The following is a 57671-nucleotide window of genomic DNA, read 5'->3' as shown; positions in this document are numbered from 1 at the left end:
TTTCTAAAAACTCCCCTAGCCTTGCACATAAAAGTATCAAGTTCAGTTAGAACATAATATATTTCTTTTTGTGATTTTATTATTTTACCAATCATCTGTTTACTTCATAAACTCCTTGAGACTTATCATCTACTAAAATCTCAACTTTAGTACCTACAACAGATTTAAAATCTAAATTAATATTTCCACTAGAATCAAGCTCTGATGAACTATGATTTTCATTATATAAAAGATCTGTTCTTTGGTTACTATCAGATATTTTGTAAACTTTCACATTAAAACTATCTTTATCTTGAGGTCCTTTTATTGTAAATTTTACATTTACTTGCTTTTGCTTATTTTGATTTTCTTCATTGCTGTCATCTTTATTTGGATCTTTTCCATTTGAGACAACAAAATCAATTTTAGAGCCTTCAGCAACTTGAGTGCCAGCAGAAATAGATTGTTCAATTACAATTCCTTTTTTATAATCGTCTGAATATTCATAAGAAATATTTTCAACTGTAAGATTTGCATCTTTTGCAACATTGATTGCGTCTTTTTCGTATGAGCCTATAAAATAAGGAACTTTTACATTTTTAACTTCAGGTTCTTCTTTTCCCAAACTTATTGTAACATCAACTTCACTACCTGCTTGAACTTTTTCATTTTTTTCAGGATCTTGTTCAATAATTTTATCTTTTTCAACCTTATCGCTATATTCTGTATTTGTTTTTCCCAATTCTAGATCATGTTCTTTTAATTTTTCTTCAGCTTGATCTAAAGTTAAGCCAGAAAGATTTGGAACTTTAACTTCTTTTCCTTGGCTTATAACAAGATTTATAGTTGTGTTTTTCTTAACTTTTGTTTTTGGACTAGGATCTTGTTCCATTACCTTGCCTTTTTCGTAATTAGAACTATTTGCATAGCGAGATACATTCGCCTTTAGATTTTTTTCTTCCAAAATTTCTACAGCTTCTCCTTCACTTAAATTTATAACTGTAGGCACTTGTACCATGTCTGAATCTTTTGATTTTGCATAAAAATATCCAGCCGCAATAACTGCAAGTAGCATCAAAACAAATGGCAAAATCTTTCTTTTATTTGATTTTTTTTCAGATTTTTTATCCGAATCATCAGTTGGTGTTACATATACAGCTTCATTTTCTTCTTTTTTTGGTTTTTGTTTTTTCTTTTTATTTTCAACTACAGGAATAAAAGATGTTTCTTGTATTTCATCTTTTGGTTTTTGAATTTTTGCTGTATCTTCTTTTTTGAAATATCCTATATCATAAGAATTATCTTCTAATGCCCTAATTAATTCTTTAGCACTTTTAAATCTTTCTTGTGGATCTTTTTGAAGAAGTTTCATTATTATGTCATTTAATCTTGGAGATAAATTTTCATTTAATTTGATTGGGCTTTCTGGTTCATCTTGGATATGCATAACTGCAATTCCAACTGAATTATCCGCATCAAATGGAACTTTACCAGTTGCCATTTCATACATAACAACCCCAAGAGAATATAAATCTGATTTTTCATCAACAAATTTGCCCTTGGCTTGTTCTGGAGAAATATAATGAACTGTACCCAAAATTGATGATGTGTAAGTTATAGTTGCATTTGTAGAAACTCTAGCTATCCCAAAATCTGTAACTTTTAATAAGCCATATTTATCCATCAAAATATTTTGTGGTTTTATATCTCTGTGAATAATATTTGATGAATGAGCTTGATTAAGTGCTTGGGCAATTTGAATTGAATAATCTACTATATCATGATTAGATAGATTTTTTTCCCTATCAATTTTATCTTTTAGCGTTTCTCCTTCAACATATTCCATTACTATATAATGAATTTTTTTGCCTTCAATTAAATCTTCGCCTATATCATAAACACTTACAATATTTACATGTGTAAGTCTTGCTGCTGATAAAGCTTCATTAGAAAATTTCTTTACAAATTCTTCATCTTCAGCATATTGATCTTTTAAAATTTTTATTGCTACATCTCTTTGTAGAAGTCTATCAGTCGCCTTATAAACTTTTGCCATTCCTCCTACACCAATAAGATCTTGCAATTTATACCTATTACCTAAAATAATATTGTCCATACTTACCTCAAATCAAAATTGTAGTTACAGTGATATTATCATGTCCACCATTTTTTATCGCCAAATCAACTAGGCTTGATGAAATTTTATCAGCTGTAGAATTATTGGCAATAATAGCTTCTATTTCTACATCACTAACTTCATTTGTCAAACCGTCAGTAACCATAAGCATTATATCACTATCTTTCATATCCAAAGACCTAGAATCTGGTCTTATTTTACTTCCTACTCCAACTGCTCTTGTTATAGTAGACTTATTTGCAAAATTTTCTGCTTCATCTTCTGTAAGAGAGCCTGAATCTATAAGATCATTTACCAAAGAATGATCTCTAGTTATAAGTTGTAATTTTTTATCTGAATATATGTAGCATCGAGAATCTCCAATGTGTGTTATATGATAAGATTTTTTTTCATAATCTATGCAAACACAAACTACAGTTGTTCCCATATTTGCATATTCTTCGTATGATTTTGATAAAGAAAAAATTTTATCATTTGCATTTTGTAAAGCTTCTTCTTGCAAGTCAATAATAGAAGAAAAATCTTTAATATTAGAATTTTTTATATATTCTAAATAATATTTTGCTGCAAGTTTTGAAGCAATTTCTCCTCCATTATATCCACCCATACCATCGGCTACAATAAAAAAACTATAATTTCCCAAATCAAGATTTCCATAATAATCCTGATTTTCGCTTCTTACTTTGCCGATATTTGAAATAGTACTAAATTTCATTTCTACCTCGCATAGTTATTTCTAAGTTGTCCACATGATGCATCAATATCTGAGCCCATTGATCTTCTTATAGTTGCATTTAAACCCCTAGTTGATAATTTTTTTTGAAATTGATCCATTACATTAGACTTAGTTTTTGAATATTTAAATTCTTCTATTGGATTTAAAGGAATAAGATTTATATGAATATTTTTACCTTTAAAAAGTTTCTCCAATTTATCAATGTCTTCTTTTAAATTATTTACCCCATCTATGACAACATATTCATAAGAAATTCTTCTTTTTGTTTTTTCAAAATAATAATCACAAGCTTTAACAATATCTTTTATTTTATATTTTTTTGCACTTGGCATATATTCCATTCTTTTTTTATCAAAAGCATAATGTAGGGAAACAGCCAAATTAATATCATATCCCAAATCTGCAAGCTTATAAATTTTATCAACAAGTCCTACAGTAGAAATTGTTATTGCTCTGTGAGATAAATTTCTTCCATTGTCATCTGTAATTATTTTAATAAATTTTTCTATATTTGAAAAATTGTCTAAAGGCTCTCCTATTCCCATAACAACAATATTATTAATATCTGAATTTTCTCTTTCTAAAAGATAAATTTCTTCTATTATTTCAGATGCTAATAAAGATCTTTCAAGCCCATTTTTGGTAGATGCACAAAATTTGCATCCCATTTTGCATCCTACTTGTGACGAAATACAAATTGTATTTCTATTATTGTATTCCATAAAAACAGCTTCAATAATATTTTTATCATCAAGTTCAAATAAATATTTTTTTGTTTTATCCAAGTTAGATTTAAATTCTTTTAAAATTTTAATCTTTGGAAAATAGAAAATTTGATCTAATTTTTCCCTCATATCTTTTGACAAATCAGTCATTTTAAAAAAATCATTTATTTTATTTACATGAATTTGCCTAAAAACTTGTTTTGCCCTAAATTTTTGAAATCCTAAATTTAAAAAAATTTCTTCTAATTCTTTGATAGTTTTGTCATTTATTGTTTGTTTCATAATCATATCTTTTCAAATTTTGTTAAGAAAAATCCATCAGTTTTATCTTCAAAACTATTAAATTCCAAGTAATCTTTTCCGTTAATTTTTATATTTTTAAGTCTTTTTTTCTTGGATAAATAATTGAAATTATCTTTATTTTCAATATTTCCAATTGTACAAGTAGAAAATACCAAAATCCCACCTGTTTTTAAATATAAAAAAGCCTTATCCAAAATATTTTTTTGAAGTTTTGAAAGACTAATAACATCTTCCATAGTCCTATTATATCTTATCTCTGGTTTTCTATCCATAACCCCAAGACCAGAACATGGCAAATCGCATAAAATATAATCAAATTTTTCTTTGTATTCTTCCTTTAAAATACTAGCATCAAAATTTGTAATTTCTATATTTTTTAGTCCTAATCTTTTAATATTTTCATTTATTTTTGATAATTTATTAAAAGAAATATCATTTGCGATTATTTTTGATGAATTTTCGCAAAGCTCAGCTAATAAAGATGTCTTTGTTCCTGGAGCTGCACATATATCTAAAATATTTGAATTTTTTTTAGGATTAAGAATCTCACAAACTTTTATAGAAGCTTCTGATTGGATTGTAAAAAATCCTTTTTTAAATTCTTCTGTGCTTGCTAAAGACTTAGGATTTTTAATTACAAGGCTTAAAGTTGAAATCAAAGAGTCTTCTACAATATATCCCTTATCTTCCAAAAGATTTTTTAATTTTTCTCTTGTGATTTTTGTTTTATTTATCCTTATAGATAATTTTCTTTCCTTATTCAAAGATTCTAAAAATTTTTGAGTATAATCTTTCCCGTATGAATCATTCAAATATTTTATAATCCACAAAGGCATAGAATATTTTATCGAATTAAATTCTTCATCATTTTCTATATTTATTTTTGATAAATTTTTTTCATCTCTTATATAAGATCTTAAAATAGCATTTACAAAAGATTTTGATTTAAAAGAAACTTTTTTGGTAATATTTACTAATTCATTTACTATTGCATAATTTTTTCTATCTAAAAAATGAATATTATAAATTCCAATTAACAAAATAAGTTTTACTTTTTTGTCCAATTTTTTCACTTTTATTTTTGACAATTTTGCCAAAATGTACTCAAGATATAACTTATTTTCCAAAACTCCATATATGTTTTTTGTTATATAGGAAATGTCTTCTACTTTTTTTGCTATTTCATTAATAATATCTGTAGATTTTTCATTTTTGTAGGAAATTCTATAAAGTCCATCTAATATTAATTTAAAATCTTCCATATTATCCTAAATAAATTCCTTCTTCAAAATCATTTCCAAGTAAAAAAGATTTTGTATCCATAGCTTTTTTGCCTGGAAATTGAATTTTTTCAATTCTTATCCCGCCATTTTTACAGCCAATAATAATTTTGTCATTTTTGTTAGCCTTATATACAAAAGATATTTTTGGATTTTCAATTTCAACTGAGCTTGCTTTTAAAATTTTTACATTTTCATTTTTATATGAAAAATATGCTTTTGGAAATTCTACAAAAGCTCTAATTTTATTTATTATTTCTTCTTTTGATTGATTAAAATCAATCTTTCCCATTTCTTTTGTAATTTTTTTTGTAAAAGTTGCCTTGTCATTATCTTGCTTTGTTCTGTTTTTCATAAACTCATCATAATTTAATACAGACTCAAGTATAACTTCACTTCCAATTTTTGATAGTTTTTCACTTAAAGATGTAAAATCATCTTCAGCCTTTATTTCAACTTCTTTTTGATTTAAAATATCTCCAGAATCCATTCCTTTTTCTATAAGCATGGCTGATGCATGAGTTTTTTTGTCACCATTTAATAGGCTAAATTGTACTGGACTAGAGCCTCTGTATTTTGGTAAAGATGATGGATGCAAGTTGATTATTTTATTTTTATATTCTTCTAATAATTTTTCTTTTATCAACTGACCAAAAGCAACTACTACTATATAATCAATATTTTTTTCTTTTAATAAATTTATAAATTCATCTGTGTTTACACTATCTGGAGTAACAACTTCAATATTATTATCCAAAGCATATTGCTTAACTACTGTTGGCTTAAATTTATTTCTATTTCTTTTTTTATCTTTTCCACTTACAACTAAACTTAGGTTTATATTTTCGTTTTTATTAAGAATATCCAAAGTTTCTAGTGAAAACTTTGGACTTCCCATAAAACATATATTTATTTTATTCGTCAAATTTAACTTCCTCTTCATAATTATCTATAAATAAAATCCCATTTAAATGATCAATTTCATGGCAAAGAGCTACAGCTTTTAGGCCTTCAGCTTCTATTTTTTTCTCATCTCCATTTTCGTCTAAATATTTTACAACAACATGGGCAGGTCTTTTTACATTTGCATTGAAATTTGGAACCGAAAGACATCCTTCAACTCCAACTTGTTCTCCATCTTTTTCAATAATTTCTGGATTTACAAGTTTAATCAAACCGTCTTCATCTCTAACATCCACAACTATAACTCTTTTTAAAAGTCCTACTTGTGGTGCTGCAAGTCCAACTCCATCAGCCTTATACATTGTTTCTGCCATATCATCTAATAAAATTTTAATTCTATCGTTAACTTCTTTTACTTCTTTTGAAGTTTTTCTTAAAATAGGATCTCCAACTTGTCTTATATTTCTAATTGCCATTTTTTCTCCTTCTATTTTTCATCATCAAAATCTATTGAATAAATTTTTGAAATTCCACCATCGCCAATTGTGACTCCATGAATTTTTTCTGCCAATTGCATGGTAGTTTGTCTGTGAGTTATCATTATAAATTGAGTTTTGTCAGATAAGGATTTTAAATAATCTATATATCTTTTTATATTTGATTCGTCCATAGCCGCATCAATCTCATCTAATAAAGAAAATGGAGCAGGATTTGTTTCAAATATTGCAAATAATAAAGCTACAGCCGTTAGTGATTTTTCTCCACCAGATAATAAGCTTATATTTTTTGTACTTTTACCTGGAGGGCAAGCGGATATATCAATTCCCGCATCTAATAAATCATTTGAATCAAGGCTTAGCTTTGACTTTCCTCCCATAAACAATTCCTTAAATATCCTTTGGAATTTTTCATCAATTATATTGAAATTTTTGATAAATTCATCTTTCATATCTTCTTCAAGTTTTTTTATCATTTTTTCAATATCTTTTTTGGACTTTTCAAGGTCGATTTTTTGCTTATCTAAAAATTCAAATTCTTTGTAGGCTTTTTCAAAATCTTCTTTGGAATTTTCATCGAAAAATCCGACTTGCGTCAATTTTTTTTGAAGATTAAATAATTCTTCCTTTTTAATTTGCTTTGAAGAATTTTCGTAATTATTTTCTTTTAAATCTACTAGCGATTTTGAAATAAATGGTCTAATTTCATCTTCTAAATTTTTCAAATCCTTGCTTATAGCTTCAAGTTTGTAATTAAACTTTACTATTTTCATAGAATATTCATTTAATTCATTTTCTATATTTTTAGATAGAGATAATAACTTATGATTAGAGTTTTTCTTCTCATCAATTTCCATAGAAATCTTTATTTTATTTTTCTCGTCTTCTTTTACTTTTTCTTTTGTATCTACAACTTTATTTTCACAAGCACTTATTTCTTTTTCTAAATTTATCAAACTTTCTTCTAAGGATTTTTTCATTTTTTGATTGAATTCTATATTTTGTTTCAAATTCAAAAGACTATTTTCATCTTCACTTATCCTATTTTCTAAAATATTTAAATCTCTTGTATTTATTTCAATACTATTTTTGTTTTTAAATATTTCGTTGGATAAATCATTTATTAGTTTGCTATTTTCAATAAATTTTTCCTTTAAAATCTCATCTTCCTTTTTTACATTTGAAAGTTTTAATTTGATTTTTTCTATATCTTTGAAATTTTCTTCTTCTTTTGATTCATTCAAAGATTCTTTTAACTCGTCAATTCTTTGAATTAGACTTTGCTTTTGATAATTTTTTTTGTCAAAAATAGACCTTATATCTATTAAATTTTCATTAGCTTTTACTAATTCATCTTCTTTTTTTTGCCTTAATCTTTGATTTTCTTCTAATTCTATATTTAAAGAATTATAATTTTCTAATAAGTCATTTCTTTCATTTCTTAATTTATTTATCCTAGACTTTATTTCATTTATTTTTTTATTTCTATTTAGGATATTAATATTTGATTTTCTAGCCTTATTAACTCCGGCAACCATTGAACCCCAAGTATTAATTAAATCAAGATTTAAAGAAATTATCCTATATCCCTTAATTTTGTTTGATAAGCTTACGGCATCGTCTATATTTTTTACTACAATTGTATTAGAAAGAAAATGATTAATAATATTTTCAAGTTTTGAATCATAACTAACCAAATCATAAGCCATAGCTATAACTTCTTTTTCTTCAACTCTAGCTTTTTTATTTTGTTTTATTGAATCCAAAGGTAAAAATGTAATTCTGCCAAGCTTATTTTTATTTACAAAATTAATTATCTCCCTAGTATCTTTTTTTGACCATGTTACAATATTTTGAAGCCCTTGACCTATAAGATTTTCAATTATTTCTTCATATCCTGATTTTACAGTTATAAGATTTGCTAGGGTATTTATATATAATTTTTCAATCTCTGTATTTTTGGTTTTTTTCAAAAAATCTGAAACAGAATAAAAATACCCTTCATTTCTTTCCATCAAAGACTTTTGTATCTTATAATTTGATATTTCTTCTTTGCAAGAAAGTTTGTTTTGGTTGATTGCCTTTTCTAAATCATCTTTTTTATTTATTTCATTTATGATTTTTTCTTTTATCTTTTCAAGATTTGTATTTTTTTCTTCAATATCTTTTGAAAGATTTTCTTTTTCTTTTTCCAATTCATTTAAATCTTTGCTAAGCTTTAACAAATCAGTATTTAATTCTTGAATTTTTTCATTGATTATCTTGTTATTTTCAAATCTTTGTTTTTCAAGAATTATTCTTGTTTTTTGATCTATATCATAGTCATATATTAATTTATTTAAATCTTCGCCTTCTTTTTTTAATCTTTCAATTTCTTTTTGTATTGAAGATAATAAAGCAATACTTTCATCTTTTTTCTCTGATAATTTTTTATTTTTTTCTTCTAAATTCCTTATTACATTTTTCGTATTTTCAAGCTTATCTTTTTGATTTTTTAGTGAAAGCTCATAATTTTTAAATTTCTCATCATAAGATTTAAAATCACTGTTATTTCTTTCTAAATCTTTTTTATTATAAGACAATTTTTGCCTATCAAGATTTATCTTATTAGTGTACTTATCAATATTTTTTTCATTATCTAAAATACTTTGGTTAAGATTTTTATATTTATTTTCTAAATCTCTGATATTTTCTGCTATCGGCAATAATGATTCATTTATTTTATCAAATTCTCTAGTTTTTTCTTCTTGATTATTTTTTAAAATTTTAATTTGTTCAATTAAATCTTTATTTTTTTCGTTTAAAGACTTTGATTTATTTGCATAAAATAAATAAGCTTTTTCATTAAGTAAACTTTCAATTTCAGTATATTTTTCAAAATTTTTCGCTTCAATTTCAAGCTTATTTTTATCCTTATTTTTGTAGTCCCATTCTCTTTGAATTATCTCAAGATCTTCATCAACCTTAGATAATTTTTTTAGAGATTCTTCTCTTCTATATTTGTGAGTTGCAATTCCACTTGCTTCTTCAAAAATATTTCTTCTTTCTTGATTTGATGAATTTAAAATTTCATCAATTCTTCCTTGACCTATTACAGAATATCCTTCTTTCCCAATACCTGTATCCAAAAATAATTCTTTTATATCTTTAAGTCTTACTCTTTTTCCATTTAACCTATATTCATTGTCGCCATTTCTAAAAATTCTTCTAGAAATTTTTACAAGATCATAGTCACTAGACAAGGCCCTATCTTTATTATTAAATGAAAGATTTACTTCCGCCATATTCATAGGTTTTTTGTCATCAGCTCCTTGAAAGATTACATCATCCATCTTCTTACCTCTCAAAGATTTTACTGATTGTTCACCTAAAACCCATTTTATGGCATCTGCTATATTTGATTTCCCAGAACCATTTGGACCAACTACAGCAGTTATTTGATTATCAAATTTTATTTTTGTCCTATTAGCAAAGGACTTAAATCCTTTAAGTTCAACACTTTCTAATCTAATATAAATCACCACCGTAAGTTTTTTCTACAAATTCTCTCATAAAATTTTCAATATCATAGGATATTTTTTTATACTCATACTCTATAAAATTATTTTCGTCATTTTCAAAGTTTATAACCAAGCCATATTTTTTGTAAAAATAATTTTTGTTTGCTTTTTTATTTCCAGCTATTATTGAAATTTCTCTATTTGATATATGAATTTTTATCTTATTTTTTAGCCCATACTTATTTATTAATTCTTCCAAATAAATTTTGTGAATATTTGTTTCAACCAATTGTCTAATTGAAGGATGAAAAGGCCCTGCAACAACATCTTTTTTTTCATTTATATTTTCTGTTGGCTGTAGTCCTATTCTTATTACTGGAATTTTTTTGTATGAATAAATCATATAAAGCCTACTAGATATTTCAATAGCTTCATCCAAGCTAAGAGGCTTATATAAAACTTCCTTATATAATTTTTCAAGTTTTGTATCTTTTATAACCAAAGTTGGATATATTCTTACCATATCAGGATTCATTTTTATAGACTCTAATCCTGTTTTGATAGCTTTATCAAAAGAATCCTTATAAAGACCAGGCATGATTTGATGACCTAATTTAAAACCATAATCCTTTATTAATTTGCTTGCCATAATTGAATCTTCTTTACTATGACCTCTCTCATTTGCATTTAATATTTCATTATCAAGCGATTGTATTCCAAGTTCAATTACATCAACCTCATATTTTTTTAATATATCAAGAATAGAATTATTTATATAATCAGGTCTTGTGGATAATCTGATTCTATCAATAATTCCCTTCTTTTTATAATTAAGTGCAATTTCAAGATAAGAAATCATTACTTTTTCATCAAGACCTGTAAATGAGCCACCAAAAAATGCAATTTCTTTAAGATTTTCATTTTTTGGAAAATATGATAAGTATTGATTAATTTGCCTTATAGTATTTTCTTTATTTATATTGTCCTTATAATTTGTAATTTTGACTTGATTGCAAAAAGCACAATCGTGGGGACAACCCAAAAATGGTATAAAAATTGGTATTATATATTCTTTTTTACTCATTTGTCAACTTCTTATAAGCGATTCTTGCTGCCATTTGTTCTGCTTCTTTTTTATTTTTTCCCTTGCCAGTGCTAAGTTTTTTATTTTTGGCTGAAACTTCCATATAAAATGTTTTATTATGCTCTGGACCTTCTTCTTTTACAAGTTTATATTTTAAAATTATTCTGTTTGTCTTGTTAAAATATTCTTGTAATTTTGTTTTGTAATCAATAAAAAGCAAGTCATTTTCTAGTAGTTCTTTTACAATTTCATAATAATTTTTCATTAAAAAATCTTTTAGAAAATCATACCCTGCATCAAGATAAATTGCAGCACAAAAAGCCTCAAAAGTATCTGCTTTTACAGATTTTTTTTCTCTACCATTATGACTTTCTTCTCCTTTTCCAAACAACAAATATGAAGATAAATTAAATTTTTCGCTTGCTTTTGAAAAAGATGAAGTACAAACTATCCTTGATCTTATTTTTGTTAATTTTCCTTCTGGATATGTTTTGTGATTTTTGTAAAGTTCTTCGCTTACAATTAAATCAAGAATGCTATCTCCCAAAAATTCCAATCTTTCGTTTGATGATTTATTTTCATCCTTGCTCTCATTAATATAAGAAGAGTGAGTAAGGGCTACATCAATAAGATTTTTATTTTTAAAAGTGTAGCCTATACTCTCTTCAAGTTTTTCAATTTCTTCTAATCTTTCTTTACTTAATTTCATTAATTTTTGCTTTCTATTAAAGATATTACATCTGAAAATTTTTCGATTTCATCTAATTCGTCATCAGAAAATTCTATGTCATACTTATCTTCAATTGCCATAATAAAATCAAGCATATCGATTGAATCTATGTCATATTCTGTGATTTCTTTTTCAAAATCAATTTCATCTTCATTAATATCTAAATTTTCTTTTACTAATTCAATTAATTCTTCTCTTATCATTCTAATTCTCCTTTTATTTTTTCTATTGTATTTGTATTTACATAATCGATTAGGCCTAAAATCGCTGAGCTAAATGCTTTTTCATTAGAATTGCCGTGAGCCTTATAAACATATTGGTTTACTCCCAAAAGTGGAGCTCCTCCTATAGAATCTGAGTTATATTTTGATAAATTTTCTTTTAAAGAATTTTTTATCAAGGCTCCCCCAATTTTTGTTGAAAATGATTTGTAAATTGCATCTTTAATTTCCTTACTAAAAAGACTAATTACACCTTCTGCAGTTTTTATAGCAATATTTCCGTCAAATCCATCAGCTATTACTATATTAGTCTTGCCAGTAAACAAATCTCTTGCTTCAATATTTCCTTTAAAATTTATTGAAGATTCTTCCAATAATTTATAAGTTTCTTTTGCTAATTTGTTGCCCTTGTGTTCTTCAATTCCAACATTTAAAAGTGAAACTGTAGGATTTTCTATATGAAGTACATTTTTTGCAAAAACACTTCCCATTATTGCAAATTCTTTTAAAAATTCTGCTTTGCAATCCATATTTGCCCCAGTATCCAATAATAAAGTTGTATTTTCATAAGTTGGTAGGCTTGTTGCAATGCAAGCTCTTTTTATTCCTTTAATTCTTCCAGAAATAAATAATCCGCTTGCAAGAATTGCTCCTGTTGAGCCCGCAGAAACTAATCCATCGTAACCATCTTCATTTAATTTTTCGAAAGCTTTAACCATTGTAGAATCTTTTTTTCTTCTAATGGCCTTTACTGGATCTTCATTATTTTCAATTTTGTCTTTAGCATCTATTATTTCGTAGGATTTTATTCTTCCATCAATAATTTTTTCTATTTTTTCTTTATCTCCTGAAAAAACTGGCACAAAATCTTTTTCTTTTAAAGCGCTAATTGCACCTTCTATTGGAATTTTTATTCCATCATCTACTCCATAAGTATCTATAATTATCTTCATAATTTCCCCTTATTTTTGATATTAAAAAAAGATAGTGTTACCACTATCTTAATTTAACTCAAGAACTTCTTTGCCTTTATGATAACCACAGCTTGGACAAACTCTATGTGGTAACATTGGTTCATGACAATTTGGACACTCTACATAAGTTGATTTATTTAATCTGTAAGCTGAAGCTCTTCTTTTATTTTTTCTTGTTTTTGATGTTCTTCTCTTAGGTACTGCCATTCTAACACCTCCTAGTTATGAGTTTTAGCAATCTTAAACATTATATAAGTAAATGTTAAAATTGTCAAGCTATACTAGTTTTTTAGTGTCTCTTGCAATCATTAATTCTTCGTTTGTTGCTATTACAAAAACTTTTACTTTTGAATCGTCAGTTGAGATTAAATGACAACCGCCACGAACATTATTTTTTTCTGGATCAATTTTGATTCCAAATTGTTCAAAGCCTTTCATTATGTCAGCTCTCATTGTTGCAGAATTTTCTCCGATTCCACCAGTAAATACAATTGCATCAGTTTTTCCGATTTCTGCCATGTATCCTGCTACATATCTTTTTGCTCTATTAGCAAACATTTTTAAAGCAATATCTGCTCTTTTATTTCCATCATTTGCAGCATTTTCAAGATCTCTAAAGTCTGATGATACTCCAGAAACTCCAAGAACTCCTGATTCTTTATTTAGGACATTGTCCATTTTTTTTGTATCATATCCATATTCATTCATCAAAAATGTTACAACTGTTGGATCTAAATCTCCACTTCTTGTTCCCATTACAAGTCCTTCAAGTGGTGTAAGTCCCATTGTTGTATCAAATGATTTTCCTTCTTTAACTGCACATATTGAAGATCCATTTCCTAAATGGCATGAAATCATATTTAAATCTTTTTGATCTTTTTCTAAAACTTTTGCTGTTTTTTGTGTGATGAAATCATGGCTTGTTCCATGGAAACCATATTTTCTAACAGCTTGGTCTTCGTAGTATTTATAATCAATTCCATAAAGGAAATTTTCTTCTGGCATTGATTGGTGGAAGGCTGTATCAAATACTGCAACATTTTTTACATTTGGTAGAAGTTTTTCACAAGCTTCAAGTCCCATCATATTTGCTGGATTGTGTAATGGTGCAAATTTTGAATATTCTTTTACAGCTTCTTTAACTTCGTCATCAATTACAACAGATTTTGTAATTTTTTCTCCACCATGAACAAATCTATGGCCAACTGCATCAATTTCAGATAAATCTGAAATCACACCATTTTCTTTATCAGTTATAGCATCAAATACGTGTTTAACTGCTTCAGTATGGTCTTTCATATCTTCTTCAATTATATATTCGTCGTCGCCTTTTTCTTGTTTAAGTCTTGATCCATCTATTCCAATTCTTTCTACAAGACCTTTTACTAAAACTTCTTCATTGTCCATATCAAATAATTGATATTTTAAAGATGAAGATCCACAATTGATAACTAATATTTTCATTTATTCCTCCATTAAAATACTTTTTTTGATTTAATTTCAATAAATTTTGGATTTTCTATATCGTCAAGATAATCTAGTGATTTTTCTTTATTGTATGAAAAATCAACTATATTAGTGTAATCATTTTTCGATATTAATTGCCCATAAATAATAAGTTTGCTATTATTTTTTGAAATAATGCCGCCTTTTATTATAAGCAAACCATCCAAAACTAAATCATTTTCCAAAATCAAATCTTTACCAATAATTACTATACCACTAATTCGTCTTGGTGTCTTAATTTTATTGGAAAAATTTTTTTCTTCATTTGATAAATTACTCTGATTTTTCTCTAAATTTTCATTACTTGAAATTTCATTTGATATTTCTTCTTCTTTTACAACTAGTTGACTATTAATTTTAAAAAATCGATTTTCTAAATCATTTTCTAATTTTAAATTTTCAAATTCTTCAAATTTATTTTGTTTGAATTTTAAATTTTTATAAAATTCGTCGAAATTTTCATCAAGTATTATTTTTTTATTTTCTCTTAGCGCATACTTATTTCTTAAATCCAAAACCATTTCTAATATAGCCTTTGAATTTCCAATTTTTTTTACACTTCTTAATACAAATTCTTTTTCATTTTGTTTTTGAATTTTTACTTCTTCTTTTTCATAAAAATAATAAAAATAAAATGGATGCCACAAATTGTCATTATTTTCATTTACTATCTCAACATCTTCCAACAAAGTTTTTTTATCATCTACAATTATGGAATAAAGTAATTCTAATTCGTATATTGCTTTTTTCCTATCGTACAAGTCCTTATTTGAATCATTGTTATTTATCGCCTGCTCGTATATAAAGGTTAGGCTTATTGATAAAAGAAGTAAAATTATCAAAACATAAATGGATAAAAACCCTCTTTTTTTCATTCAAGCCTCCTTAAATAAGTTTTGTAATTTGAATTTCCTTCTTTTTCATAAAAATCAATATCTATTGAAAATGAATCATCATTTTTGTCATAAGATATTTTCGAATCACTACAATATCCTATAGGAATTTTTATTTCTCTTTGACTATTTGACTTTAAATTATTGATATAGACGTATAATTTTTTTCCATTTTGTTCAAATCTATATGTAGACTTATTTTTACCTTCACTAATTAATAATTTGAAATTGTTTTCATTTTTAAAGTCAATTATTTTATCTGATTTTCTTATAACATTTTCTATATACAAAATACAATTTGTTGAATTTTTATAGTCAATTTCATCCTCATAGGTTTTTTGACTAATTGAAAGATTTGTCTTTACAATATTATTTATTAAAACTATAAGGATTGATCCAATGGCTATGGCACAAATTAATTCTAAGAGGGTAAAGCCTTTTTTTCTCATTTTTTTACCACCACTTCCAAATTATATTTATCACATCTTACTTCTATATATTTCAAATTTCCCTTATATGATTCAATACTTGTATTAATTTTAAAGCCATTTTCTAAGTCTTCATATTCTCCTTCATCTCTATTTTTTGATTTTTCTAAAACTTTCTGCATTGTAAATAAAATTTTAGAATCGTCTTTTATTTTTCTGGAATTTTCATAAATTGAAAAAAGTGATGGAAGTAGGTATATGCTTATTATGCTTATAAGAGCTAGAGCAATAATTATTTCAATCAAGGTAAATCCTTTTTTATTTTTATTCATATCTTATCCTTCCAGCAATCGGCGATACTATAATAGAATATTTTTTGTTAGAAGAAGAAAAATAAATCGTACTTGCTCCCTCTACACTTCCTGTTGGTCTAAATACAAAAGTATTTTTTTTGTTTGCTTTTATATATTTAAAATAAACTTCTTTTACCATTTCATTATCATCAGCTCTTTTTATTGCGTAATTATTACTATCTATATTTATTTTATATTTATAACCTGTAACTAGAGATTTTTCTCTGCAATAATTTATATCAGCTTGCAAGTTTTCAATTTCTTTTCTTTCTTGAAGTTTTGGTATCAAACCCGATTTTATTAAAATCACACTTGAAATCAAAGAAATTATAGCAAGTGTAACTATTAATTCAATTAAGGTAAAGGCTCTTTTTTTCATAAACACCTCACAAAAGACTTATAATATAAGCAATAAATATATAAATACAAAATGGAATCATTATTTTCATTGATTTTTTCTTGATAGCTATTATAATTGCAAAAATCGCTCCAATCCAAATAGAGCCTAAAATTAAATATAAAATTCTTTCATTTTTTAAAAATAAAAATAAGGCTAAATAGAAAAAATAATCTCCATCTCCTATATTTTTCTTAGATATGAAATAGATTAAAAAATATAGGAAAGTAAAAATTAAAAAAATTTTAAAAAATTCAAAATCAAATCCTAAATAAAAAATTCTATATATTAATCCAATAAAGGCTAAAATATAAACATATCCCATATATATTTCCATGCTTTTTAAATCAATCATAGCTATTACAAAAGAAAAAATTAGAGATAAAAAAATCAAACTTCCTTCCATAAAAGTTTTTTCTTTCATAGCAAATATAAATAAAAGACCCCCTATTATTTCATAAAGAATATATGAAAATGGGATCTTTTTTTGGCAAAATCTACACCTTGCTTTTAAATTTATGTAAGAAAAAATAGGTATAAGATCTCTTTTTAATATTTTATTGTTACAAAATGAACAATGACTTGGTGGATAGGCAATATTTTCTCCTCTAAGAGTTCTATCACACAATAAATGTGCAAATGAACCGAATATTGCTCCCAAGAAAAAATAAATTATATTAATCATTTATTTTTCTCTTTTAGATCAAGTGTATCTGGCACAATTGTAATTGTTGAATTTTTAGGATTAATTGTCACCTTATATTCACTCACATCTAGTCCAATTCCTTTTGGAATCTCAGGCCATTTTTCTACATATTGAAGTGCATCTCCACTTTCTTTTGTCCAAGTTACTTCGTTATCATTTGCATTTAATTCATTTAATTTTACGCTAGCTGCAGTTTTTAACATTGACACATTCGCATTATGAGCAGTTATTGCCGCTTGTTTTTTTGATTTTTGATATTTTGGTATAGCTATTGCTGCAAGTATGGCTATAATTGCAATTACAATAATTAATTCAATAAGAGTAAATCCTCTTTTTTTATTTTTTATATTATTAAACATTAACTTCTCCTTAAAAATTAATGGCATTAACCGAATCAAACATTGGTATGGCAATAGAAAAAACTACAAATCCAACTACTAAAGCCATAAAAAGTATCAAAAAAGGTTCAGCTAATCTTGATATTCTTTTTAGTTTATAAATATATTCATTAGCATAATAATTAGAGGCTTTTTTGAGAGATTTTGTCATATCTCCACTGTCTTCGCCCACCTTTATCATAGCTATAAATAATTTAGTAAAAACATTTTCCTTATCTAAAGAGCTTGATAAATTATTTCCTAGTTTTAAGCTCTCCTCTACATTTGTTAGAATTTGTTTTAAATATTGATTTTTGAAAGAATTTTTTATTATATCAATGCTTTCTATAATATCTACATCGCCCTTTTTTAGGATATATAAAAGCGAAGAAATTTGGTATTCTATATTTAAAAGTCTAAATTTTTTAAAAAATATACTTTTAAAAAAGCTTTCATCAATTTTGTTTCTGTATTTATCTTTACGTCTTAGTAAAATTATTGTAAAAACAAAAATAAAAATTATTAATAAAATAAAAAAGCCATTTTTATTAAAAAAATCTGAAATATTTAAAAGAATTTTTGTAGCTATTGGTAAGCTTATTTCATTTTCTTCAAAAACTTCTATAAAAGTAGGCATAACTTTTGTTAAAATCGTTATAACAACTCCTATAGTAACAATTAATAAAATTATAGGATAAATCAAAGCTTCACTTATTTGATTTTTGTTTTTACTTTCTTCGGTCATATATGTAGATAACTCATCAAGAATCTTTGAAAGATTTCCACTTGCATCTCCACTTTTCACAAAAGCTGTAACAACAGGTCCAAAGGCTTTTTCTTCTTTTTTAAAAGCCACATAAGCTTCGTCTCCCTTTTTTAGGGCTAATGATACATTGACCAAAGCCTTGTTCAATTTCTTGTCAAGTCTTTGGTCAATTATTATCATTAAACTATCGTATAAGGATACCGATGAGTCAATAAGTAAACTTAATTGCTTTAAAAATAAGGATAAAATATTGGAATTTATCCTAGCTTTTCCTATATCCTTGTTTAAAAAAGCCTTCAGCTTATCAAATTTTATTTTATTCAATTAAACTTCAAGTAATTCTTTATTTTTGCTTTCAACAGTTTTTTCAACTTTATCGATATATTTTTTTGTAATTTTTTGTATATCTTCTTCTATTGAAAATAAATCATCTTCTGTTAAGTCTGCAGATTTTTCAGCTTTTTTTGCTATATCCATTGAATCTCTTCTTATATTTCTAATTTGAATTTTGCTATCTTCAGAATATTCAGAAACTTGTTTTGTAAGTTCTTTTCTTCTTTCTTCAGTCAAAGCTGGGAATGGAAGTCTAATTACTTCTCCATCATTTTGTGGATTTATTCCTAAATCAGATTTATTAATAGCCTTTTCAATTTCTTTAATATTAGATTTATCCCAAGGTTTAATAACTAAAAGTCTTGGCTCTGGTGTAGATATGGTTGCAGCTTGGTTAATTGGTGTTTGAGTTCCATAATATGAAAATGTAATTCCATCCAATATAGAATCATTAGCCCTACCTGCTCTAATTTTTGATATTCTAATTTCGAATGATTCACAAGCTTTTTTCATCGAAGCTTCGGTATCTTTAATAATCTTATCGTACATCAAAATTCTCCTTTACAATTGTACCAATTTCTTTTCCTTCAACTATTTTAACTAAATTTTCTGGATTATCAATTCCAAAAGCAAGGATTGGCATATCATTATCCATACACAAACTTGTTGCTGTAGAATCCATAATCTTTAATCTTTTTTGTAAAATTTCACTATAGGTTAATTTTTCATACTTAACTGCATCATCAAATTTATTAGGATCTTTGTCATAAATTCCATCAGTTCCTTTTTTGCCTAATAAAATCATATCAGCATTAATTTCCAAAGCCCTAAGAGATGCTGTTGTGTCAGTTGAGAAATATGGTAGACCAGTGCCTGCTGCAAAAATTACAATTCTTCCCTTTTCAAGATGTCTTACAGCCCTTCTTCTTATGTAAGGCTCAGCAACTTCTTGCATATTAATTGCAGTCATAAGTCTTGTTTCAAGTCCCATTTTTTCAAGAGTATCTTGAACTCTAAGACCATTCATAACAGTTCCAAGCATACCAATCGTATCACTTGTTGCACGTTCAATATGTTGACCACTTCTACCTCTCCAGAAATTTCCACCACCAACAACTATGGCAATTTCAAGTCCCTTATCTCTAGCTTTTTTTATATTTTCGCAAATAAGATCAATGGTATCATCATCAAAACCAAATCCCTTATCTTTTGCTAGTGCTTCTCCACTTAATTTTAAAACTACTCTTTTTATATCTCGCAAAACTTTTCCTCCTATTAGTAAAATTATATACTATTTTTTTATATTGATAAAGTTATAGCTAATAAAAATTTATTAAATAGTTTACTATGAATATTCATACCCAAATTTAAAAATATTATCCACCAATTACCTAAAAGAAATTTAAAATTTTTAAAAATAAGCAAAAAAATAAACGTTGCATAAACAACGTTTCAAATGGTGCGGGATAAAGGAGTTGAACCTTCACGAGAAAATCTCACTAGATCCTAAGTCTAGCGCGTCTGCCAATTCCGCCAATCCCGCGTATGGGGTGAGTAGAGAGATTCGAACTCTCGATCTCCTGGGCCACAACCAGGTGTCTTAACCAACTGGACCATACCCACCGAATAAATAACTTACTATGTAAGTATACATCCAATCGAATCACTTGTCAAGTAAACTGTATAATATCCAAAATATTTTTACAATTTCCAAGGGCCTTTCTCTTTCGACTTATATATAATACCACTAATAAAAAATTAATGCAAATTTATTTTTATTTTTATGTTTTACAAAAAATATCTCTTATAGTAAAATACTTTTAAGAAAGATAGATTTAGAGGTGATTTTATGAAGAAAAAATCTAATAGCAAAATGATTTTAAAAATTTTTGCTGTTGTAATTGTTTTGTCTATGGTTATTCCTATTATTATGAATGCTGTTGAATCATTATGATTGTTGAAAATATTGAATATTCTGATAAATATAATTTAGTAAAAATTACTATTTCAAATGAATTTTTTTATATTTCTTATGATTTTTTTAATGATTTAGCTTTATCTGTTGGAGCGGTTATAGATTTTGATTTGTATAAGGAAATTTTAAGGGAAAATGACTTTAATAGATGTAAAAATGAAGCTTTGAAACAATTATCTTACGGGGCAAAGACTTCTTTCGATTTGAAAAAAAAATTGAAGGAGAAAAAATTCAATATTGATTCGATTTCTAGGGTTATTGATTTTTTGACTGAATATAATTTAATTGATGATAAAGCTTATGTGAAATCTTATATAAATGATAAATCTAGGATAAATAATTGGTCCAAGGGTAAAATTAGATATAAATTAAAGGCAAAATTTATTGATGATAGTTTAATTGATACTTATTTGGATGAAATTTCCTATGATGAAGAGTATGAAAAAGCTTATGATGCAGGTCTTAATAAAAAAGAAAGTGTAAATGATAAAAATAAGGTATATAGATTTCTTGCTTTTAGGGGATTTTCTTATGATATTATAAGTGATGTGTTGGGTGATTTGTTTAAATGAAAAATGCTTTTGTTTATATTTTAAGATGTTCCGATGGAAGTCTTTACACTGGTTGGACAAATAATTTACAAAATAGATTGGAAAAACACAACAAGGGAATTGGCGCAAAATATACAAGAGCAAAAAGACCTTGCAAGTTGGTTTTTTATAAAGAAGTTTCTGACAAAAGTAAGGCTATGAAAATTGAATATAGAATAAAAAGATTAAACAAAAAATTCAAAGAAAATATTGTAAATAATTTTGATAGAAAAAAATTAGAGCTTATCGATTAGATAAGCTCTTTTTCTTTTAATTTTTTATAGAGGCTTTCTCCTCTTCTTTTTATTGACAATTCAAATAGTCCCATATTTGTAAAGCCATATATTTCGTAAGTGTCAAAATATTTTTTTATATTTTCGTTTATTTTATCAATCAATTGATCATTTTTACTAGATTTTAAAAAATCTATAACTACCATTCCGCCAATATTTCTAAGATTTAAATTGTAAAAAATAAAATCTATTAAGTCATCATTAACTTTATAATAAAAATCATCTTTATCCATAGTTGATTTTTTCTTTGATGAATTCACATCAATAAAGCAAAGCGTTTCAAGATCATTGATTATTATTGATAAATCGCCTTTGTAAATCTTTTTTTCCTTAATGTTTTTTATTGAATCTGAAATTATTTTATTATTTTTTATATCAAGCTCAACAAGTTCCAAATCTTTATTTTTTTCACAATATAAGTCAAATTCATTGTAAGTTTTCAAGAGTTTTGGCGATGGCGTGAAATTTTCTTCATTTATTAATTTTTCTTTAAGTTCAAGTAATTTATTATAATTTTCAAAATTTTTCTTTCTACCTTTTTTCAATTTTGGAAATCCCTTATTTTTGAACCTATACAAATAATAATCTTCATTTTCGATTCTAAAATTTGCGCTCATAGTTGCTAATTTATCGTCAAATTCTTCTTTAATAATTTGGCAAATTACACTATCTCCAATTTTAAATTTTTTATTTGATTTTAAAAAAGCCTTTTTGCCATCATCATACAACAAAAAATAAGCATTAATAGAATCAATTTTATTTACTACTTTTGCCCTATAAATATTGAACAAGTAAGGAGAATAAAATTTTAATTCAATAAGCTTGTTATCGACAATTTTACCAAAGGCTTTTTCTCTATAATCTACAAAAATATATGATTTCATTTCGCTAATTTCTTCTTTAGTTTTTCAAAAAATCCAATTTTTTCGATATTTTCATTTTTATCATCCAAAAGATTTGAAATAATATTTTCATAAGATGTATCTTTTGATTTTAAACCTAAAAATTTTGAAGATTTAGCAAAAATTTCATCTCTATATTCCCTAATATCAAAATATTTGTCATAAGTTTCAATAAAAAAATAGTCAGAATCAAAGTCTTCATTAATTTCACTTTCATCAATAATTTGAATTATCTTTTTATCATCTATTAAATCTTTATCTAAACCTTTTACAATAAGGACATCATAATAATTTATTTTTTCTAAAAGATTTGATATATCTTCTTTTTTTATTTTATATTTTGAATTTATTAAAGGAGCTATGGCAAAATCTATATTTCCATAAGTTTTTCTAATAATTTTTTCAAGACCTACAAGGTCAAGGAAATAATCACATATATCGTATGTGATCATCCCTCCCATATCAAATAAATCTTCAATATTACAATCCTTGTTCCTTTCAAATGAGAGAATCAAAACAGACTTATCCTTAGACAAAATTTTTGAAAAATCTTTTATAAATTTTAATTCATTTTGATTTTTTGAATTTATTAAATATATATCCATTTTATTCTCCTTGTGTATTTTCTTGATTATTACCTTCGGTTTTTACTTCATTAAGAAGATTTTGCTTATCTGGATTTATTTTTATATCAAAATATTTGCAAATTATATCTCTAAAAATTGGTGAAACATTGAATGATGTTCCTCCTTGAGTTAAAATTATTGATATTGCAATTTCTGGATCATCGTATGGAGCAAATCCAATCATCCATGCATAAGGATCATAATCACTTCCATCTGGATTTTTACCTTCAACTTCTGCTGTTCCTGTTTTTACTCCAACTTCAAGAGGCATTCTATTTAAAATAGCATTATTTTGTGCAACTAACAAGGCACCATATTTTATATCTTCCAAATATTTATCATCTTTAATAGAAATTTTTTTATGATTAACTTGATTTTGATATAAAATATCTTTCGAATTATGGTTTGTTACTTCTTTTATTAATGTGTATTTATTTAAATAACCACCATTTGATATTGTAGAGATAACTCTATTCATTTGTAGTGGCGTGTATGAATTTTGCCCTTGTCCTATAACTATATTTAACATATCTGTTATATCCCATTTTGCTTGATTTAGATAAGTAAATTTTAAAGTATCAGCAAGACCTGCCCTATCATCTTTTTTGATTTCTAATGGTTCATAACCCATTTTATCAATCATTTCTATTAATTTTTTTCTATTTATAGAATTTGGATTATCCGCTAATTTTACAAGTTCATTTTTATCATTTTCAATATCAGATTTTGTTTTTTTAACATTTTTTTTCAAATATTTTTTTATATTTTTATCAAGGTACTTCTTCATTAATGCTTTTGTAACTTCTAATTTCTTTTCAACAGATGGTATATTTCCACTTGATTCCTGTGGAATATTTATTTCTATTCCAGAAGTTTCATCTAATCCCAAAGTACTAGCAGCTTTTTTTACATCACTTAGTTCAAGTTTAAATCCAAGGCTTTTGCCAGTAGATGGATTTTCTCCCAAAGCCAAACAATAAAAGTAATAGTTACATGAATCTCTAATTGCATCATATAAATTTTCTTCTCCATGGTTGCCACCAGTTGTTGACCAAATTAAACAAGAAAATCTCCTACTTCCTATATCCATAAAACCATTACAATAATTTGTCATTTGTGGATTTAATCCTTTTTCAAGAGCTGCCAAAGAAGTAACTAATTTAAACGTAGATCCAGGCATAACAGCAGTTTGACTTGCCACATTTAACATAGGTCTTGCTGCTAGCACAGATGAATCATCATCTACTTGTAAGCTTTCCCAATCAGAAGAAGAAATTCCAGTAGAAAATAAATTAGGATCATAACTTGGATATGAAGCCATTGCAAGAACTTCTCCAGTTTTTACATTGCTTACAACAACTGCTCCATTTGTTGAATAAGGAGCAATTTCGCTAGTATTAAAATCCCCATATTCAGATTCATAGGTTTTACCTGTTCTAATTGATTCTAGAACTTTTGAAAGAGATTTTTCTGCTTGTGCTTGCAAATTAGCATCTATAGAAAGATAAACATCATTTCCTGGTTCTGATGGAGTTTTTGATAATGTTTCAATTCTATTTCCTGATGAATCTACAGTTACAATACTTTTTCCATTTTTTCCTCTGAGAGTATCTTGATATGATTCTTCGATTCCAGTTTTTCCGACAATTTCATCTCTTAAATATGAATCTTTTTTTACATATTTTTCTACTTCTTCATCGGTTGCTATTGGTCCCATGTAGCCTAAAACGTGGCTTGCCAAATTTCTATTTGGATAAGATCTTATAGGAATTGTTGCCACACTAATTCCCTTTGATTTGTCAATATTTTCTTCAATTCTTAGAACAGTCGAATCATCTAAATTATAAACTAAATTAATTGGTCTAAAACCAAATGAGCCTTGCCTATTAATAATGCTATCGATTGTCAAAATCCCACAAGCTTCGTAGTCATTGTCATTTTTTATATCTGACACTGATTTTATATAATCAAGAACTTCTTTTGCACTTTTTGCTTTATTTAGTTTTTTTACAACCTTATCTCGACTTTCATTTTTATCTCTGCTTGCATAATATTCAAAGAAATCTTTTTTGGCAACATTGAAAGTATAATCCCATTTGCTAGGTTTATCTTCAGAAATATCGATTGATGGATAGACGTTATTTATAGCATTAGCATTTTGTGCCAAATATTTTAAATCTTTATCTAAGATTACGCCCTTCAATAATTTATGTTTGTCAGCAAGATTTGCCAATTCTTCTGCTGGATCTCCAGCTTGAGAATTTTTAAATTTTATATCAACAGAATATATGTTTTTTTTATCTTTTGTTTCGGTTTTTACTTCTGTTGTAAAGTTTGCATATATACCTTTGTTTTCCAATTTTTCTATCAAAATATCTGCTGGAATTAAGTAAGAACCATCTTCTTCATTTAAGCTTGCTGATTTTAAAAATTCTTTGATTGAAGATTTTTTTACAATTTCATAAAAATCATCACTAGCTTTTGTATCTAATTTTATTTCCGGATATCCATCATTTAAACTAGCTTTTTTTTGTATGAGCTTTTCATCTGCTATCAAACTATAATCTTTTAAAATCACATTAGATTCTAAATTTTTTTCTTTTAAAATATTATAAGTTAATAATCTTGCTTGATTATTTTCAAGTATATTTTTTATAACAGACTTATCGTCGCCAATTGCACTAACAACAACGTCAAGAGGATCATCTTTTGTGCTATGACCTAATGCTTTTAATTTTTCTTTTGCATTTTCCTTATATACTAAATTAAGTTTATTATTTTTTTGCTTAACTAATATAGGAATATCTATTCCTCTTTTTTTCAAGGCAAGAAGGGCAGTTTTTATTGTTTCATATTTTATCCCATCTTTGTTGCTAAAAGATCCTACTATTTCTCTTGTTAATTTTTTTTCAACTATTATATCAACAATTTTATCTTCTGGTGATTTTTCTTCTTTGAAATAATCATCCTCACTTTTGTATTGGAATGAATTTAGTCTAATATCAAAATCATTTTGGTAATTTACACCTGCTTCTTCCAAAATATTTACCAAAGAATTTACAGCCTTTATCCTATCTTCATCATCCAAGCTTGTAAGTTTATCTTTATATAATTGCACAGCAAAAGATGGAACTGTTGTGGCAAGAACATTTCCATTTCTGTCTAAAATATCTCCTCTACTTGCAATTTCGTCAACTTCTTGAACTTTTCTATTATCTGATAAGTCTCTGTAATGTTCTCCTTGATTTATCATAAGAATAAATAATTTCACAAAAATTGCAAAAAACATTAGACCAAAAACTATCTGCAAAATAGTTATTCTATTTTCTTTTTGTTTTCTCAAAACTTACACCCCTATATCCTATATGTTGGAATATACATTAGTTTTTTTATTATTATATGATAGATTAAATACATTAAAGTATTCAATAAAGCTTCTACCAAAATTGGTACAAATAAATAATTTTTAATGACAACTATATCCCCATTAAAAATATATGTTATTAAACTTACAAATAAAAAGTTTAATATAGTAAAAACAAAAGTTAAAATCAAACCTGTTTTTTTATCGCTACTAAATCTAAACTTTTCATCTCCAACTACATGACCTATCAAAAAATATGATAAAGCTCTTACACCAATTATTTTTGAAAACATAAGATCTTCCAACAAACCAATAACAAGCCCCGTATAAGAAGCACTCTTAGACCCAAGTGTTAAGGATAAACATATTACAAATGCAACTATAATATTGATATTTGCTCCAAATATATCCACCTTAGAAAAGACGCTAACTTGTAGGATAAAAGAAATAAAAGCTATTAAAAATGTTTTAAATTTATTCATATATCCACCTTACTTTCTAAGAACCAAAACCCTATACAAATGGGTAAAATCTGCTGGAGAATCAATTGTTACATTTTTTCTTAGTGAATCCTTGCTCATAATTACATTAGAAATTTCTCCCAAATATAAGCCCTTAGGATAAACTCCCCCTATACCACTTGTAATTAATGTATCAGAATTTTTAACATCACTAGACACTTCTAGCATATATCCACTAATTTTTTTGTTTTTATAATCATCAATAACCCCATAATCTCCACTTCTAGAATTAATAAATGAAACGTCATTTGATGAATTTTTGATTGTTTCAACCTTACTTGTTGTTGAATTTACCTTTACAACTTTTCCTATAACGGCAGATGAATATTCGCTATTTCCTATAGCTTGCAAAATTACATCATTAACTTTTATTCCGTCTTTTTTACCCTTGTCTATAAAAAATGATTCTTGCATACTTTTTACATCAGAATTAATAACTTGAGCTTTGACGTATTCATATTTTTGATTTTTTATAGCATCATTTTCAGCTTTCAAAAAATCTTTTCTATTAATTACTTCCATTAAGTTAGCATTTTCCTTTAAAAGATTTTGATTTTCTATCTTTAATTTTTCAACTTCGGCTCTTGTTTGTTTTGAACCAATAGTATCTTCTATAGCTTTAATTATTTCTGAAGTTATTGAATAAGAAGCTTTGTTTACGGGTTTAAATATGGTATTTGTTATATTATTACCAGCCTCTACCAAATCATCAGTAAGGCTTGATGTAAATATCAACAATACTAACAAAATAACCGTTATAAAAAAATGTTTATTGTTTTTTTTCTTTCTTCTATAAGCCATACTTACCTACTTTGATATTTTAAAAATCTATCTGGATTTTCCATAATTAAGCCTGCACCTTTTATAGCATCTAATTCTGGTTTGTCAGATATTTTCGCCTTTAAATTAATTATTTTTTCAATATATTCACGAAGACCTCTAACATTTGCCATACCTCCAGTCATTAAAAATCCATCATTTTTAATATCACTGGACAATTCTGGCGGTGTTTTTTCCATTACTAAATAAATCATCTCTATTAGACTATCAGCAAATTCACTTATACAAGGTGCTATTTCTTCACTTGTAACTTTTATTCTTTTAGGTTGAGCATCTTTTACATCTCTACCTTCAACTTCCATCCCTATATCCTTATCTTTAAGTCTAAGTGATAGCAATTCCTTTTTAATAAGCTCTGCTGTATTTATACCTACTTCGATTTTTTTCTTTTCTCTCAAAAAATTTTGAATATTTTTATCGATGTCATCTCCGCCCATTTTTAAAGTTTTACTTGCTACAATTCCATTAAGGCTTATTACACAAATCTCACTCGTTCCAGCCCCAAGGTTTAAAGTTAAAATACCTCTTGGATCTTCTGGAGTAAGTCCAACTCCAAAACAAGCCGCCAATGATTCATCAACCATTATTACATCCCTACTTCCAGCATGCAAAGAAGCATCTTCGACGGCTCTTTGTTCAATGTCAGTAATACCACTAGGAACGCAAACAACAACCCTTGGTTGAACAACCGAAAATCCAGGATTTATTTTTTGGAAAAAATAATTTAACATTGCCTCAGTTAAATTAAAATCAGATATAACACCCTTTTCAATAGGTCTTTGTACTATAATTTCATCAGGAGTTTTTCCAATCATTTCCTTAGCTTGTTGACCAATAGCTTTTATTTCCTTATTTTGGTGGTCAAGAACTAAAACAGATGGTTCAGAAATTACAACCCCTTCATTTTTCTTAAAAACTTTAATACAGCTAGTACCCAAATCAATTGCTAGGTCTTCTGCCATAATTCTAAAATTCATTTTATTCTCCTATATAATATTTTCTTGTCTAAAACTAAAATATTTATTATTGCCAATAATAATATGATCTAATACTTTTATATCCAAAATTTCTCCTGCTTTAACCAATCTTTGAGTAATCTCTTTATCATTACAAGAAGGATTTGGATTTCCACTTGGGTGGTTATGTACAAAAACCACAGAATTTGCACTCTTTTTTACAGCCGAAATAAAACATTCCCTAGGATTAACAATAGAAGAGTTAAGATCCCCAGTAGAAATTAATTCCTTGCTAATAATCACATTTTTTGTATCTAATAATATAGCATAGAAATGTTCTTTTTTTGTGTCTATAAATTTATTTTTCATTAAATTAAAAACATCCTCACAAGAATTAATACTTGTGATTTCCTTATTAATTATTTTTTCAGTAAGTCTTTTACCAAGCTGGATAGCGGCAATAATTTTACTAGACTTGGCAAGTTTTATCCCATCAATTCCATTTAATTGCTCAATACTTATAGACAAAAGCTCCTCGCTAGAAAAAGTATTTAAAATTTCTCTAGCAAGTTCAATAGCATTTTTCTTCTTAGAGCCAGTTTCGATAAGAATTGCTAACAATTCCTCATCACTCAAACTTGCATATCCCTCATTTTTCAACTTTTCCCTTGGTCTTTGACTAAGGTCCAAATCTTTGATTTTTTTATTCATTTATAACACCAAGTTTCTTTAAATGCTCAATTATAAAATTAGAACTCAAACCAACAAAAAATCCAGTAAAAATTCCTATAAAAACTAAAACTGGAAAATAATAAAACATCTTTATATTTTGCATGAAAAATATTGCAACAATAATTTGACCTAAATTATGGAAAAAAGCACCAATTTCACTTACTCCAATGAGTGAAAAATCATCATCTACCTTTTTAAGTGAAAAATACATAGCAGTTGTAGAAAAAATAGCTCCAACAAAAGAATAGAAAAAACTCATTACTGATCCAGTAATCAAAACCAACAAAAAAGATTTCAATATACTTACAGCCAAAGCCTTTTTATAATCATAAATATAAATAGCAACCAATATTATTATATTAGAAAAACCAAGCCTTGCACCAGGAATTGGCACAGGCATTGGAACCATAGATTCAATTAAAGAAATTGCAAGAGATAAAGCAACAAAAAGCGATAAATTTACATATATTTTTAAAGTTTTATTCTTCATCCAACCACCTTATCAATTTCTTCCTCATCACTATCCTCTTTTTCAGAAACAATTTCTAAAATCAATCTATGAGGAAGGCAAACTATAGTTTCTCCAACTTTTTTTATACTAGGCATGTGAGTACAAAGCAAATCTCTACAATTAGCTTCCTTCATACTAACTTGCCCATTTTTTATCTCAACAATATTAAATTCATCATCGTCAATTTTAATTTTAAATTTTTTATCTTTATTAAGTGGATATTTACCATATTCTTTCCCATTAAGCTCAACTCTCAAATAATTTCCATCTTCTCCCGACTTAATTTTTTGCACAAAAAAAGCCATACTCAAGCTTAATAAAAAAAGTAATAAAATAACAAAAATATCTCTTTTTTTTAATTTCATATCTACCTCTTATAAGAGTTTATCATTTAAAATAGATTGATGTCAATTTAAAAAATCCAAATAAAAAAAGACCACCGATTTATTTCGATGGTCAAATCTTTATCTTATTTTTTATTCAACATCAATACATTTTGCAGGACATTTTTCTGCAGCTTCTTTTAAAAGATTTAGATCTAAATTATCAGATATTGTTTCTTTTGATAAGAAATTATCCATTGCAAATCCTTCTGGATAAGTTCTTGCACAAATTGAACAACCAATACATCCAACTTTACAATTTCCTCTAACATCTTTTCCTTTATCGTGTGAAGAACATTTAACAATTGCTTTTTGTGAATAAGGAACAAGCTCAATAATATTTTTTGGACAAGTTTTAACGCAAGCTCCACAAGCCACACATTTTTCCTTATCAACAACACTTACTCCATCCACCATATGTATAGCATCAAATTCACAAGCTTTAACACATGAGCCGCAACCAAGGCAACCATAATTACAAGCTTTTTTTCCGCCAAATAAAGCAATTTGTGCTCTACAATCTTCAAGACCTGCATATTCGTATAAATCTTTTGCATTTTCGCAAGTTCCATTACATTTTACAACTGCAACTTGTTTATCCCCAGCTCCAGCTGACTCAACGCCCATAGCACTTGCAACCGCATCTGTGACAGATTGTCCACCAATTACACAAGCAGAAACAGGAGCTTCTCCCTTTGCAATTGCATTTGCACAACCATCACAACCTGGATAACCACAAGCTCCACAGTTTGCTCCAGGAAGTGCATCTCTTACTCTTTCAACAATTGGGTCTGTTTCAACCTCAAATTTTTTACTAATAACACCTAATAAGCCAGCTAGTACAAATCCTAATATGGCTAATACAAGTGTTGGAATTAATATATTATTCATCACATTTCTCCTCTATGCTAATCCTGCAAAGCCCATAAAGGCAATTGACATTAGACCTAGAGTAATCAAAGTAATAGGTCCACCCTTGAAAGCTTCTGGCAAGTCGTTATCTTCGATTTTTTCTCTTATAGAAGCAAGTATTACTAAAGCAATTAAGAAACCTACTGCAGCTGCTGCTGCGTTTATTGTTGTTTCTAATAAATTATAACTTTCATTTATATTTTTAATAGCTACACCAAGTACTATACAGTTAGTTGTAATTAATGGTAGATAAACACCAAGAGCCTCATAAAGATTTGGCATTGATTTTTTCATAATCATCTCTACTGTTTGCACTAATGAAGCGATTACTAAAATAAATACAACTGTTTGTAAATATCCAATTTTTAATGGATCTAATATATAATATTGGATAACCCAAGTAATAATTGAAGATAAGGTTACTACGAAAATTACTGCAGCTCCCATTCCTTTTGCAGTTTCAACTTTACTTGTTACACCAAGTGTTGGACAAATTCCTAAAAATTGTCCCAATACATAGTTATTTACAAATATTGATGCAATAATTATTGAAAATAATTCTGACATAATTCCTCCTACTTATTATTTTTCTTCTTGTTTGAAATAGCTGCTGCTACTGCAAACATGATTCCTAGGATAATAAATGAAGATGCTGGTTGAATTAAAAATCCAATTGTATAATCTTCAGGAATTATTCTATTATCTAGTAATGTACCATTTCCAAATAATTCTCTAATAGCTGCAAGAATAGAAATTGCTATTGTATAACCTAAACCTTGACCAATACCATCAACAATTGATGCTATAGGACCTTGTTGTGAAGCAAATCCTTCAGCTCTTGCAAGAATTATACAGTTTACAACTATAAGTGGAATAAAAATTCCAAGTGACTGATCAAGTGCTGGCAAGTATGCTTTTATAATCATTTGAACCATGGTTACGAAACTTGCTATTACAACTATAAATGCAGGAATTCTTACTTCATCTGGAATAAAATTTCTCAAAACAGAAATTACCAAGTTTGAAAGTGTAAGTACAAAAATTACTGCAGCTCCCATTCCAATCGCATTAGAAAGTGAAGATGAAATAGCAAGTACAGAACACATTCCTACCATTTGTACAAATACTGGGTTATTTGAAAATATTCCGTCTTTAAAAACTTTTCCCAAATTTACAGATTTTTTCTTTCTTTTTTCTTTTTCTTTTTGAACATCTATAGGTTTTCCAGTTTGTCTTTCCATATCTTTACCTCCTACTTAAGATCTTTCAATACTTCACGAGCAGTATTTATACCATTAAGGATAGCATTAGTTGAATATGTAGCTCCTGAAATTCCTACAATTTCGTTTTCAGATCCGGCTTCTGATGCACCGACTTTCTTGTCAACGCTTACTCCTTTAACTCCTTCTTTAAACCAATCTTCTTCCATTTGAAGACCAAATCCTGCAGATTCTGAATGTTTTAAAGGACTGAAACCTGTTAATTTATTTTCACTATCAACTCCAACGATAAATTCGATGTCTCCACCGTATCCACCTTTAGAATTTACATCAAACACATATCCTTTGTCTCCATCAGCTTTATAGACTCCTTTTATAGCTTCAGGAAATTTCCCCTTAACTTCTTCAAAGTCTTTTCCTTCTGGAAAGGCAATTTTTAATGATTCATTTAATTTTTCTTGTTCAGCTTTTTTTATAATTGGTTCTGTAACTGAATTTGTAAAGGCCAATACTAGAGCTGATACAGCTGTAATTATTAATAATTTAATTCCTAATTTTAATGCTTTATTCATCTTTTGCCCCTTTACTAGCTACACCAAATACCTTAGGCATTGTCTTACTATCTATAAGAGGAACTAATAAGTTCATTAATAAAATTGAATATGAAACACCTTCTGGGTATCCACCGAAAACTCTTATTAGTGAAGTGATTAGTCCGCAACCAAAAGCAAATATTATTTCTCCTTTTTTAGTTACAGGACTTGTTGTATAGTCTGTTGCCATGAAAAATGCTCCAAGCATTAGACCACCTGATAATAATTGTTCGATTATTCCATCAACAGATTTATTAAATACCATCAATAGGATTGCTGTTGTTAATATGTATACTGCAGGTATTCTTAGTGAAATAACTTTTCTAATTACAAGATATGCTGCTCCAATTAATATAGCGATAGTTGAAACTTCTCCAATACATCCACCCATATTTCCTATAAACATATCTAATAAAGCTGGTTTTTGTCCACCTGATAAAACTGTTGCAGCAGATACTGCTGAAACTTTTCCTGGTGCAACATAATTTGACATATTTTTTGACCAAGATGCAAGTAAAAATGCTCTTGCTCCTAAAGCTGGGTTTACAATATTTTGTCCTATTCCACCAAAAAATTGCTTACAAATAACTATAGCAAAAGCTGCGCCTATTACCGTTTGCCAAACTGGCATTGTAACTGGGATATTATAGGCTAAAAGTAAACCTGTAACTATAGCTGATAAATCATTTATTGATGATTGTCTTTTCATTACTTTGTTAGATATAAATTCTGCAATAACACAACTTGCTACTGATGCAATCATTAAAATAAGTGCCTTCATTCCAAAGAAATATATTCCTGCAAGTCCTGTTGGAATAAGAGCAATTATTACATCTAACATTTCTTTAGTAACAGTTCTCTCGCTTCTCATATGAGGAGAGGATGATACTAATAATTTTTTTGCTTCCATTTATTTCTCCTCTACTTTCCTGCTTGACGAATTTGTCTTTTTCCAAACCTAATAGCTTCAACCAAAGGTCTTTTTGATGGACAAATATATGAACATGATCCACATTCTATACAATCAAGTATATGAAGATCTTGTGCCTTATCAAATTTTTCTTTTAATGAAAATTTGTGAATTAATAATGGCATAAGTCCAACTGGACAAACATTTACACACTTAGCACATCTTATACAAGGATTTGTAATTGGTGCTTTTGATTCTTCTTCGTTTAAAACTAAGATACAGTTACTAGCTTTTTCTACTGGTTGATTTATATTTGGTTGGGCAATTCCCATCATTGGTCCACCATTTATAACTTTTCCAGCATCTTCTGTAAGTCCGCCAGCTTCTTCTATCATATGATCAAAACTTGTTCCAATTCTTACTAGGAAATTTGAAGGATTTTTTATTCCATGACCTGTTACTGTCATATATCTTTCTATTAGTGGTTTTCCGTAATAAACTGCTTCATAAACTGCGTTTGCACTTGAAACGTTTGAAACAATTACTCCAACATCCATTGGGAGACCGCCTGAAGGAACTTCTCTATGTAATACGGCATTAATAATTCTTTTTTCATCTCCTTGTGGATACTTGGTAACCATAGTTGCCACTTCAAGTTTTGATGAATTTTTATTTGCCAGTGCCTTTTTAACTTTTTCGATTGCTTCTGCTTTGTTATCTTCGATTGCAATAATTCCTTTTTTTGCATCTACTGCTTGAACAAGTAATTCCAAAGCATCTACTATTACTTCAGGTTTTGTTTTCAAAATAAAATCATCGCAAGTAACGTAAGGTTCACACTCAGCACCATTTATAATAACAGTATCAATTGGTTTGTTTGGTGAATATTTAATATGTGCTGGGAATGATGCTCCTCCCATACCTACAAGACCATTTTCTTTCATCGCCTCAACTATTTTCTCTTTAGTTAAGTTTGTAACATCTTTTCTTTCGTAGTTAATTTCTTGGTCATAGCTTTCTGTGTCAATAACAACAGCTTTGCTGTTTTTACCAGATGCTGTTTGGATATCGATTACACTTGAAACTTTACCATTAACTGATGAGTGAATATTACAAGAAAAATTTCCTACAGCTTCGCCGATAAGCTGTCCAATTTTCACTTCATCGTTTTTCTTAACTAAACATTTACTTGGAGCTCCAATGTGTTGAGTAAGTGGAATTGTTACAGTTTTTGGAATTTTTGCAACAATTAAGTCTTTTTTTTCGCTTAATTCCTTATACTCTGGAATTTTTACTCCATTAGCAAATGTTAAATTTTCTAGAGCCATAATCTCTCCTTTCATTTAATCCGTATACTAGCATTATAATTTATTTAAAAATATTATTCAATGATTATAATACATCAAATAATATTTTTTTAACAAATTTCTTATAATTTTTTATAGATAATGATTTTCTATCTTTTAATTCTTCCTTGCTTGGAAGTCCATCATCGTAAAATACTTTCATCAAATCATAATTTGAATTTATTTTTATTACATATTGTCTAGTTTCTTTTGTAGGAATTTTTGTTGGATCTGGGTCATGCTTGTCTATTTTTTTATCTGCAATTAGTTTGTCTATATTTCCTATTCCCCCATTATAAGCTGCAAGAGCTAAGTCGACATTATTATAATATTCATTCAAATATTTGAAATACCCTACTCCAAGATTTAAATTATAATCTACTTCTTTTAATTTGTCTGGATAATATTCTTCTCCAATTATTTCTGCACTATGTTTTGCAGATGAATCTAATAATTGCATAAGTCCCATAGCATTTTGACTTGAGTGAGCTTCTGTGTCAAAATCACTTTCTACTTTTATAATTGATGCAATCAAAAGTGGGTCTACATTATATTTTTGTGAATATTTTTCTATTTCTTCTTGGTAGGCAATTTTTTGTCTTGATGTTTGATAGGCTACTATTGAAAAACTAATTATAACAACCATCACAAACGCTAATATTATTATTCCTATTATTTTAAAAATATTTTTTAAAGCTTTCATATATTCTCCAAATTTTTTAAAGCTATTTCTACTTTTTTTTCTAAATTTTCTAAGGATGTGCTATTATCAAAAATCACATCTGATTTTTTTTGCATTTCTAAAAAATCTTGACTCTTAATTTTTTTTAATGCAAAATCTCTTCCTATCTTATCTCTTTGCATTAATCTTTCTATTTGAATTTCTCTATCAGCGGTAACTAGCCATACATAATCACAAGGAAATTTTTCTTTCATTTGAAAATACAAGGGAATTTCTACAAAAATATTTTTCTCATTACTTTCTTTTATCAAATTATTTATATAAGCAATAATATTTTTATGGGTAATTTTATTTATCAATTCTCTCTTTTTGGAATTATTAAAAATTATTTTTGCTAAGATTTTCTTATCCAAATTTTCTCCATCAAAAGCCTCGTCAAAAGCTTTTGATGATAAAATTTCTTTGTAATTTATTTGGTCTTTTTCTAGTAATTTCTTATTTATTTCATCGCTATCAATAACTTGATAGCCTTTTTTTCTCAAAATTTCTGATAAAGAAGATTTGCCACTTGCAATTGTTCCAGTTATAACAATTTTATTTTGACTCATACATACTTTCTCCGCTGTCTATGTCAACCAAAAGTGGAACGTTTAAATTTACGGCATCTTGCATAGATGATTTTAAAATTTCTTTTGCTTTTTCCAAATCTTTTTTACTTGCTTCTATGATTATTTCATCATGAATTTGCAAAACTATTTTTGCATCTATTTTTGCTTTTTGTAAATTTTGGTATGAATTTATCATGGCAAATTTTATAATGTCCGCAGCTGTTCCTTGAATTGGTGTATTTAAAGCAACTCTTTCTCCAAAACTTCTTACATTGAAATTTTTAGAATTTATTTCTGGAACATATCTTCTTCTATTAAATATTGTATTTACATATCCATCTTCTTTTGCTTTTTTTACAATATCTTTCATGTATTTTTTAATTTCCGGATAAGTGTCAAGGTAATTTTCTATATATTCCTTAGCTCTTTTTCTTGGTATATTTAAATTTTGGCTAAGTCCATAATCACTTATACCATAGATTATTCCAAAATTTACAGCTTTAGCCTCACTTCTTTGTAATTTTGTAACCTCATCAATTGGTGTAGAAAAAACTTCTGATGCAGTCTTTGTGTGTATATCAATATCTTTTGAAAAAGCCTCTTGCATTTTTTTATCATTTGCAAGATGAGCCAAAACTCTTAATTCAATTTGTGAATAGTCCGCATCAATCAAAACTTTTCCATCATCAGCTTTGAAAGCTTTTCTGATTTTTCTGCCCTCTTCGGTTCTTATTGGAAGATTTTGTAAATTTGGTTCTGTTGAAGAAAGTCTACCTGTTGCAGTTACATTTTGCTTAAATGTTGACCTTATTCTTCCATCTTTGTCAATAAATTCTTCAAGACTTTCAAGATAGGTTGATTTTAATTTATACATTTCCCTATATCTTTCAATTTTTTCGATTATAGGATGTTTTTTTCTTAATTTTTCTAAAACTTGAGCATTTGTTGAATAGCCAGTTTTTGTTTTTTTAATTATAGGAAGTTTCAAATCTTCAAATAAAATTTTTGAAAGCTGCTTTGGTGAATTTATATTAAATTCACTTCCAGCAAGTTCATAGATTATTTTTTCTAAATCTCCAAGTTCAAGAGAAACTTCATCTTTAATTTTCTCAAGCTCATTTTTATCACAAACAAAACCTGTTATTTCCATATCCGCAAGAACTTTGGATAATTTTATTTCACAATCCTTATAAAGATCATACATAGAAAGCTCTTTTAATTTTTGGGTTAAAATATCCAGACTATCTTCAATTGCATTTACAATAGATGCCAAATATTTGCCAAGATTATCAGAATCCAAATCCTCATAAGATTTTTTACTTTTTCCCTTACCAAGCAAATCTTCTTCATTTTCTACTTCATATTTCAAAAATGCTTGGCTAAAAGTTTTTAAATCATAAGATGACCTTGAAGGATCAATTAGATAGTGCATAAGCATAGTATCATCATAAGGCAAAGAAATATTTATCCCAAGCTTATCAAACAAGACAATGTCTTCTTTAATATCAAAAGAAACTTTTTTAGTATTATCATCCTCAAAATATTTTTTGAATTTTTCTACAAATTTTTCATCTGGATTATAAATGTAAGTTTTTGATGAAGGTGTTTTTATTGCTATTTTATAGGCATTAGAGTGAATATAATTATCCCCCTCAAAAATGCTTTTAAAATAAAATACCCCATCTTTTTCAATATCATCTATTATAGAAAAATCATCAGAAAATGAATAAGAAAATTCTATTTCATCTTTTCTTTCTTCGCTAGTATCTTCAAATTTTTCCATAAATTTATTGAAATTATATTTTGAAAATTTTTCTCTCAAAGAATCCAAGTCTGGTTCTTTTACCTTTAATTCTGAAATTTTCATCCCAACTGGAGCATTTGTAACAATTGTTCCGATTTTTTTGGACAAAAAGGCAATTTGCTTTGAATTTTCTAGATTTTCCTTGGTTTTTTTGCCCTTAATATCATCCAAATTTTCATATAAGCCTTCCATAGACCCATATTTTTTTATAAATTTAATGGCAGTTTTTTCGCCAATTCCATCAACACCAGGAATATTATCAGACTTATCTCCCATAAGACCTTTAACATCAATTAATTGTTTTGGACTAAGACCATAATCATTTTCAATAGATTTTTCAGTAATTTCTTCCATCTGAGAAATTCCTTTTCTTGTAAGAAAAACCACAACCTTATCATTTACAAGTTGAAAATAATCTTTGTCCCCTGTAATAATTACAGTTTCAAGGCCTTCTTCCTTTGCAATTGTAGAAAAAGTTCCAACAATATCATCAGCCTCATAACCATCTATATCCAAATACTTTACATTTAATGAATCAAGAATGTCTTTTAAAATTCCAAATTGATAATTCAATTCGTTTGGCGCCTTATCCCTATTTGCTTTATAATCTTCAAATTCTTTATGCCTAAAAGTTTTTGTTTTCTTATCAAAAGCAACCAAAATATAATCTGGCTTATATTCTTCAACAGCCCTAAAATACATGGTCAAAAATCCATAAACACCGTTTGTCATAACACCATCAGCATTTGTAAGATTAGGAAGGGCAAAAAAGGCTCTAAAAATCAAACTAGATCCGTCAATTAGCATTACTTTTTTACTCATATATTTCTCCTTTCTATAAGTATAACACATTTTAATTTTCACAAAAAAATAAGTAGAAAAATTTGCTGATTAAAAATTTGAAAATTAAAATTTTAAAAAAAATTTAAAAAGGCATCAAAAAAAGCTATGCAATTTTGCATAGCTTAAATATGAAAAAAATAAAAAAATTAATGGTGCTGGTGGTGGGACTTGAACCCACACGTTCCGGAGAACAACAGAGTTTGAGTCTGTCTCGTCTGCCAATTCCGACACACCAGCATTAACACTACCTAATTATTATAACACCATTAATCGCCTTATGCAAATTTTTTTACATTTTTCTCAAATCATTAAAATCATTTCCTAAAATTTTTAAATTATTAATTAGTTTCATCCCACTTTTAGAAAAACAAAATTTCAAAGCAATTAAACTTGTCAATATTCCTATAAGAATTCCGCAAAAAACATCTGATGGAAAATGAACATACAAATATAATCTTGAAAAAGCAATTAGGATTGCCAAAATGCTTGCCATTATATTAATTGTTTTTGATTTTGAAAATAATAATATTACTGTAAGCATACAAAAAGAAATTGAAGAATGTCCAGATGGAAATGATGGATCTTGAGGTTTTAAAACTAACAATTTAATTCCATCAACAATTTCAAAAGGTCTAATTCTCCCAACAGCAGGTTTTAAAATCAAATTCACAATCAAGGCATTAAATAAAAAACAAACAATCATAAGCCTAGCCATTTTTTTATATTCTTTTGTAGTTAAAAAAATCAAAATCAATAAAATCCAAAAAATTCCCATATTCCCAAGAGCAGTAATGGTTGTCATTATTTTATCCAAAATGGGACTTTTTATATTTTGAATTAAATTTAATAATGAAATATCTATTTTTGTTATAAAATTCATACTTTCCCCTTTATTTTTACAAATATAATATCACAAAGAAGAAAAATAAAAAAGACTGCGCTAAGCAGTCTCTATTGTACTTTTGTATTTATGGTTTCTTTAACCATTTGATCGGCTTTTAAAATTCTTGCTCTTTGATTTTCGTCAACCTTATCAAAATATTTTCCTCCTTCAAGGAAATCTTTTGTTCTGTAAACTCTTGAAAGTTTTCCATATTCATCATTACTATGTCCAACCCAAATCGGATAAAAATTAACTTCTCCTAATTTTACTTTTCCAGTTTTTGTATTTTTCTCTACATTTATATCAAAGGCAACTGATTGTTCTGTTCTAATATCTCCTAAAGCCTCCAAGGATTGATTTGATACAAAATTTCCACAAGCGTAAGCGATATATCCTTCTTTTCCATTTTCATCTTTATATCTTTCTGCTGGTTGAACAACGTGAGGATGATTTCCAATAACTACATCTGCTCCCCACTTTATCATATTTCTTGCCAAAGTAATATGTTCTTGGGCTGGATATGATTGGTATTCTATTCCCCAATGTGGATAAACTATAATAAAATCCGAATTTTTTCTAGCTTCTTTTATGTCTTCTTCTATTATTTTTTCATCCAAATAATTTATAATTTCATTTGGCTTATGATTTACTACTAAACTTTCTAAACCATTAACTCCATAGGTGTAAGCCAAAAATCCTATTTTCATATTTTTTACTTGAATATATTTTATCCTACTTTCTCCTGCTTTTCTTGTTCCGCAGTGAGCGATTCCTTCCTTATCCATAGCTTTTATTGTATCATAGATTCCTTTTTCTTCTGAATCTAGGGTGTGATTGTTAGCTGTTGAAAGTAAATCAAAACCCGCATCTTTTATATCTTTCAAATATTCAGCTGGGCTTGTAAATTGTGGAAAACCTGAAGGTTGTCTATCAGGATTTATGCTTGTTTCAAAATTTCCAATTGCTAAATCAGAATCTGATACAAATTCTTTTATATATTCAAATTGTCTAGAAAAATCATAATTTCCTTTTCCATAATTTTTTGCATAATTTACTTGACCCATGTGAGCCATAATATCTCCAAAAGCCTTTATATTTATTTTTTCAACTTTTGAATCTGTATCATTTGTGTTTGAGTCTTTTTTCTCAATTTTACTTATATTTATTTTTTTGTTATTTGAATCAGAACTATCGTCATTTGATTTTTTTCTTTCTTTTATTATAATATTTTCTGCAATATTTGAATTAGAATCAGTTTTATCTTCATTTCTCTTACATGATGTAAAACTAATAGCTAGAAAAAATATAAAAATTACCGATAATATTCTCTTAATTTTTTTCATTTTTACTCCTTTATTTATATAATCATATACAATTATATATTATTCTATAAATAAAGTCATATTAGAAGGAAATTTGGTATCTTATTGCTATTATACAAAGAATTACAGCAAGTGGAACATATAAATATCTTCCTAAATTATACCAACCATCACCGTGCTTACTTTTTGCACTTTTATTTATTTCATCCATCAAATCTTCTTTTTTCATTACCCAAAACCATGAAATGGCTCCTATAATTGCAGATATTGGAAGAATATAAATTGTTACAAAATTCATCCATGCTCCCCATTTTGCTATAGGATGTAAAAATAATCCACAAACAAATACAAGAATCATTAGAACAAGTAAGACATTAATTCTTTTTAAATTTTCAAATTTTGATGTTATTGCTTCAGCAACTGTTTCTATCATTGATTGAACTGACAATACTCCTGCAAAAACTATTGCTATATACAAAATAATTGCAAAAATTCTTCCTCCAGCTATTTCTTGCAAAACTTTTGGCAAAACAACAAAAATTAATTTTGGTCCTTGTGATTGGGAAAATCCAAAAGCAAAAGTTGCTGGTAGCATTACAAAAGTTGAAAGCATAGCTGCAACTGTATCAAGGCTTGATGTGATTGTTGATGAATGAACTATATCTTCACTATCTGGAAGATAAGAACCATAAACAACCATTACTGTTGAAACAATTGATAGGGAGAAAAATGCTTGTCCCATTGCACCTATCCACAATTTTATATCCAATAATTTTTCTGGTTCTAAAGTAAAAACAAATTTGTATCCTTCTACTGCCTTATTTAAAAATGCAATTCTTACTGCAAGAATTATAAATAAAATAAAAAATAGAGGCATCATAAAAGAATTTGTTTTTTCTATTCCTTTTGTTCCATAAGCTAAGGTCAAAAATACAATAATAACTAATAAAAAATGTTCTTTTGTAAGTGCAAAATCATTTGTAGAAATTGATTCAAACCATACATTTGGATCTTGTGTCAAAAGTGATCCAGTAATCGAATCAAGAAGAGCTTTAAGTACATAAGTTATAACAACTGTATATCCAATAGCTAGTAAAACTACACCAACTAAAGGAATCCACCTTATTACTCTTCCTACTCCTTCTTTATTTCTTGATTTCCAAACTTCTCTAAAAACTCCCATTGGTCCTGCTTTATATCTTCTTCCTACTGCGCTTTCTGCAGAAAGACCAACACGACCAAATAAAAATACAAAGAATAAATAAGGAATCAAAAATGATAATCCCCCATTCATTCCAATTTTATAGGGAAAAGCCCATACGTTGGCAAGTCCTACTGCACTTCCAACGCATGCCATTATAAATCCCCATTTGTTACTAAATTTCGAATTATTTTCCATTTTCTTCTCCATAAATTTTAAAAAGTAACTTTAAATACTAAAGCTAAAATCGATAAAACAATTGCTATTGGAACATAAACATATTTTCCAAGCTTGTGCCATCCTTCTCCTGCTTTTTTCTTTGCACCACTATTAACTTCTTCCAAAATTTCATCTTTTTTCCAAAAATAAAACCAAGAAATTGCTCCAATTGATGCTCCTATTGGAATTATATAAATAGAAACAAGATCCATCCATGGGCCCCATTTGCTAATAGCTTCCATATTAACGCCAATCAAAAATGTTACAAGACCAATTATAGTCAAAGCAGTAATTCTTTTAATTTTGTTATACCTGTGCATAAGAGATTCAGCTATAACTTCAAACATATTTTGTAAAGAAGAAATTCCTGCAAATACAACCGCAGTATAAATAATTATAGCAAAAATTCTTCCACCCTTTATATTTTGCAATATAGTTGGCAAAACTTCAAATAAAAGTCCAGGTCCACCAGCTTGTGAAAGACCAAAAACCAAAATAGATGGAACAATTACACAAGATGACAACAAAGCTGCCAAGGTATCAAAAAATGCAGTAGATTTTGCCGCTGATAAAATATCTTCATTTTTATCTAGATAAGAGCCACACACAATCATTCCACTTCCCGTTACAGAAAGAGAAAAGAAAGCTTGTCCCATTGCATTTTCTATAGTTTTTAAAGACAATTTGTCAAAGTCTAACCTAAACATATATTTATAACCTTCAAGAGCGTTTGGCAAAGTTAAAATAAAAATTGCAATAATTAAAAATAAAATAAAAAATGCAGGCATCATAATTTTATTAGATTTTTCTATGGTATTTGCACCCTTCAAACAAGTTAAAAGTGTTACCAAAATTATTATAAAATGATAAATAACTACAGAGTAATCCTTATTTGAAAAAGATTCAAACCATTTTTTACTATTTACAACTAAAAGTTCTCCAGTTAAAGAATCTACTAAAGCTTTTAAAACATAAGAAACTATAACAGCATAGCCAATAGCTATAAATAAAGAACCCAATAAAGGCAAAAAGCCGATATTTTTACTAATAAAAGAATGCTCTTTCTTATTATTTTTTGAATTTAAGGCATATTCATAAGAGCCCAAAGTTCCAGTTTCGGCTCTTCTACCTATTGCAAATTCACTTGATAAACCTACATAAGCAAAAAGAGCTACAAAAACTAAATAAAATAATAAGAAAAATATTCCACCTTCTTGGAACTTATAAGGAAAGCCCCACACGTTTGCCATACCAACGGCACTACCTACAGCTGTCAGGATAAAACCCAACCTCGATGAGAATTTTTTTTCTTTGTTCATATTTAACTCCTTTTTACTTTAGCACGCCAAGGCGTCGGCGTACTATTGAACTTGTTTCATTATATCATAAATTTCTTATTTGTAAAACAAATTTCAAAAATAATTTAAATATAAAAATAAGTCATAATTTAATAAAAGTAAATCTACCAATAGCAATTAAATTTTTCTCATCATCAAAAACATCGCAATCAATATTAGCTATTGTCCTACCAATTTTTTTCGCCTTACATTTTGCAAAAAGATAAGAAGTCTTGCTTGCTGGTCTAAGAAAATTTACATATCCATCGCTTGTTACAAATTCTCCATCAAAATATTCCGACGCTTTTTTCCCACAAGCCGTATCAATCAAAGTCATAGTCAAACCACCATGAACAATTTTATTTATATTCAAACAATACTCTTCAATAGGAACTCTTGTAATAATTTCTCCATCATCATCTTTCACATATTCCATTTTTAAATAATCAACAAAATTCATAAAATATCCTTTCTATTTATAAGGCAATTATAACATTTTTTCGATAAATCCTTTAATAGTGATATAATTATTTATTGAAGGATAAATTATGAGAAAAATGCTATTTATATTATCGTCCAAGGCAGGAAAAACCGAGTTCGATATTAATGAAAAAGATATAGAAAAAATTTATAATAAAAAAGATTTTGAAGAAAATGTTCAAATAATTAGGACTTCTTATGAAAACCACGCAACTGATGCAGCCAAAGCCTTTATTGAAAAATATAAAAATTACAAAAAAACAATAATAGTTGGAGGAGGCGACGGCTCATTAAATGAAATTTGCAACGTGATTTATGAAAATGATTTGGCAAATACAAGCCTTGGTTTAATTCCTATGGGAACTGGCAACGACTTTTCCAAAAATTTTTCATACAAAAATTTCAAAGTAGAAAGTCTATTAAATTTAAAAGAAAAAAAGATTGATTTAATTAAAGTAAATGACAAAGTCGGAATAAACGTCTTATCCTTAGGTTTTGATACTGTTGTTTTAGAAAAAGCCTATGAATATTTAGATAAAAATCCATCTTTAGGGAAAAAAGCATATTTTTTTGGAGTCATTAAGGCATTAAAATCTTTGTCATATCAAAATCTATCATTAACTTTATATGACAAAAATTACAAGCAAATAAAGCTTGAAGATGAATTTTTGCTTAGCGCTATTTGCAACGGTGGCTATTATGGCTCAGGATTTAATCCTGCCCCAAGCGCAAAAATTGATGATGGGCTTTTAAATTTAGTTTATGCAAAAAAACTTCCAAGTCTCTTGTTGCCATCTTTGATAATAAGATACAAACATGGGCTTTTAGAAAATTCAAAATATTTGGATGAAATAAAGGTAAAAAAAGGACAAATAAAATCAGATAAAAAAATTTTAGCAAATATAGACGGAGAAATTTTTGAAAATAAAATAATAAATTTTGAAATTATAGAAAATTGTTTGTCTTGGACTTATTTTGATATGTAATTTTAAAAGGGATTGTTGTAAAATTATGAATAATCATCATTCTACAACAATCCCTTTTTTATATCTAACTTTCTAATTTTGACACATAAGGATTATCTTTTATATAAAATCTATACAGGTAATCTTTCGCCTCTTTGGCATAATCTATGCCAATTCTTTTTGCTTTTATTATTTCAAAATCTTTTTTGCCTTCTTCCATATAAAAATCTTTGGAAAAAATATCTTTTCCATTAAAATTTTTATCAATTTTTAAGGCTTTTGTAAGTTTTGCTGGACCATTGCTTAAATTTTTTCTTTGATAAATCGATAGGTCTTGATAATTTTTTCCAAATCTATTTTTTGAAATCAAATCAAAATTATCCAAAGGCTCAATTGCTCTCAATAAAACTGCCTCTGGTACTCCTTCTTTTACGCTTGATATATTTAAAAGAAAATGAATCCCATAAGTTTGATAGACGTACAAAGTACCTGCATCCATATACATTATTTTATTTCTGTCAGTTTTTTTGCCTAAAAAAGTGTGACATGCCCTATCATTTACTCCAAGATATGCTTCTGTTTCCACGATTCTAGCTCTTATAACTTGTCCGTCAATTTTTCTAACTAAAATATTTCCAAGCAAATCTTTGGCAAGGTCTAGGGTATTTTTCCTAAAATATTTCCTATCAAGCATTGTTTTCTCCTTTATAAAAATAGCTCCTAAATCTTTTTGATTTAAGGGTTTAGTCTATCTTTCCATTATTATTTTTTTTATATCACTTGGTTTATTTGCAATAAAATCTGCATTTTCAAATTCTTCTTTTTTTCCATAACCATAAGCTACGGCAATTGATTTTATAGCTAATTCATTGCTCGCATCTATGTCATAAGACCTATCTCCTATCATAATAGATTCATTAGTTTTTAAATCATTTTCAAAAAGTAGATGTTCAATTACCTTTTTCTTTGTATTTTTATCATTAGAAGAACCAGAAATATAAGAAAAATATTGCAAAATTCCAAAATATTCTAAAATTTTCTTAGAAGATTCTTCGCCCTTGCTTGTTGCAAGATAAATATTAAAGCCTTCATCATATAAATCTTCTATTAATTCTTTAACTCCCTCATAAAGAGAAGTTTCAAACAGACCGTTTTTAAAGTAATACTTTTTATAATAATAAACTCCATCATCAGCCAAATCCTCCCCCAATTCTTTTACAAAAGAATCTCTCAAAGGTGGGCCAATGTATTCATAGAGCTTATCTCTTTTATAAGACTTGCCCATTTTTTCTAAAGCATATTCAAAAGCATTCAAAATCCCGCTAGCAGATTTTGAAATTGTTCCATCAAGATCGAATATAATATTTTTAATCATAAATTATCCTTTCTGCTATATTTTTCCAAACATTTTCAAAATAGATTTTATTTTCTATTATTTTTATAAAAGAAATTATAGAGCTATTTTTTTCCATTTTCGAATTTTTGTCCTAAAAGTTCCAAAAGGTGCAACAGTATTGATGTGAATAAATTTATAAACTTCCCAAACTGCCGTTTTTGTTGCATCATCAGCCCATTTTCTCATGTGTGGTTTAAATAATTCATCATCACTCAAAGAATCAATCATTTTATAAATATCTTCGATATTTTCACTTAATTTTTCCCTTAATTCTTTTAACGATAAATGAGCATAAGTATCCGTAAAATATTGATATAATTCGCCAAGTTGATTCCACTTAAAATCTTCAGATGGCGTCTTAACTTCAAGACCTTTCTTTTCATCATCTTCCCACTTTAAAACAAGTGTAGTCCATCCAACTTGATAAGCAAGATTTTCAGCAGGAGTTCTATCAACCTCTTCAACCCTTTTATCTTTCAAATTTTCTGGAATATCATCAAATTCCGAAATATATTTTTCAAATTTCTTATTGATTTCAGCTTTCAATTCTTCTCTATTACTATAAGTTCTCATAAATTTCTCCAAATTTTTAAATCTCTAAGTTTTTATAGATTTAATTATATCATAAATACCTATTAATAGCTTTTTGCAAGAAAAAAGGCTGATTATTATCAACCTTTTAATAATTTTATTAATAAAATTTTTAATCTACTTTTGCCCATATTTTCTAAATGTAAAATATATAAATGGAATCAATATTATTGAAATTAGCAAATATAATATAATTATAATTGGTATTTGCATAAATACATGACCAAAAATTTCATATAATATGGGTAGTTTTATACAATTATATATATTTACTAGCTGATCTGGCGTTATTTTAAATAAATTTTCAAATGGCAAGACTCTTCCAATAAATGGCGATACTACGAATAATATTATTGGAATACACAAGCTTAGAAGTGACGAATGTGTTTTGGCTGATGTTAGCATTGTTAATACGCTTGCAAAAATGCTTCCAATATATCCTCCAATAATTATTAGCAAATATCTTTCAAAAAAAGTGTAATTATAAATACAATAACTGTATTCTAATTGGATGGGCGATTTTGCTCCGCTTACACCCATTATCGTAAAAGATATTATGCAAAGACTTAGTATTAATGCCCAATATATAATTGTTGTCATCAATAAGCCTGTTCCTATTTTTATCTTAACTCCCTTATTTTTTCCTAATTTTGTGCTAAAAAAAATCGAATCAGCTTTCAATTTAAAATCTTCAGTAAATATTCCTGATACAAGAAATGATATGCCAATAATCAATATTAATGAGTAGGTTGTTGCATATAAGCCCATAGTTATCCACGAATCGGCAGGTTCGTAATAAAAAGGAGTTTTATTTTTTGAAAATTTTTCTTTCAAATATTTCATTTTTTTCTCAGTAACTCCATATTCTTTTACCAATTTTTTTATATTTTCTTTCCTGATATGGTAAATATTTTTTGCTTTGCTGACTTCTAAAAAATCAAATTTTTCATAATCCATTTCACTTCCATAGGACAAAGTGCTTACCATAAAATCTTTTATATCCATATACTCTTGCGTATTTGTAGTATATATTTTTTCTGGAATTTGATTTTTATAAATAGCCTTAATTTTTTTATCTTTTTTTATCACATCTTCAAATACATCAGGATTTAATTTACCCGCATATTTAGATTTTTTCTCGCTTAGCTTTCTTGGTGCAAATATTCCATTATGGGTATTTCCATTATTATCCACAAAACTTATGCTCCATACTGCAAATATGCTAAAAGAAACTGCTATAGCAAACAAAAATATCAATAAAATTTTATTCATACGATTGCTAAGTAATAATTTTATCTCATGCCTTATCATATTTATCTCCACTTACTATTCTAAAATAATAGAAAAATACATCTTCTAGAGTGATTTCAACGCATTTTGCATTGTTGTCGGGCTTATCTTCTGATAAAATTCTCATTTCAACATATTCTCTACTCTCTTTTACAAAACTAATCGAATCCTTAAATTTGCTTATTATTTTATCTGCTTGATCGGATTTACAACGATAAGTCCATGATTTATAAGAAATATTTGAACATAATTCGAAAGCACTTCCTTGTTTTATAATTTTTCCATCTTTCATGACAAATATATGTTTTGCAATAGCTTCAATATCAGAAACTATATGGGTAGATAAAAGAACAATCTTATCCTTGGAAAGCTCTCCTATTAAATTTCTAAATTTAATTCTTTCCATTGGATCAAGTCCTGCAGTTGGCTCATCAAGTATAAGTATTTTTGGATCATTTAATAAAGCTTGAGCAATTCCAACTCTCCTTTTCATTCCACCCGATAATTTTTTCATTTTTTTTGACGAATGAATCTGCATTCCCGTAATTTCTAATAATTTTTCAATACGCACTTTAGTCAATCTTTTATTTAATCCTTTTAAAGAAGCTATATAAGAAAGATAATCTTTGACACTAAGGTTTGGATAAAAACCAAATTCTTGCGGAAGGTAGCCAATAATATTTCTATACCTACCATCCATTTCAAATATATCCTCGCCATTATAATATATTTTTCCATCACTAGGTTTTAAAACTGTACATAAGATTCTCATAAGGGTAGTTTTTCCCGCTCCATTTGTGCCAAGAAGTCCATATAAGCCATTTTCCATTTCAATTGAAATATCATCAACTGCTATCAAATTCCCAAATTTTTTTCTAACATTATTCAAAACTAAGCTCATTAAATTTTCCCTCCAAATATTCAGTGTTATCGTGTAAAACTTTTTGAATAAAATAAAATAATAATAAGGCACACATAATAAAGATTAAAATCCATACTATTGGTGTTATTTTTAAATAGAGATTATCATTCAAAATTATTAACATCCATCCCATATTGGCAGCCAAACAAATAATCATTGTCACAAATTGATTTAAATATCTTTTTCTAGAAAAAGCCATCATACAAATGATTGATGAAATCATAATCGGAAATACAAACTGCCCCAAAAGATCTACGACCAATATTTTTTGAATTTCTACAGCATAAACACAAAACACAGTTAAAATTCCTGTATCAATAAGTCCAAAGGCTATTAATTTAGCGGCATATACTCTTCTCAAATCAAAAAGTGAGCTTTTTTCAATTTCCATCGATTTATTTTCAATGTTTTTCCAAAGTTCTGGAATTATAAATATTACAAAAAGTGCCGCCAAAACACTCAATCCCCTTTGCATATAAACTATTTCTTTTGAAATAGAAAGCCAATATCCTGCAAAAAAAAGCAAAAGCATTTGTGCAAATAACCACTCTTTTTTCATAATTTTAATCTGCAAGGCAATAAATTCAATAAAGCCAATTCTATTTTCATTTTTCTCGCTATTAATAAATTCTTTAGCTTTAAAAACCAATTTGTCAATTGCTTCATTGGAAGGCTTTTTTTCATCAAATTCCCCTATATTTCTTAGTATTTTTTCTATTTTTTTATCATACTTGTCTATTTTTTTCATATTTCACCTTCTACATACTTTCTTATCATATCCTTGCCTATCCTAAGCCTATATTTAGTTAATTCTAATGAAATGCCACAAATCTTTGCAACTTCTTTTTGTTTTCTATCAAAAAAATAATATAGAATTATTACATCCTTAATATCTGATGGCAATTTTTTAACAGCCTCTTTAACATCTAAATATTCTATTTTCCTATCAGATTCTGTACACTCCAAAAACATCTTTTCAGAAAAATCTTCAATATTAAGATCTTTATTGCTTGCCTTCTTTTTTTTATCAATACATTTATTACGAGCAATTGTATATAAATAATTTAAAAGTTTGCCTTTATGCTTATAATGATTAATTGTTTTTAGAAAAGTTAAAAATACATCCTGCGTTATGTCCTCAGCCGTATTTATATCCAAAGCATGATATTTGCAATAGTTAAATATATCTCCATAATATTTTCGTATTATCATTTCACAAGCATCACTATCGCCATTTCTAGCCCTAGATATCAATAAAAAATCTACGTTCATTCCTAACAATTCTCCTCAAATAAATCTTGCACTCTGTAATGTTTAACGATTAAAAACTACAAAAAGATAGTTTAAAAATTTAATTTAAATAAATTATCCTTTAAATTCCATCTACAAGCAAAATTTTATTTTGCAAGTGTTTGAAATTTTTCAAAAAAAAGACGATGAAGATATACTCTCACCGTCCTATAATTTATATCAGTCTGTAATTCTCTTTTTTTCAATATGATAAGTTGTAAAATTAAATGCGACACAAATAAAAAATAAAAAAGACTAAATATTTCTCAGATAAATAGCCTTTAATATTATTCACACAGAAATAGATTTCTGTATTTATTTTTTAAACATTTCTTAAATAATTCTGTACTATATTTAATTTTGCTATTTTAAGATATAAAAAAATCCTATAATAAAAACAGCACACATAGATAAAACACTCAACCATAATTTATAGCGTTTTTCTATATCTAATAAATTAATATATCCAATCCAACTTGTAATTTGTACAATAAATATCAAAATAACCCAGATGTTATCTAACTTAATCTTCTCATTAGTTACCATCCCAATCAGGATAGTAGCAAGTGAAAATACTATTCCTAATATTTTATTCATATATACACCTAATAACGACTAACTGAAACGATTGATTTAGATATATACCATACATGTCTTTTCCCAAGCCTACTACGATAATGCTTAACTTTTTTTATTGTAAATTTCAAACCATGGCTAGAATCATTAGGAATAAGTAATGTTCCTCCACCAACTATAGTGCTGATTGTTCCAATTACACTTCCTACAACTTGCCCACCAGGAACTCTTGTCAAAATTAAACCTACTACACCACCCACTGTTGCAGTTGTACCGATAGTAGTTTTAAACTCTGCCCATGATATATATACAGTACTATATGAAGTATCTGAGCGAGGTGATATAATAGGATTCTGTTCATCGCTACTTAATGTTTTATTCGTAATGGATGAATAAATTGAACCATCCTTTTTATTTAAGATTAAGTATTCTTCTTCACCAGTAGTATTATTATAAATGGTAACCTTTCTTGTGTTATCATCTTCTTTAACACTAACACGCTCAATTCCATCTTTTGAATTTATTGTAACAGCATCGTTGCCATCTTCGCTTATTGAGTAATCTTGTCCCTCTATTTTCTCTATACCATAATTTTCACTTGCGTATATTGGTGAAATTAGACTTGTAGACATTACTAAAACTGTCAATATTAATACACTCATTCGCTTTTTAAAGTTTTTTATCATAATCTCTAACCTTCTTATTATCAATTATTTGTTTTTCAAATACAAACTATAATACTGTGTCAATTCTTATTCTCAAACTATAATATAAATAAATCTCCGTTCTTGTACCTCTGAGGATTCATATAATTTATCACAATTAAACCTACCTTTATTTTAAGAAATAACATAAATTAGTAATGCATTTTGCTAATTATTACTACAATTTGAATCTAAACATTTATAATGTCCTGTACCATCTAAATCAAATATTTGGTATATACAAACGTCCAAAGCATTTGCTATATCGTTAGCAGTTTTTAGGCTCGGAATCGTTTTTCCTGTTTCTATTTTATTTATACTTGTCCTTGATATTCCCACTTTTTTACCAAGTCTATGTTGTGATAAACCTAGAGGTTTACGGTATTTCTCGATTCTATTATTCATTATTTCACCTTTCTTTGGTTAACTATAGTTTAACACAATCTCATCCAGGTGCCAATAATTCATCATATTTTTTAATTACCTTTTCCTCGTATATTGTTACATAATATCTATGTTAATACTTTTCCATTTTGCCTTATTGCTCTAAGTGTTTCTTTGAATTCTTTTGTCTTTGTTGCTTCTTCTAGTAGGATTTTTATTTCTTCATCTGTTAGTTCTTCTGCATTTTCTATAAGGCTTTCTAAGATTGCTCCTCTTGTTATTAGCCTATGTGTTCTTTCTTTTCTTCTTTTCACTATGTCTTGTTTTAATATCTTTTGTTCTTGATTTTTTAGTTGCCTTAATCTTTCTTCTGTATCGTCTATTTTTTCTTTTATTTCTTTTTACTCTTGTCTTATTTGATATAATTTTTTCATACTAATCTCCCTTCTTGCAATAAAAAAGACGATAGAGTTTTTATTTTCTATCGCCTAGGTTATTTATCCTATTTATTTTACACCCATTTCAATTTTGCAAGCTATAGGTATCTCTATAAAAAATACTGTATATTGTCCAAACTCACTTGTTACTACTATCTCTCCTCCCACATTATTAAGTATTTTTTTTACTATTGATAAGCCTAATCCCATTGATTCTTTATCAGTCGACCTAGCTTTATCCACTGTGTACAATGGATTAAATATTTTATCTAATTCAGATTTCTCTATGCCCTTTCCATTGTCTTTAAATTCTAATATAACTGTATCTGGGTTTTCTTTTGCAATTATATCAATTTCCAATGGATTTTCTCCTCTATATTTTATAGAATTTGAAAACAAATTTTCAAATATGATTTCAAGCATCCTGTCAGATAAACCTATCACTGTACTTTCTTTTATATCATTTTTATAAAAGAAATTTTCTATTTCAATTGTAAATGATCTATTTAATTCATCTACAATTCTATCTAAAGATTCTCTAGCTCTGATATGATTTATTTCTTTGTCATATATTCCAAGTGATGAATAATCTTTTAGTTGTTTGATTCTATTATTTAATTGTTTAATCTTTTTGTTTATTATCCTTATATATTCGTCTTTTTTTTCTTGGCTTTCAGCAACTCCGTCACTTATTCCATCTATATGGGCTTGTATTACAGATAAGGGAGTTGATAAGTCATGGCTTATAGATGATATTAGCTCTTCTCTTTCTTCCTTTGCTTTATTTTCTCTTTCCCTATATGATTTTAATGACGCTACCATTTTATTAAAATTATCTAATAATTCTCCTATTTCATCCACCCTATCATTTTCTATATATAAATCATATTCCCCCTTACTTAGCTTTTTAAAATTATCTAGCAAATTATATATAGGCTTTATAATAATCTTATCGACGTAAGCTAAAAATATAGTCGATATAATGATAACTACTATAGCGATAAGGATAGAAATTGATGTTAAAGATAACAAAAGACTTTTAGGTTCTTTTTCTGGTATTCCTAAGACCAACAAAAATAAAATTGGTATTAGAATGATTGATATGACAAATATTATTAAGTTTTTTTTAAGTGATTTAGATTTCAAATTTATAACCTACTCCCCAAACTGTTAAAATATATTTTGGATTCTTTGGATTATCTTCGATTTTTTGACGAAGTCTGTTTATAGTAACGGTAACAGTATTCAAATCTCCATAACTATCGAAGCCCCATATTCTATCATATAATTGTTCTCGACTAAAAACTTGTCTTGGATTTTTAGATAAAAATATCAAAAGTTCAAATTCATTTCTACTTAAATCAAGATCTCTACCATCTTTTTCCACCTTATATTCCTTAGTATATATTCTGATATTTTCTATTTCTATTATTTCAATATTTTCCTTATTAAAAACTTGGCTTCTTCTAAGTTGAGCATTAACTCTTGCAAGTAATTCTTTTGGCCTAAAGGGTTTGGTAATATAATCATCAGCTCCAAGATCAAGTCCCTTTACCTTATCAAATTCATCAATTTTTGCTGACAAAATCAAAATCGGTATTGTAGATTTTATTCTTATATTTTGGCAGATTTCATAACCATTCATACCTGGAAGCATTAAATCTAATATTACTAAAGACGGCTTAAATTTATCAAAAATTTCTATTGCCTTATCACCTTCTGTACAAATTTCTACCTCATATATCTCTTTTTCTAGATAATCTTTTATTAAATTTGCCAAGTCAAGTTCATCTTCTACGATTAAAATTCTACTCATCCTATCCTCTCCTATTTTAATATTTCTACCCTTTTAAAATAGGAAATATTGACAAAATATAAGATTAATATACCTATTAAAGATATTGCAATATACAAGCTAAGTTCAATAGCAAATTCCCCTTTTATTAAAAGAGATGGTATTTTATAAACATGTCTTACTAAAAATAAATATTTTAATTTTTCAGGACCTATTAAGCTTAGAATATAATATAAAAATCCCATTCCCATAACAGTTGAAGCATTTTTTAAAACAAGACCAGCATATACAATAAACATAGCCAAACATATTAGTGGCAAAATAATAGAAATTTCACTAAAAAGTACACTAACAAAGGCTCTTATTCCCTCTAACTTTACTCCTCCAAGCAAAATAGTTTGTCCATCGGAAATCAAAACTGTTCCGTCATTAAGCATTATTTTTCCAACCAAAAAAGATGAAATTATATCAAAAATCACTAAGGCTATTAGCCACATGATTGTAGTTAATATTTTTGCTTTTATTAATTTTTTTCGATCTCCATTTACCATTATTGATAATTTGATAAGACCTTTTTCATACTCTATAGCTGTTAAGTCTGAGGATATATAAATCACAAATAAGACTAAAAACAAAACTGTATCTGGAACTGAAACTAAGGGAAATGACATCCAATTCATATCCGTATGAATAAATTGATTCGCTTTTATTATATGAGAAATTAAAATTATTAGAAAAAATAGATAATAAAACTTATTTTTCCTTTGTTTGTATAACTCAAAATCTATAATTTTTTTCATATCTCACCCTAATATAAAATATCTTTCTTTTCTAAATAAATATTGCTTATTATTAAAAATAAAGCTAATAATATCCCGCTTGCTAATATTAGAATATTAAATTCATTAGCTGACACATTTTTTATCATTGTAAATTTTTCTCCCATGTTTGTATTAAAGAAAAATATAAGACCAACAATAGAAATGATATTTGCTAGGCTTACATTTTCAATAAATAATCCTATTGACATACTTAATAAGCCGTAGGTAATTGTTGGTAAAAGAATTCTCCCATATGTTACGAATGTATAGATTAAATCAGTAGATTTTGTAAATCCTTGTCTTATTAAAGATAAATCACTCATGTTTTTAAAATATAGTATTCCAAATAAATAGCACAAGATAACAAAAATTGTAGTTGCCATTATACAAAATATTGTAAAGGCGATTTGTTTGCTGACTAGATTTTTAATTCTTGACGGTTCTTTCAATATGCTCAATTTCATTGTACCTGCTACTAGGTCCTTTGTTACTAAGGTATTTGCTAAAATTGGTATGAAAAATATTAATATTTGCATATAAATATCTAAAAGGCTTGCAGGAAAAGTATAAAAACTATCAATATTCCACACGCCTTCTTTTGAATCATACATGGTAATATTCATCCAAATCAAAAGTCCAGCTGACAATAAAAATACATATCCTATCTTTGATTTAATGATTTTCTTTAATTCATTAATAATTAATGCTTTCATTTTTTCCACCTACTTTATTAAAGAACAGTTCTTCAAGATTAGATACATTATTTTCTGAAACTAATTTTTTTACGTCACCTTCTATACATAATTTTCCGTCATGTAAAATTCCGACTCTATTGCAAATACCTTCCATTTCATGGAGAAGATGGGATGAGATTATAAATGTTTTATTAGAAGTTTTTGCCAAAGATACTATAAGTTCATTTATATCCCTAATCCCATACGGATCTAGTCCATTGGTAGGCTCATCTAAAATTATTAAATCTGGATTTCCTAATAAGGCATTAGCAATGCCAAGTCTTTGTTTCATACCCATGGAGTATGAGGCAAACTTATCTTTGCTCCTATCTTTTAGACCTACTAATTCAAGTAATTTATCAATATCTTTATCACTCGTGCCATCAATTAGTTTTGCCATTAATTTTAAATTTTCATATCCAGATAGATTTTCATAAAACTTAGGAGCTTCTACCATAGCACCTATATTTTTAATTGCTTGATCTCTATTTTTTATTACAGACTTTTCATTTATTAAAATTTCTCCATAATCAGACCTAATTAATGATGTAATCATTCTAATAGTAGTTGTTTTCCCCTCTCCATTTGCTCCAAGAAAACCATAAACATCTCCTTTAAACACAGTCATATTCAGATTATTTATAATCTTTCTTTTACCATAAGATTTAAATAAATTTTTTATTTCAAGTACTTTTTTGGACATAATTTCCTCCTTTGATGATTCTATTATAAGAGGTAAATATAACAAAACTATAAAAACAACATAATTTTTAACTAATTTTTGAATAACAATCAGTAATATTATTTTAATTGGTCTTTAAATTTCATATTAAAAAAGCGACTTAACTTATAATTCAATCGCTAAATGTCTTATATATTAAATTG

The 57671-nt window shown here is 27.4% G+C and carries 65 protein-coding genes and 3 tRNA genes (1 of these 68 cut by a window edge); 3 read left to right on the top strand and 65 right to left on the bottom strand.

The window, feature by feature from the left end:
* From rsgA to HMPREF2782_RS06990, 25 genes are all read right to left on the bottom strand, one after another.
* Positions 1-95: the 5' portion of a ribosome small subunit-dependent GTPase A gene (rsgA, locus tag HMPREF2782_RS07110; RefSeq protein ID WP_070641843.1), read on the bottom strand. It extends 769 nt beyond the left edge of the window; the window shows 95 of its 864 coding nt (coding positions 1-95); it begins with the start codon at positions 93-95; the stop codon falls past the left edge of the window.
* Positions 92-2095 (bottom strand): Stk1 family PASTA domain-containing Ser/Thr kinase, encoded by a 2004-nt coding sequence (gene pknB, locus HMPREF2782_RS07105; protein ID WP_070641840.1) that lies wholly within the window; start codon positions 2093-2095, stop codon positions 92-94. The genes rsgA and pknB overlap by 4 nt, the downstream gene beginning before the upstream one ends.
* Positions 2096-2102: 7 nt before the next feature.
* Entirely contained in the window at positions 2103-2831 is a 729-nt protein-coding gene (locus HMPREF2782_RS07100) for a Stp1/IreP family PP2C-type Ser/Thr phosphatase (protein WP_070641838.1), read from the bottom strand.
* Positions 2832-2833: 2 nt separating this feature from the next.
* Entirely contained in the window at positions 2834-3865 is a 1032-nt protein-coding gene (gene rlmN / locus HMPREF2782_RS07095; protein WP_070641836.1) for a dual-specificity RNA methyltransferase RlmN, read from the bottom strand.
* Entirely contained in the window at positions 3862-5142 is a 1281-nt protein-coding gene (gene rsmB, locus HMPREF2782_RS07090; RefSeq protein ID WP_070641832.1) for a 16S rRNA (cytosine(967)-C(5))-methyltransferase RsmB, read from the bottom strand. Before rsmB ends, rlmN begins: the two co-directional genes overlap by 4 nt.
* 1 nt (position 5143) lies before the next feature.
* Entirely contained in the window at positions 5144-6103 is a 960-nt protein-coding gene (gene fmt, locus HMPREF2782_RS07085; RefSeq protein ID WP_070641829.1) for a methionyl-tRNA formyltransferase, read from the bottom strand.
* Positions 6075-6539 (bottom strand): peptide deformylase, encoded by a 465-nt coding sequence (gene def / locus HMPREF2782_RS07080; protein WP_004838558.1) that lies wholly within the window; start codon positions 6537-6539, stop codon positions 6075-6077. The genes fmt and def overlap by 29 nt, the downstream gene beginning before the upstream one ends.
* Before the next feature lie 11 nt (positions 6540-6550).
* Positions 6551-10081, bottom strand: a complete 3531-nt coding sequence (gene smc / locus HMPREF2782_RS07075) for a chromosome segregation protein SMC (RefSeq protein ID WP_083304903.1) — start codon at positions 10079-10081, stop codon at positions 6551-6553.
* The gene (locus tag HMPREF2782_RS07070; protein WP_070641828.1) at positions 10068-11144 is read right to left on the bottom strand and encodes an elongator complex protein 3; all 1077 of its coding nucleotides are present in this window, start codon (positions 11142-11144) and stop codon (positions 10068-10070) included. The genes smc and HMPREF2782_RS07070 overlap by 14 nt, the downstream gene beginning before the upstream one ends.
* The gene (gene rnc, locus HMPREF2782_RS07065) at positions 11137-11853 is read right to left on the bottom strand and encodes a ribonuclease III (protein ID WP_004838555.1); all 717 of its coding nucleotides are present in this window, start codon (positions 11851-11853) and stop codon (positions 11137-11139) included. Before rnc ends, HMPREF2782_RS07070 begins: the two co-directional genes overlap by 8 nt.
* Complete coding sequence (locus HMPREF2782_RS07060; protein WP_070641825.1) at positions 11853-12077, bottom strand: acyl carrier protein; 225 nt, start codon at positions 12075-12077, stop codon at positions 11853-11855. The genes rnc and HMPREF2782_RS07060 overlap by 1 nt, the downstream gene beginning before the upstream one ends.
* Positions 12074-13048, bottom strand: a complete 975-nt coding sequence (plsX, locus tag HMPREF2782_RS07055; RefSeq protein WP_019117977.1) for a phosphate acyltransferase PlsX — start codon at positions 13046-13048, stop codon at positions 12074-12076. The genes HMPREF2782_RS07060 and plsX overlap by 4 nt, the downstream gene beginning before the upstream one ends.
* A gap of 48 nt (positions 13049-13096) precedes the next feature.
* The gene (rpmF, locus tag HMPREF2782_RS07050) at positions 13097-13276 is read right to left on the bottom strand and encodes a 50S ribosomal protein L32 (RefSeq protein ID WP_004838552.1); all 180 of its coding nucleotides are present in this window, start codon (positions 13274-13276) and stop codon (positions 13097-13099) included.
* Between the two features lie 69 nt (positions 13277-13345).
* Positions 13346-14533 (bottom strand): acetate/propionate family kinase, encoded by a 1188-nt coding sequence (locus HMPREF2782_RS07045; RefSeq protein WP_004838551.1) that lies wholly within the window; start codon positions 14531-14533, stop codon positions 13346-13348.
* An 11-nt stretch (positions 14534-14544) separates the two neighbouring features.
* Positions 14545-15450 carry a hypothetical protein gene (locus tag HMPREF2782_RS07040; RefSeq protein ID WP_070641823.1) on the bottom strand — a complete coding sequence of 302 codons (906 nt, stop codon included), beginning with the start codon at positions 15448-15450 and terminating at the stop codon, positions 14545-14547.
* Positions 15447-15917, bottom strand: coding sequence for a prepilin-type N-terminal cleavage/methylation domain-containing protein (locus HMPREF2782_RS07035; protein ID WP_070641820.1), 471 nt, complete (start codon positions 15915-15917; stop codon positions 15447-15449). Before HMPREF2782_RS07035 ends, HMPREF2782_RS07040 begins: the two co-directional genes overlap by 4 nt.
* Positions 15914-16228 carry a competence type IV pilus minor pilin ComGE gene (gene comGE / locus HMPREF2782_RS07030; protein ID WP_070641817.1) on the bottom strand — a complete coding sequence of 105 codons (315 nt, stop codon included), beginning with the start codon at positions 16226-16228 and terminating at the stop codon, positions 15914-15916. Before comGE ends, HMPREF2782_RS07035 begins: the two co-directional genes overlap by 4 nt.
* Complete coding sequence (locus tag HMPREF2782_RS07025; protein WP_070641815.1) at positions 16221-16628, bottom strand: type II secretion system protein; 408 nt, start codon at positions 16626-16628, stop codon at positions 16221-16223. Before HMPREF2782_RS07025 ends, comGE begins: the two co-directional genes overlap by 8 nt.
* A 7-nt stretch (positions 16629-16635) precedes the next feature.
* On the bottom strand, positions 16636-17331 hold the full coding sequence (locus HMPREF2782_RS07020; protein ID WP_070641813.1) for a prepilin peptidase: 696 nt from the start codon (positions 17329-17331) through the stop codon (positions 16636-16638).
* Complete coding sequence (locus tag HMPREF2782_RS07015) at positions 17328-17711, bottom strand: prepilin-type N-terminal cleavage/methylation domain-containing protein (RefSeq protein WP_070641812.1); 384 nt, start codon at positions 17709-17711, stop codon at positions 17328-17330. The genes HMPREF2782_RS07020 and HMPREF2782_RS07015 overlap by 4 nt, the downstream gene beginning before the upstream one ends.
* Positions 17712-17721: 10 nt before the next feature.
* Positions 17722-18819, bottom strand: coding sequence for a type II secretion system F family protein (locus tag HMPREF2782_RS07010; RefSeq protein WP_070641810.1), 1098 nt, complete (start codon positions 18817-18819; stop codon positions 17722-17724).
* Positions 18820-19377, bottom strand: coding sequence for a ribosome recycling factor (frr, locus tag HMPREF2782_RS07005; protein WP_004838543.1), 558 nt, complete (start codon positions 19375-19377; stop codon positions 18820-18822).
* The gene (gene pyrH, locus HMPREF2782_RS07000) at positions 19367-20089 is read right to left on the bottom strand and encodes a UMP kinase (RefSeq protein ID WP_070607124.1); all 723 of its coding nucleotides are present in this window, start codon (positions 20087-20089) and stop codon (positions 19367-19369) included. The genes frr and pyrH overlap by 11 nt, the downstream gene beginning before the upstream one ends.
* 196 nt (positions 20090-20285) lie before the next feature.
* A tRNA-Leu gene (locus HMPREF2782_RS06995) sits at positions 20286-20371 on the bottom strand.
* Positions 20372-20374: 3 nt separating this feature from the next.
* Positions 20375-20451, bottom strand: a tRNA-His gene (locus HMPREF2782_RS06990).
* 327 nt (positions 20452-20778) lie between these two features.
* On the opposite strand from HMPREF2782_RS06990, the gene HMPREF2782_RS06985 reads away from it, so the two are divergent.
* Together HMPREF2782_RS06985 and HMPREF2782_RS06980 are read left to right on the top strand one after the other, a co-directional pair.
* Positions 20779-21375, top strand: a complete 597-nt coding sequence (locus HMPREF2782_RS06985; protein WP_070641809.1) for a regulatory protein RecX — start codon at positions 20779-20781, stop codon at positions 21373-21375.
* Positions 21372-21647, top strand: a complete 276-nt coding sequence (locus tag HMPREF2782_RS06980; protein WP_070641805.1) for a GIY-YIG nuclease family protein — start codon at positions 21372-21374, stop codon at positions 21645-21647. The genes HMPREF2782_RS06985 and HMPREF2782_RS06980 overlap by 4 nt, the downstream gene beginning before the upstream one ends.
* On the opposite strand, the gene HMPREF2782_RS06975 is transcribed toward HMPREF2782_RS06980, so the two are convergent.
* From HMPREF2782_RS06975 to HMPREF2782_RS06860, 24 genes are all read right to left on the bottom strand, one after another.
* A complete protein-coding gene (locus HMPREF2782_RS06975; protein ID WP_070641800.1) occupies positions 21644-22570 on the bottom strand; it encodes a ribonuclease E/G in 927 nt (308 codons plus the stop codon). The two genes, HMPREF2782_RS06980 and HMPREF2782_RS06975, sit on opposite strands and share 4 nt — an antisense overlap.
* On the bottom strand, positions 22567-23193 hold the full coding sequence (locus HMPREF2782_RS06970) for a hypothetical protein (protein WP_070641798.1): 627 nt from the start codon (positions 23191-23193) through the stop codon (positions 22567-22569). Before HMPREF2782_RS06970 ends, HMPREF2782_RS06975 begins: the two co-directional genes overlap by 4 nt.
* Before the next feature lies 1 nt (position 23194).
* Positions 23195-26557 carry a penicillin-binding transpeptidase domain-containing protein gene (locus HMPREF2782_RS06965; RefSeq protein WP_070641795.1) on the bottom strand — a complete coding sequence of 1121 codons (3363 nt, stop codon included), beginning with the start codon at positions 26555-26557 and terminating at the stop codon, positions 23195-23197.
* Positions 26558-26568: 11 nt separating this feature from the next.
* A complete protein-coding gene (mreD, locus tag HMPREF2782_RS06960; protein WP_019117991.1) occupies positions 26569-27060 on the bottom strand; it encodes a rod shape-determining protein MreD in 492 nt (163 codons plus the stop codon).
* Positions 27061-27069: 9 nt separating this feature from the next.
* Positions 27070-27900, bottom strand: a complete 831-nt coding sequence (gene mreC / locus HMPREF2782_RS06955; RefSeq protein WP_070641792.1) for a rod shape-determining protein MreC — start codon at positions 27898-27900, stop codon at positions 27070-27072.
* Positions 27901-27902: 2 nt separating this feature from the next.
* Positions 27903-28916: a rod shape-determining protein gene (locus HMPREF2782_RS06950; protein ID WP_004838531.1), complete on the bottom strand. Its 1014-nt coding sequence runs from the start codon at positions 28914-28916 to the stop codon at positions 27903-27905.
* 9 nt (positions 28917-28925) lie between these two features.
* A complete protein-coding gene (gene radC, locus HMPREF2782_RS06945; RefSeq protein ID WP_070641790.1) occupies positions 28926-29606 on the bottom strand; it encodes a RadC family protein in 681 nt (226 codons plus the stop codon).
* Positions 29599-30117, bottom strand: a complete 519-nt coding sequence (locus tag HMPREF2782_RS06940) for a Gx transporter family protein (protein WP_070641786.1) — start codon at positions 30115-30117, stop codon at positions 29599-29601. The genes radC and HMPREF2782_RS06940 overlap by 8 nt, the downstream gene beginning before the upstream one ends.
* Positions 30114-30503, bottom strand: a complete 390-nt coding sequence (locus HMPREF2782_RS06935; RefSeq protein WP_070641783.1) for a NusG domain II-containing protein — start codon at positions 30501-30503, stop codon at positions 30114-30116. Before HMPREF2782_RS06935 ends, HMPREF2782_RS06940 begins: the two co-directional genes overlap by 4 nt.
* Positions 30504-30614: 111 nt before the next feature.
* The gene (locus tag HMPREF2782_RS06930; protein ID WP_070641780.1) at positions 30615-31412 is read right to left on the bottom strand and encodes an RnfABCDGE type electron transport complex subunit B; all 798 of its coding nucleotides are present in this window, start codon (positions 31410-31412) and stop codon (positions 30615-30617) included.
* 12 nt (positions 31413-31424) lie between these two features.
* Positions 31425-32000: an electron transport complex subunit RsxA gene (gene rsxA / locus HMPREF2782_RS06925; protein ID WP_004838526.1), complete on the bottom strand. Its 576-nt coding sequence runs from the start codon at positions 31998-32000 to the stop codon at positions 31425-31427.
* An 8-nt stretch (positions 32001-32008) separates the two neighbouring features.
* Positions 32009-32674, bottom strand: a complete 666-nt coding sequence (rsxE, locus tag HMPREF2782_RS06920; RefSeq protein WP_004838525.1) for an electron transport complex subunit RsxE — start codon at positions 32672-32674, stop codon at positions 32009-32011.
* A gap of 11 nt (positions 32675-32685) precedes the next feature.
* Entirely contained in the window at positions 32686-33225 is a 540-nt protein-coding gene (locus tag HMPREF2782_RS06915; RefSeq protein WP_070641778.1) for an RnfABCDGE type electron transport complex subunit G, read from the bottom strand.
* Positions 33218-34156: an RnfABCDGE type electron transport complex subunit D gene (locus HMPREF2782_RS06910; protein ID WP_070641777.1), complete on the bottom strand. Its 939-nt coding sequence runs from the start codon at positions 34154-34156 to the stop codon at positions 33218-33220. The genes HMPREF2782_RS06915 and HMPREF2782_RS06910 overlap by 8 nt, the downstream gene beginning before the upstream one ends.
* An 11-nt stretch (positions 34157-34167) precedes the next feature.
* On the bottom strand, positions 34168-35484 hold the full coding sequence (gene rsxC / locus HMPREF2782_RS06905; protein WP_070641775.1) for an electron transport complex subunit RsxC: 1317 nt from the start codon (positions 35482-35484) through the stop codon (positions 34168-34170).
* Between the two features lie 64 nt (positions 35485-35548).
* On the bottom strand, positions 35549-36205 hold the full coding sequence (locus HMPREF2782_RS06900; protein WP_019118000.1) for a lytic transglycosylase domain-containing protein: 657 nt from the start codon (positions 36203-36205) through the stop codon (positions 35549-35551).
* Positions 36202-36792 carry a dephospho-CoA kinase gene (gene coaE / locus HMPREF2782_RS06895; protein WP_070641771.1) on the bottom strand — a complete coding sequence of 197 codons (591 nt, stop codon included), beginning with the start codon at positions 36790-36792 and terminating at the stop codon, positions 36202-36204. The genes HMPREF2782_RS06900 and coaE overlap by 4 nt, the downstream gene beginning before the upstream one ends.
* Complete coding sequence (polA, locus tag HMPREF2782_RS06890) at positions 36779-39418, bottom strand: DNA polymerase I (protein WP_070641769.1); 2640 nt, start codon at positions 39416-39418, stop codon at positions 36779-36781. Before polA ends, coaE begins: the two co-directional genes overlap by 14 nt.
* Positions 39419-39589: 171 nt before the next feature.
* A tRNA-Leu gene (locus tag HMPREF2782_RS06885) sits at positions 39590-39676 on the bottom strand.
* Positions 39677-39728: 52 nt separating this feature from the next.
* Positions 39729-40319, bottom strand: coding sequence for a phosphatase PAP2 family protein (locus HMPREF2782_RS06880; protein WP_004838518.1), 591 nt, complete (start codon positions 40317-40319; stop codon positions 39729-39731).
* Positions 40320-40390: 71 nt separating this feature from the next.
* Positions 40391-41665 carry a CapA family protein gene (locus HMPREF2782_RS06875; RefSeq protein WP_070641767.1) on the bottom strand — a complete coding sequence of 425 codons (1275 nt, stop codon included), beginning with the start codon at positions 41663-41665 and terminating at the stop codon, positions 40391-40393.
* Between the two features lie 61 nt (positions 41666-41726).
* A complete protein-coding gene (locus HMPREF2782_RS06870) occupies positions 41727-43043 on the bottom strand; it encodes a sodium-dependent transporter (RefSeq protein ID WP_070641765.1) in 1317 nt (438 codons plus the stop codon).
* Positions 43044-43060: 17 nt separating this feature from the next.
* The gene (locus HMPREF2782_RS06865; protein WP_070641762.1) at positions 43061-44383 is read right to left on the bottom strand and encodes a sodium-dependent transporter; all 1323 of its coding nucleotides are present in this window, start codon (positions 44381-44383) and stop codon (positions 43061-43063) included.
* A gap of 121 nt (positions 44384-44504) precedes the next feature.
* Positions 44505-44861: a PaaI family thioesterase gene (locus tag HMPREF2782_RS06860; RefSeq protein WP_070641761.1), complete on the bottom strand. Its 357-nt coding sequence runs from the start codon at positions 44859-44861 to the stop codon at positions 44505-44507.
* A gap of 88 nt (positions 44862-44949) precedes the next feature.
* Here HMPREF2782_RS06860 and HMPREF2782_RS06855 point away from each other — a divergent pair, with 88 nt between their 5' ends.
* Positions 44950-45867, top strand: a complete 918-nt coding sequence (locus HMPREF2782_RS06855) for a diacylglycerol/lipid kinase family protein (protein WP_070641760.1) — start codon at positions 44950-44952, stop codon at positions 45865-45867.
* A gap of 64 nt (positions 45868-45931) precedes the next feature.
* Here the strand turns inward: HMPREF2782_RS06855 and HMPREF2782_RS06850 are convergent, their stop codons facing one another.
* The 16 genes from HMPREF2782_RS06850 to HMPREF2782_RS06775 form a co-directional block, all read right to left on the bottom strand.
* Positions 45932-46540: a DNA-3-methyladenine glycosylase gene (locus HMPREF2782_RS06850; RefSeq protein ID WP_070641759.1), complete on the bottom strand. Its 609-nt coding sequence runs from the start codon at positions 46538-46540 to the stop codon at positions 45932-45934.
* 54 nt (positions 46541-46594) lie between these two features.
* Positions 46595-47221 (bottom strand): HAD-IA family hydrolase, encoded by a 627-nt coding sequence (locus HMPREF2782_RS06845; protein WP_070641758.1) that lies wholly within the window; start codon positions 47219-47221, stop codon positions 46595-46597.
* A 75-nt stretch (positions 47222-47296) separates the two neighbouring features.
* The gene (locus HMPREF2782_RS06840) at positions 47297-47815 is read right to left on the bottom strand and encodes a ClbS/DfsB family four-helix bundle protein (RefSeq protein ID WP_070641757.1); all 519 of its coding nucleotides are present in this window, start codon (positions 47813-47815) and stop codon (positions 47297-47299) included.
* 135 nt (positions 47816-47950) lie between these two features.
* A complete protein-coding gene (locus HMPREF2782_RS06835) occupies positions 47951-49105 on the bottom strand; it encodes an ABC transporter (protein WP_261668763.1) in 1155 nt (384 codons plus the stop codon).
* Between the two features lie 25 nt (positions 49106-49130).
* On the bottom strand, positions 49131-50024 hold the full coding sequence (locus HMPREF2782_RS06830; RefSeq protein ID WP_070641755.1) for an ABC transporter ATP-binding protein: 894 nt from the start codon (positions 50022-50024) through the stop codon (positions 49131-49133).
* Positions 50005-50793 (bottom strand): hypothetical protein, encoded by a 789-nt coding sequence (locus HMPREF2782_RS06825; RefSeq protein WP_070641754.1) that lies wholly within the window; start codon positions 50791-50793, stop codon positions 50005-50007. Before HMPREF2782_RS06825 ends, HMPREF2782_RS06830 begins: the two co-directional genes overlap by 20 nt.
* On the bottom strand, positions 50790-51317 hold the full coding sequence (locus HMPREF2782_RS06820) for an RNA polymerase sigma factor (protein ID WP_070641753.1): 528 nt from the start codon (positions 51315-51317) through the stop codon (positions 50790-50792). The genes HMPREF2782_RS06825 and HMPREF2782_RS06820 overlap by 4 nt, the downstream gene beginning before the upstream one ends.
* Before the next feature lie 381 nt (positions 51318-51698).
* A complete protein-coding gene (locus HMPREF2782_RS06815) occupies positions 51699-51932 on the bottom strand; it encodes a hypothetical protein (protein WP_070641752.1) in 234 nt (77 codons plus the stop codon).
* A gap of 8 nt (positions 51933-51940) precedes the next feature.
* Positions 51941-52597: a hypothetical protein gene (locus tag HMPREF2782_RS06810; RefSeq protein ID WP_004838504.1), complete on the bottom strand. Its 657-nt coding sequence runs from the start codon at positions 52595-52597 to the stop codon at positions 51941-51943.
* A gap of 186 nt (positions 52598-52783) precedes the next feature.
* Entirely contained in the window at positions 52784-53020 is a 237-nt protein-coding gene (locus tag HMPREF2782_RS06805; RefSeq protein ID WP_004838503.1) for a helix-turn-helix transcriptional regulator, read from the bottom strand.
* Between the two features lie 107 nt (positions 53021-53127).
* Entirely contained in the window at positions 53128-53394 is a 267-nt protein-coding gene (locus HMPREF2782_RS06800) for a DUF3847 domain-containing protein (protein WP_261668777.1), read from the bottom strand.
* 111 nt (positions 53395-53505) lie between these two features.
* Positions 53506-54582, bottom strand: a complete 1077-nt coding sequence (locus tag HMPREF2782_RS06795; RefSeq protein ID WP_070641751.1) for a HAMP domain-containing sensor histidine kinase — start codon at positions 54580-54582, stop codon at positions 53506-53508.
* A complete protein-coding gene (locus tag HMPREF2782_RS06790; RefSeq protein ID WP_070641750.1) occupies positions 54572-55252 on the bottom strand; it encodes a response regulator transcription factor in 681 nt (226 codons plus the stop codon). Before HMPREF2782_RS06790 ends, HMPREF2782_RS06795 begins: the two co-directional genes overlap by 11 nt.
* Positions 55253-55263: 11 nt before the next feature.
* Complete coding sequence (locus HMPREF2782_RS06785; protein WP_070641749.1) at positions 55264-56031, bottom strand: ABC transporter permease; 768 nt, start codon at positions 56029-56031, stop codon at positions 55264-55266.
* An 8-nt stretch (positions 56032-56039) separates the two neighbouring features.
* Positions 56040-56765: a hypothetical protein gene (locus HMPREF2782_RS06780; protein ID WP_070641748.1), complete on the bottom strand. Its 726-nt coding sequence runs from the start codon at positions 56763-56765 to the stop codon at positions 56040-56042.
* Positions 56746-57489: an ABC transporter ATP-binding protein gene (locus HMPREF2782_RS06775; RefSeq protein ID WP_070641747.1), complete on the bottom strand. Its 744-nt coding sequence runs from the start codon at positions 57487-57489 to the stop codon at positions 56746-56748. Before HMPREF2782_RS06775 ends, HMPREF2782_RS06780 begins: the two co-directional genes overlap by 20 nt.
* Positions 57490-57671: the final 182 nt, after the last annotated feature.

The organism is Anaerococcus sp. HMSC068A02 (assembly GCF_001811125.1).
Lineage (GTDB): Bacteria > Bacillota > Clostridia > Tissierellales > Peptoniphilaceae > Anaerococcus > Anaerococcus vaginalis_C.
The sequence above is the reverse complement of the archived record's forward strand: the minus strand, read 5'-3'. Positions and strand labels throughout refer to the sequence as shown.

Bases quoted from the DNA above. Each gene is read 5' to 3' on its own strand.
- def (WP_004838558.1), bottom strand. From the start codon at position 6,539: ATGGCAATTAGAAATATAAGACAAGTTGGAGATCCTATTTTAAGAAAA.
- pknB (WP_070641840.1), bottom strand. From the start codon at position 2,095: ATGGACAATATTATTTTAGGTAATAGGTATAAATTGCAAGATCTTATT.
- rsmB (WP_070641832.1), bottom strand. From the start codon at position 5,142: ATGGAAGATTTTAAATTAATATTAGATGGACTTTATAGAATTTCCTAC.
- HMPREF2782_RS06810 (WP_004838504.1), bottom strand. From the start codon at position 52,597: ATGATAAAAAACTTTAAAAAGCGAATGAGTGTATTAATATTGACAGTT.
- HMPREF2782_RS06875 (WP_070641767.1), bottom strand. From the start codon at position 41,665: ATGAAAAAAATTAAGAGAATATTATCGGTAATTTTTATATTTTTTCTA.
- mreC (WP_070641792.1), bottom strand. From the start codon at position 27,900: ATGGCTTATAGAAGAAAGAAAAAAAACAATAAACATTTTTTTATAACG.
- rsxA (WP_004838526.1), bottom strand. From the start codon at position 32,000: ATGTCAGAATTATTTTCAATAATTATTGCATCAATATTTGTAAATAAC.
- HMPREF2782_RS07035 (WP_070641820.1), bottom strand. From the start codon at position 15,917: ATGAGAAAAAAAGGCTTTACCCTCTTAGAATTAATTTGTGCCATAGCC.
- HMPREF2782_RS06940 (WP_070641786.1), bottom strand. From the start codon at position 30,117: ATGAAGAATAAAACTTTAAAAATATATGTAAATTTATCGCTTTTTGTT.
- HMPREF2782_RS06790 (WP_070641750.1), bottom strand. From the start codon at position 55,252: ATGAGTAGAATTTTAATCGTAGAAGATGAACTTGACTTGGCAAATTTA.
- HMPREF2782_RS06840 (WP_070641757.1), bottom strand. From the start codon at position 47,815: ATGAGAACTTATAGTAATAGAGAAGAATTGAAAGCTGAAATCAATAAG.
- HMPREF2782_RS06985 (WP_070641809.1), top strand. From the start codon at position 20,779: ATGATTGTTGAAAATATTGAATATTCTGATAAATATAATTTAGTAAAA.
- HMPREF2782_RS06980 (WP_070641805.1), top strand. From the start codon at position 21,372: ATGAAAAATGCTTTTGTTTATATTTTAAGATGTTCCGATGGAAGTCTT.
- HMPREF2782_RS06815 (WP_070641752.1), bottom strand. From the start codon at position 51,932: ATGAATAAAATATTAGGAATAGTATTTTCACTTGCTACTATCCTGATT.
- HMPREF2782_RS07070 (WP_070641828.1), bottom strand. From the start codon at position 11,144: ATGAGTAAAAAAGAATATATAATACCAATTTTTATACCATTTTTGGGT.
- coaE (WP_070641771.1), bottom strand. From the start codon at position 36,792: ATGAGTCAAAATAAAATTGTTATAACTGGAACAATTGCAAGTGGCAAA.
- polA (WP_070641769.1), bottom strand. From the start codon at position 39,418: ATGAGTAAAAAAGTAATGCTAATTGACGGATCTAGTTTGATTTTTAGA.
- HMPREF2782_RS06855 (WP_070641760.1), top strand. From the start codon at position 44,950: ATGAGAAAAATGCTATTTATATTATCGTCCAAGGCAGGAAAAACCGAG.
- HMPREF2782_RS06975 (WP_070641800.1), bottom strand. From the start codon at position 22,570: ATGAAATCATATATTTTTGTAGATTATAGAGAAAAAGCCTTTGGTAAA.
- HMPREF2782_RS06845 (WP_070641758.1), bottom strand. From the start codon at position 47,221: ATGATTAAAAATATTATATTCGATCTTGATGGAACAATTTCAAAATCT.
- HMPREF2782_RS07020 (WP_070641813.1), bottom strand. From the start codon at position 17,331: ATGATTAATATAATTTATTTTTTCTTGGGAGCAATATTCGGTTCATTT.
- HMPREF2782_RS06915 (WP_070641778.1), bottom strand. From the start codon at position 33,225: ATGAATAAAGCATTAAAATTAGGAATTAAATTATTAATAATTACAGCT.
- rnc (WP_004838555.1), bottom strand. From the start codon at position 11,853: ATGAAATTAAGTAAAGAAAGATTAGAAGAAATTGAAAAACTTGAAGAG.
- HMPREF2782_RS06860 (WP_070641761.1), bottom strand. From the start codon at position 44,861: ATGAATTTTGTTGATTATTTAAAAATGGAATATGTGAAAGATGATGAT.
- HMPREF2782_RS06870 (WP_070641765.1), bottom strand. From the start codon at position 43,043: ATGGAAAATAATTCGAAATTTAGTAACAAATGGGGATTTATAATGGCA.
- HMPREF2782_RS06835 (WP_261668763.1), bottom strand. From the start codon at position 49,105: ATGAATAAAATTTTATTGATATTTTTGTTTGCTATAGCAGTTTCTTTT.
- HMPREF2782_RS06900 (WP_019118000.1), bottom strand. From the start codon at position 36,205: ATGAAAGCTTTAAAAAATATTTTTAAAATAATAGGAATAATAATATTA.
- HMPREF2782_RS06825 (WP_070641754.1), bottom strand. From the start codon at position 50,793: ATGAAAAAAATAGACAAGTATGATAAAAAAATAGAAAAAATACTAAGA.
- HMPREF2782_RS06880 (WP_004838518.1), bottom strand. From the start codon at position 40,319: ATGAATTTTATAACAAAAATAGATATTTCATTATTAAATTTAATTCAA.
- rsxE (WP_004838525.1), bottom strand. From the start codon at position 32,674: ATGGAAAGACAAACTGGAAAACCTATAGATGTTCAAAAAGAAAAAGAA.
- HMPREF2782_RS06820 (WP_070641753.1), bottom strand. From the start codon at position 51,317: ATGAACGTAGATTTTTTATTGATATCTAGGGCTAGAAATGGCGATAGT.
- HMPREF2782_RS06950 (WP_004838531.1), bottom strand. From the start codon at position 28,916: ATGAATTTTAGAATTATGGCAGAAGACCTAGCAATTGATTTGGGTACT.
- plsX (WP_019117977.1), bottom strand. From the start codon at position 13,048: ATGAAGATAATTATAGATACTTATGGAGTAGATGATGGAATAAAAATT.
- HMPREF2782_RS06865 (WP_070641762.1), bottom strand. From the start codon at position 44,383: ATGAACAAAGAAAAAAAATTCTCATCGAGGTTGGGTTTTATCCTGACA.
- HMPREF2782_RS07025 (WP_070641815.1), bottom strand. From the start codon at position 16,628: ATGAAAAAAAGAGCCTTTACCTTAATTGAATTAATAGTTACACTTGCT.
- rsxC (WP_070641775.1), bottom strand. From the start codon at position 35,484: ATGGCTCTAGAAAATTTAACATTTGCTAATGGAGTAAAAATTCCAGAG.
- HMPREF2782_RS06970 (WP_070641798.1), bottom strand. From the start codon at position 23,193: ATGGATATATATTTAATAAATTCAAAAAATCAAAATGAATTAAAATTT.
- HMPREF2782_RS06850 (WP_070641759.1), bottom strand. From the start codon at position 46,540: ATGCTTGATAGGAAATATTTTAGGAAAAATACCCTAGACCTTGCCAAA.
- HMPREF2782_RS07040 (WP_070641823.1), bottom strand. From the start codon at position 15,450: ATGAAAAAAAGAGGGTTTTTATCCATTTATGTTTTGATAATTTTACTT.
- comGE (WP_070641817.1), bottom strand. From the start codon at position 16,228: ATGAATAAAAATAAAAAAGGATTTACCTTGATTGAAATAATTATTGCT.
- HMPREF2782_RS07045 (WP_004838551.1), bottom strand. From the start codon at position 14,533: ATGAAAATATTAGTTATCAATTGTGGATCTTCATCTTTAAAATATCAA.
- radC (WP_070641790.1), bottom strand. From the start codon at position 29,606: ATGAATAAAAAAATCAAAGATTTGGACCTTAGTCAAAGACCAAGGGAA.
- HMPREF2782_RS06805 (WP_004838503.1), bottom strand. From the start codon at position 53,020: ATGAATAATAGAATCGAGAAATACCGTAAACCTCTAGGTTTATCACAA.
- HMPREF2782_RS07100 (WP_070641838.1), bottom strand. From the start codon at position 2,831: ATGAAATTTAGTACTATTTCAAATATCGGCAAAGTAAGAAGCGAAAAT.
- fmt (WP_070641829.1), bottom strand. From the start codon at position 6,103: ATGAAGAGGAAGTTAAATTTGACGAATAAAATAAATATATGTTTTATG.
- rlmN (WP_070641836.1), bottom strand. From the start codon at position 3,865: ATGATTATGAAACAAACAATAAATGACAAAACTATCAAAGAATTAGAA.
- mreD (WP_019117991.1), bottom strand. From the start codon at position 27,060: ATGAATAAATTTAAAACATTTTTAATAGCTTTTATTTCTTTTATCCTA.
- HMPREF2782_RS06785 (WP_070641749.1), bottom strand. From the start codon at position 56,031: ATGAAAAAAATTATAGATTTTGAGTTATACAAACAAAGGAAAAATAAG.
- HMPREF2782_RS07060 (WP_070641825.1), bottom strand. From the start codon at position 12,077: ATGATAAGAGAAGAATTAATTGAATTAGTAAAAGAAAATTTAGATATT.
- HMPREF2782_RS06830 (WP_070641755.1), bottom strand. From the start codon at position 50,024: ATGAGCTTAGTTTTGAATAATGTTAGAAAAAAATTTGGGAATTTGATA.
- rpmF (WP_004838552.1), bottom strand. From the start codon at position 13,276: ATGGCAGTACCTAAGAGAAGAACATCAAAAACAAGAAAAAATAAAAGA.
- frr (WP_004838543.1), bottom strand. From the start codon at position 19,377: ATGTACGATAAGATTATTAAAGATACCGAAGCTTCGATGAAAAAAGCT.
- HMPREF2782_RS06930 (WP_070641780.1), bottom strand. From the start codon at position 31,412: ATGAATAATATATTAATTCCAACACTTGTATTAGCCATATTAGGATTT.
- HMPREF2782_RS07015 (WP_070641812.1), bottom strand. From the start codon at position 17,711: ATGTTTAATAATATAAAAAATAAAAAAAGAGGATTTACTCTTATTGAA.
- HMPREF2782_RS06910 (WP_070641777.1), bottom strand. From the start codon at position 34,156: ATGGAAGCAAAAAAATTATTAGTATCATCCTCTCCTCATATGAGAAGC.
- HMPREF2782_RS06935 (WP_070641783.1), bottom strand. From the start codon at position 30,503: ATGAAATTAAAAAAAAGAGATATTTTTGTTATTTTATTACTTTTTTTA.
- HMPREF2782_RS06780 (WP_070641748.1), bottom strand. From the start codon at position 56,765: ATGAAAGCATTAATTATTAATGAATTAAAGAAAATCATTAAATCAAAG.
- HMPREF2782_RS06775 (WP_070641747.1), bottom strand. From the start codon at position 57,489: ATGTCCAAAAAAGTACTTGAAATAAAAAATTTATTTAAATCTTATGGT.